Below are 53,011 nucleotides of genomic sequence, written 5' to 3'. Positions count from 1 at the left end.
AAAGTTTCACTTTATTCTTTTAAAAGATAGGTTACTTTATTTAAAATATTTTCGATTTGTTTCGCGTTTTTACTATACATTTCGCTCGCTGATTTCGACTTTGTTTCTAGGGAAAATAGTTCAAGATCAGCATGACATTTTTTTAAAGATGCTAATAATAAAGGCTTGTTTTGAGGAGATGGCATTTGTAGTTTGTCATTATAAATGTCGATAGTAAGTTGTCCATATGAATCAACTTGACCGAGAAAGACGTTTTCGATGACAACACCGAGTTTTTCTAATTCAGAATGTAACCAAGCACGGTTATGCCCACTAGAGGATAAAGGTTCGTCTAATATATTTCCATCCATAATAACAGTTTGTGGTTCTTTTTCGTTTGCTACTTTTAAGCCGATGTCTTTTGCTGTAAGAGGTTGGCGATCCTTCTTTAATAATACATTTAATTCTCCACTCGGTTCTAGTACAGCAAATTCAACATCAGCTACGCTGAAAGCATCTTTTCCACGGAGAAGTTCCAGTAATTCGTCACTTGTATATTTTTCTTTCTTTAAGTTGTCTTCGAGTATCTTTCCATCTTTTATTAATACGGTAGATTTTCCTTCAAAGAAGTCCCGAGCTGCTTTGTTCTTTAAAGAGAGGATTCCTGTTAAAAAAGGTACCACAGCGAAAATGAGTATCGCAAAGACGCCGTGAAAAAATTTTGAATCGAGCCCTGTAGATACTTGGGCAGCGATGTCACCGATTGTCATCCCGGCTATGTATTCAAAAAAGGAAAGCTGAGAGATTTGTCTTTTCCCTAACCATTTTGTAATAGCGAATAAAATAATTAATATGAATACAGAGCGAAGAATGACAAGTGTCCATTCCGGCAGGTGAGACATAGTCATTTCCTCCAGTCTACTTAAAACCCTTTATATTGAGGTTCTTCACGTTCTAATACTGAAACTCTATTCTGTAAATCAGCGATGATGTTGTCCATTTCTAACATACATTCATGAAAGACGCGTTTTGATTCAGCGTCCTGTGAATGTAGTGAAAGGGAGCTTAAACTTGCTTGAGCGCCCCTTACACTAGCAAGGCAAGTTTTAACGCTAGCGATAACTGTCATACAAACACCTCTTATCCTTTCGGTTTGAATAGCAGAGCTCCAATGAAGCCGAAAATAATAGCTGCAGATACACCGGCACTCGTTACTTTAAACATGCCGGTAATAACGCCAACGATGCCATGTTTTGCAGCTTCTTCCATTGCACCGTGGACGAGGGCATTACCAAAGCTTGTAATGGGTACAGTTGCACCAGCACCTGCAAAGTCAATTAATGGTTCATATAGGTTGAATCCATCCAGTATAGCGCCGACAACAACAAGCGTTGCCATTGTATGAGCAGGGGTTAGTTTGCCGACATCAAACATAAGTTGGCCAATTACACATATGAGTCCGCCAATGACGAAAGCCCAGAAAAAAATCATTGCGTTGCACCTCCATATTCAATCGAAACGGCGTGAGCGATACACGGAATCGTTTCTTCTTGTTGGAATGTAAGTGGAGATAGTAAAGCGCCTGTCGCAACGACAAGTATTTTTTTGAACTCTCCTCTTTTCATCCGGTTTAATAAATGACCGTAAACGACTGTTGCAGAACATCCTGGTCCACTAGCACCAGCTATGACAGGTTGCCCCTCTCTATAAATGAGTAGCCCGCAATCTTGAAACTGTTCGCTCGTTACTTTTGTTCCGTGTTTATGTAGTAAGTCATAAGCAATTTCGCGTCCTACATGTCCGAGATCGCCTGTTACGATTAAATCGTAGTAAGAGGCATCAATTTGACGTTCACGTAAATGAGCTTCAATTGTATCGACGGCAGCTGGAGCCATTGCCCCTCCCATATTAAACGGATCCGTTAATCCCATATCAACCACTTTTCCGATTGTGGCGGATGTTACCTGGGGACCGTGTCCAGTATCGCTTAAAATAGCAGCTCCGGCGCCGGTTACTGTCCACTGTGCAGTAGGTGGCTTTTGTCCACCATATTCGGTAGGATAGCGGAATTGTTTTTCTACAGCAGTGTTATGACTTGATGCCCCGGTTAATAAATATTTAGCACCTTTTGCATTTACGATACTTGCCCCAAGTGCTAAACCTTCCATAGAAGTAGAACAAGCACCGAATAATCCGAGATAAGGAGTGCCTAGTGTACGGCAAGCAAAGCTTGTAGGGGTAATTTGATTAATTAAATCTCCTGCGAGTACGAATTGAATATCATCTTTACGAAGTTCTGCTTTTTCAGTAGCGCGGCTACAAGCTTCTTCAAATAAAATTTTATGTGCTTTTTCATAGGAATCCTGTCCGAGCCATAAATCTTCATGAAGGATATCGAAGTCTTCTGGAATTTTTCCTTTTGCTTCAAATGGCCCGCCAACGACTCCTGTCGAAATAATAACTGGTTTGTTTTCAAATACCCACGTTCGGTGTCCTTGTAACATTTATAGCCCTCCCCATTGAACGAGAATCGTTTTAATAAGTGCGATGACGAAAGCCGAAAATACACCAAATAAAATAACAGAACCAGCTAATTTGAACATATTACCGCCAACACCAAGGACAAACCCTTCCGTCCGGTGTTCGATACATGCGGCGATAACAGAGTTACCAAATCCAGTGACAGGTACAGCTGTCCCAGCACCTGCAAACTGACCGAGACGATCATATACACCGAACCCAGTTAGTAACATCGAGATGAAGATAAGAGTTGCGACTGTTGGATTTCCCGCCGAGCGTTCAGTGAAATCAAAATATGTGATATAAAACGTAGAAATGAGTTGTCCGATGAAGCAAATAAAACCACCGACGAAAAAGGCTTTAATACAATTTTTCAAGACAGGGCGCTTCGGTTCACGTTCTTGTTCGAATTTTTTATATTCCTGTTGTACAGGGGTTAAGTTTTTATCTTTACTAGACATTGCGATCCTTCCTTTTCTATTCGAAAGCGTTAAGTGTTAGATTCCATTTCTGATCCGATAAGTTTTAACTGTTTTTTGATTTCATCTTTAGATATTTCTTTTTTCTTGATTCTGTTTTCAAGCTTTTCAAGTAACATAAAGATTTTTTTATCTGTACTAACACGAACATCGAAAGTGGGATATTCATCACTTAATTGCTTTTGAAGTTTCTTGCGTAAAGGTTTTAATCCAAATCGTTCATGATGTTCAGGCTTAACTGCTATGTAGAGATCTAAATTTGAATTCACTGCAGCGCTTTTTATAATTTCATCCATAGCGATAGCTTTTTTCTTTGCTTCTTGCGATATAGATTGATTAAAGGATTCTGTACTCATCTTCGTTAATTTAGGTCCTTTTTCTTTCTCTGTTCGCTTTGCTTCTTCTTTCTTTACCTTTTTATCTAATGGGCTGTGATCACATCCGGTAAAAGAGCTAAATAGAAGGGCAAATAATGCGGTTATGAGGCCGAGTTTTCGCATGATTATCATTCCATTTCTATTGCAATATGTAATGTGATAGAAAAAGGATGACTGCATATCATCCTTTTTCTATTTCACAGCATGACGAATCCGTTATTGCTGTGAGTATTGTGGTTCTTCTTGTTGGACTTCTTCAACACGTGGGTTTAAAGAATCGATAATCGTTTGTGTTTGCTGCGCAGCTGTTTGGAAAAGTTGCTTCGCTTGTTGGTTATCCGTATCAAGAGCGAATCCCTCTAAGCTAGCTTGTGCACTTTTTAATCCAGAAACAGTTTGTTTTAATTTCGTAATTACAGTCATTGAATGAAGCCCCCTTTGGAATATCAATTCAAAGATTATAATTTGTGAGTTGAGGTGAATTTATGATTGGAAAATTTAGGTGTATTGCATATATGGATTACAATTTTGTAATGAATATGTAAGGATAAGCGATAGTGGAAAAACCCTTTTTCTCCTAGAATAAAGAGAGTAAAGCAAGTTAAGAGGATGTTTGAAGGAGAGGAAAATGAAGAAATTATTATTAGGTGTAATTGGACTTTTTATATTAGTTATTGGTGTGGCAAGTGTTTCTCATAATGAGATAACAGATAGATACAACCCGCTTGTGAAAGAGGATTGGTTATATGTAAAAGCGAAAGAATCTGGCCGACTATCCAAAATCGGAGAGGTAGCTGGCGATTATAAACTTACTGGTTATTACGCTTCGGGCGAAGGAAGAGACGTTAAGTTTTATGCACCTCGTGGGCTTCGAGAAGGAGCATATGTAAAGGTTAAAACGAAAGGCGAATATATTGAAACATACCGAGAAGTACAGCCAAATGAAATTCCAAAAGAGACTAAAGTGAAGCTAGATAAATAAAGTGGGTCAGAATTGCCTCCTAAATGTAGAAATAAGGAGGCTTTTTTATGTGGAAAAAAAGCGTATATATAATGTGCTATCAAAGAGTTTTTATTGATTAAAATGGTTTTTATTGCTATTATTATGAAGAGAAAATGAAGTATATTTTATAATCATGCGCCCATAGCTCAGTCGGATAGAGCGGTGGTTTCCGGTACCACGTCTGTCGGGGGTTCGAATCCCTCTGGGCGCGTCAAAAAGTCCTAACTTACGTTTTGTAGGTTAGGACTTTTTTATTTTCCTCTTGTTATATCTAGTTATAAGATTTACTATTAGTACTTGATAATGATTTTTTTATAGCTTATTATTTTCTTTCAATATTATTCAAATTTCGGTTGTAAGTTGTGAATCTCATTAATACATATAAATTAATAATATTTTGGAATGGGTGTCTGCGATAGGATTCTCCTTTTACCAAACTTATTGTACAATAGAAACAAGGGGGAGATTAGTTTGAAGGCAAGTCTTTTACAAGAACAAAGCTTACGTTTGGCAATGACACAAGAGTTAAGGCAAGCGATTACAATGCTCCAGTATAATGTACAAGAATTATCGGAGTTTTTGTATGAGCAATCGTTAGAGAATCCCCTTATTGAGTTAGGTGGTTTTGAGAGGGAGAAGAAAAAGAGCTCTAACAACAGTAAAAGTACCAGCAAACAAGTCGAGAATCAGATGGAAATCTACAGTGTGGATTCCACAACGATTCAGCAACATTTATTAAATCAAATACAGTATTATAAAATAGAGGAAGAAGAGCGAAAAATAGCTTCTTTCATTATTATGAACATGGATGGAAATGGGTATTTACAAGAAACGAACGAGGAGTTAGCAAATCTCCTTTCCGCACCGCTACATGTAGTTGACCGCTCTGTAGAGCTTGTCCAATCACTTGAGCCAGCAGGGGTAGGAGCGCGTAATATTCAGGAATGTCTAACTCTACAATTGAAGCGCTTACAAAGACGGAACGGATTAGCAGAAGAGGTTGTAGAAGACCATTTCGCTTATTTCGTGAAGAAAGATTGGCGAAAGCTCGTTCAAGTTCTGAAGTGTAGTAATGAGGAGTTGCAATCGGCGGTGAACTGTATTACGTCATTACAGCCGAAACCAGGTCTTGCGTTTTCTTCTGATAAACCACTTTATATTGTGCCTGATATGGCGGTGAAAAAAGATGGCGATCGTCTCGTTTTACAAATGAATGAGAGAAATATGCCGAGAATCGAAATTCATTCTGAATATAGTGCGCTTCTTAATAATAGTGAAAGCGAAGTAGCATCTTACGTATCAGAAAAGTATCAGCATGTGCAGTGGATTATGCGTAGTTTGAAACAGAGAAAACAAACACTTCTGCAAGTGATGACCATTATTATGGAAAAACAACGTGATTTCTTCTGGAAAGGCCCGGAGTATTTAAAGCCACTTGCTTTAAAAGAAGTAGCAGAAGAGTTAAGTGTGCATGAATCTACAATTAGCCGTGCAACGCGAAATAAATATGTGCAAACACCACACGGTTTATTTGAGATGAAATCGTTCTTTAGTAATGCCGTTTCAACTACTGAGGATGAAGCAGTTTCTACAAAACGTGTAAAACAATTTATTCAAACGCTTGTTGAGGCGGAGAATAAGAAAAAGCCACTTTCAGATCAAAAGATTTCAAAATTGTTAGAAGAAGAGCATGAAATCGTTATTTCTCGAAGAACAGTAGCAAAGTATAGAGAACAAATGCATATTCCAGCGTCGTCATTACGAAAAACGATTGGATAGGTGAAGAAGATGAAAGTTGTACTGTATACAAAAAAAGATTGTGGCCTTTGCGTGAAGGCGAAACAAGTTTTACAGGAAGTACAATGTGAATATTCTTTTCAAATCGAGGAAATAGATATATATGAAGATAATGACCTTTTAGAAAAATACCACTTAATGATTCCGGTTGTAGAAATAGACGGAAAACAAGTAGAATATGGTAACATTCACAAAGGTGTCATAATAAACTATATAAAGAATGCAGTTAAGAGTTGAATAAGTTTCTATCTCCTGTTACAATAATACACGTAGCAGGGATTATTTTTTTAACCTACGTGGGACACAAAATGTCACTACGGGACGTAAAGTGACCACGAGGAAAAATGAACCGATGTAGTGAGGAGAAAAAATATGCGCTCATGGATTCAGAACACAAAAAAATTATTACCTGATCTGCTACCTGTTATGCAAACGAGAATGCAGATTCTTCAATACATCAGGCTCATGCAGCCGATTGGAAGAAGAAACTTATCAGCAAGTCTCGGTATGACAGAACGAGTATTGCGAAGTGAAGTTCAAGTTTTGAAAGAACAAAACTTAGTTCACGTCGCTTCTTCTGGAATGACTTTGACAGAAGAAGGAACAGCTTTAGTTCTTGCTTTGGAAGACTTTATGAAAGAAATTTCCGGGTTAAAGGTTTTAGAAAAGCAACTTAAGGAAACATTAGACTTGGATGAAGTTTTCGTTGTCCCTGGTGATAGTGATGAATCACCTTGGGTCAAACTGGAGATGGGCCGTGCTTGTGTGACTTGTATAAAAGACCGTCTGACAGCGAATAATATCGTTGCTGTGGCTGGAGGAACTACGCTAGCTGCTGTTGCGGACATGATGCAGCTTGATTGCAAAGATTTACATATGCTATTTGTCCCAGCACGTGGTGGAATTGGAGAAGGCGTCGAGTTAGAAGCCAATACCATTTGTGCTAAGATGGCGCAAAATACGATGAGTAATTATCGCTTATTGTATGTTCCAGACCATGTTAGCAGCGAAGCATATGCGTCTATTGTGACAGAGCCTTCCGTGAAAGAAGTTCTTGAGTTGATTCGATCTTCCAATATCGTCATTCATGGAATAGGTGATGCGTTAACAATGGCACGTCGCAGAAATACTTCAGAAGCAGATTGGTTAAAGATTCAAGCAAGCGAAGCAGTTGGCGAAGCTTTCGGTTACTATTTTAATGAACAGGGAAATGTTGTTCATAAAGTAAGAACAGTTGGTATGCAACTTGAGGATTTACAAAATGTATCTCACGTTGTTGCAGTCGCTGGAGGTTCTTCGAAGGCAAAGGCAATACAGGCTGTAATTAAACAAGGGCACACTTCAATTCTAATTACAGATGAAGGTGCAGCAAAACAGTTAACAAAGGGTATTACCCTTTAATATAATCCCCCAAGGAGGAAATTCAAATGACTAAAATTGGTATTAATGGATTTGGACGTATCGGACGTAACGTATTCCGCGCAGCTCTTAACAACTCTGAGGTAGAAGTAGTAGCAATCAACGACTTAACAGATGCTAAAACATTAGCTCACCTTTTAAAATATGACACAGTTCACGGAACTTTAAATGCAGAAGTATCTGCTAACGAAAACAGCATCGTTGTTAACGGTAAAGAAATTAAAGTTATCGCTGAGCGTGACCCAGCTCAATTACCATGGAGCGACTACGGAGTAGAAGTAGTAGTAGAATCTACTGGCCGTTTCACTAAAAAATCAGACGCTGAAAAACACTTAGGTGGATCAGTTAAGAAAGTTATCATCTCAGCTCCAGCTTCTGACGAAGATATCACTGTAGTTATGGGTGTTAACCACGAACAATACGATGCAGCTAACCACAACGTAGTATCTAACGCTTCTTGTACTACAAACTGTCTAGCTCCATTCGCTAAAGTATTAAACGAAAAATTCGGCGTAAAACGCGGAATGATGACAACAATTCACTCTTACACTAACGACCAACAAATCTTAGACTTACCACACAAAGATTTACGTCGTGCTCGTGCAGCAGCTGAAAACATGATCCCAACATCTACTGGTGCAGCTAAAGCTGTAGCATTAGTATTACCAGAACTTAAAGGTAAATTAAACGGTGGCGCTGTACGTGTTCCAACTGCTAACGTTTCTCTAGTTGACCTAGTTGTTGAACTTGACAAAGAAGTAACAGTTGAAGAAGTAAATGCAGCATTCAAAGCAGCAGCTGAAGGCGAATTAAAAGGTATCCTTGGATACAGCGAAGAGCCATTAGTATCTATCGACTATAACGGATGTACAGCTTCTTCTACAATCGATGCATTATCTACAATGGTAATGGAAGGTAACATGGTTAAAGTACTTTCTTGGTACGATAACGAAACTGGTTACTCTAACCGCGTAGTAGACTTAGCAGCTTACATGACTTCTAAAGGTCTTTAATTCTTAATTATATAAGTTATCAATGACAAAACGAGGGAGAGGGTTTGTTCCCTCTCTCTCTTCTTTCGTTTTAAAAGCAAATGTGTTAAGCTTTTGAGTGGGTTTTGTCAATCCTAACTAGTAGTCGGAGGGAAATCCAATGAACAAAAAATCAATTCGTGACGTAGATTTAAAAGGTAAGCGTGTATTTTGCCGCGTTGACTTCAACGTACCTATGAAAGAAGGCAAAATTACTGATGAAACTCGTATCCGTGCAGCTCTTCCTACAATTCAATATTTAGTAGAGCAAGGTGCGAAAGTTATTTTAGCAAGTCACTTAGGCCGTCCAAAAGGTCAAGTAGTAGAAGAAATGCGTTTAACTCCAGTGGCAGCACGTTTAGGCGAGCTTCTTGGTAAAGACGTTAAAAAAGCAGACGAAGCATTCGGACCAGTTGCACAAGAAATGGTTGCAGCAATGAACGAAGGCGACGTATTAGTTCTTGAAAACGTACGTTTCTATGCGGGCGAAGAAAAGAACGATGCAGAATTAGCGAAAGAATTTGCAGCTCTTGCTGATATCTTCGTAAACGATGCATTCGGTGCAGCTCACCGTGCTCACGCTTCTACAGCAGGTATCGCAGACTACCTACCAGCAGTATCTGGCTTATTAATGGAAAAAGAGTTAGAGGTACTTGGAAAAGCACTTTCTAACCCAGAACGCCCATTCACAGCTATTATTGGTGGTGCGAAAGTAAAAGATAAAATCGGTGTAATTCGTCATCTATTAGACAAAGTAGATAACTTAATCATCGGTGGCGGACTTGCTTACACATTCGTTAAAGCTTTAGGTCATGAAATTGGTCTATCTCTATGTGAAGACGACAAGATCGAACTAGCTAAAGAATTTATGCAACTTGCAAAAGAAAAAGGCGTAAACTTCTACATGCCAGTTGATGTTGTAATCACTGAGGAATTCTCTGAAACTGCAACAACTCAAATCGTTAATATCGATTCTATCCCTTCTAACTGGGAAGGCGTGGACATCGGTCCTAAAACACGTGAAATTTATGCAGATGTAATTAAAAATTCTAAGCTTGTTGTATGGAATGGACCAATGGGTGTATTCGAAATGACTCCATTCGCAGAAGGTACAAAAGCAGTAGGACAAGCATTAGCAGATGCAGAAGGTACATACTCTGTTATCGGCGGTGGTGACTCTGCAGCAGCTGTTGAAAAATTCGGTATGGCTGATAAAATGAGCCACATTTCTACTGGCGGCGGTGCGTCATTAGAATTCATGGAAGGCAAAGAGCTTCCAGGTGTCGTTTGTCTTAACGACAAATAAGTAGCAGCCAAAGAAAAAGGACGGTGCAAAGCATGCGTAAACCAATTATCGCAGGTAACTGGAAAATGAATAAAACTCTATCTGAAGCAGTTAGCTTCGTAGAGGAAGTTAAAGGCCAAATCCCAGCAGCTTCAGCTGTTGATGCAGTAGTTTGCTCTCCAGCTCTATTCTTAGAGCGCCTTGTAGCAGCGACTGAAGGAACTGATTTACAAGTAGGTGCACAAAACATGCACTTCGAAAAAAATGGTGCATTCACTGGCGAAATTAGCCCAGTAGCACTTAGCGACTTAAAAGTAGGATACGTAGTACTTGGCCACTCTGAGCGTCGTGAAATGTTTGCTGAAACAGATGAGTCAGTAAACAAAAAGACTATCGCAGCATTTGAACATGGTTTAACACCAATCGTATGTTGTGGTGAGACTTTAGAAGAGCGCGAAAGCGGAAAAACATTTGATCTAGTAGCAGGTCAAGTGACAAAAGCACTTGCAGGTTTAACAGAAGAGCAAGTTAAAGCAACTGTTATCGCTTATGAGCCAATCTGGGCTATCGGTACAGGTAAATCTTCTTCTTCTGCAGATGCAAACGAAGTATGTGCGCACATCCGTAAAGTTGTTGCAGAAGCTGTTTCTCCAGCAGCTGCAGAAGCTGTTCGTATTCAATACGGCGGTAGCGTAAAACCAGAAAACATTAAAGAGTACATGGCACAATCTGACATCGACGGCGCTTTAGTTGGCGGTGCTAGCTTAGAGCCTGCTTCGTTCTTAGGTCTTCTGGGGGCGGTAAAATGAGAAAGCCAACAGCTTTAATCATTCTTGACGGTTTCGGACTTCGTGAAGAAACTTACGGGAATGCTGTAGCACAAGCTAAGAAACCTAATTTTGATGGTTACTGGAACAAATTCCCTCACACAACGCTTACAGCTTGTGGTGAGGCAGTAGGTCTTCCAGAAGGTCAAATGGGTAACTCTGAGGTTGGTCACTTAAATATCGGTGCTGGCCGCATTGTATATCAAAGCTTAACACGCGTTAACGTTGCAATTCGTGAAGGTGAGTTCGATAAGAACGAAACGTTCCAAAGTGCAATTAAAAGCGTAAAAGAAAAAGGTACTGCACTTCATTTATTCGGTTTACTTTCTGACGGTGGTGTGCACAGTCACATGAACCACATGTTTGCTCTTCTTCGCTTAGCAGCTAAAGAAGGCGTTGAGAAAGTATACATTCATGCATTCTTAGATGGCCGCGATGTTGGACCAAAAACAGCACAAAGCTATATTGATGCAACAAATGAAGTAATTAAAGAAACAGGAGTAGGACAATTCGCGACTATCTCTGGTCGTTATTACTCCATGGACCGTGACAAGCGTTGGGATCGCGTAGAAAAGTGTTACCGTGCTATGGTGAATGGTGAAGGCCCTACTTATAAATCAGCAGAAGAGTGTGTAGAAGACTCTTATGCAAATGGTATCTACGATGAATTCGTATTGCCGTCTGTAATTGTTAACGATGATAACACGCCAGTTGCAACAATCAATGACGATGATGCAGTTATCTTCTATAACTTCCGTCCAGACCGTGCAATTCAAATTGCTCGTGTATTTACAAACGAAGACTTCCGTGAGTTCGATCGTGGTGAAAAAGTACCTCACATTCCTGAATTCGTTTGTATGACACATTTCAGTGAAACTGTAGATGGTTACGTGGCATTTAAGCCAATGAACCTTGATAACACATTAGGTGAAGTTGTTGCGCAAGCGGGATTAAAGCAACTTCGCATCGCGGAAACTGAAAAGTATCCGCACGTTACATTCTTCTTTAGCGGTGGTCGTGAGGCTGAATTCCCAGGAGAAGAGCGTATCTTAATTAACTCACCGAAGGTTGCAACGTATGACTTGAAACCTGAAATGAGCATTTACGAAGTAACGGACGCTTTAGTAAATGAAATTGAAAATGATAAACATGATGTTATCATTCTTAACTTTGCGAACTGTGATATGGTTGGCCATTCTGGGATGATGGAACCAACAATTAAAGCAGTAGAAGCAACTGACGAATGTTTAGGAAAAGTTGTAGAAGCGATTCTTGCAAAAGATGGTGTAGCACTTATTACTGCTGACCATGGTAATGCGGATGAAGAATTAACTTCTGACGGAGAGCCAATGACAGCTCATACAACTAACCCGGTTCCTTTCATTGTTACTAAGAACGACGTAGAATTACGTGAAGATGGTATCTTAGGTGATATCGCTCCAACAATGCTTACACTTCTTGGTGTTGAGCAACCGAAAGAAATGACAGGTAAAACAATTATTAAATAATTTGCTTATATAAAAAGGAGAGAATTTATTATGTCAACAATTATTGATGTTTATGCTCGCGAAGTCCTTGACTCTCGTGGTAACCCAACTGTAGAAGTAGAAGTTTACACAGAAAGCGGCGCATTCGGACGCGCTATCGTACCAAGTGGTGCATCTACTGGTGAACACGAAGCAGTAGAATTACGTGACGGCGACAAATCTCGTTACCTTGGTAAAGGTGTTATGAACGCAGTAAACAACGTTAACGAAGCAATCGCTCCAGAAATCGTTGGTTTCGACGTAACTGACCAAGCTGGTATCGACCGTGCTATGATCGAATTAGATGGCACTCCAAACAAAGGTAAACTAGGCGCTAACGCTATCCTTGGTGTATCTATGGCAGTAGCTCACGCAGCAGCTGACTTCGTAGGTCTTCCATTATACCGTTACCTTGGTGGATTCAATGCAAAACAATTACCAACTCCAATGATGAACATCATCAACGGTGGTTCTCACGCTGATAACAACGTAGACTTCCAAGAGTTCATGATCTTACCAGTTGGTGCTCCAACATTCAAAGAATCAATCCGTATGGGTGCTGAAGTATTCCATGCACTTAAAGCTGTATTACATGACAAAGGTCTTAACACTGCAGTAGGTGACGAAGGTGGATTCGCTCCAAACCTTGGTTCTAACCGTGAAGCATTAGAAGTAATCATCGAAGCTATCGAAAAAGCTGGTTACAAAGCTGGCGAGAACGTATTCTTAGGAATGGACGTTGCTTCTTCTGAGTTCTACAACAAAGAAACTGGTAAATATGACCTTGCAGGCGAAGGCCGTACTGGCTTAACTTCTGCAGAAATGGTTGATTTCTACGAAGAGCTTTGCAAAGACTTCCCAATCATCTCTATCGAAGATGGTTTAGACGAAAACGACTGGGATGGTCACAAATTATTAACTGAGCGTATCGGTGATAAAGTACAATTAGTTGGTGACGACTTATTCGTAACTAACACTCAAAAACTTGCTGAAGGTATCGAAAAAGGTATCTCTAACTCAATCTTAATTAAAGTTAACCAAATCGGTACTTTAACTGAGACTTTCGAAGCTATCGAAATGGCTAAACGTGCTGGTTACACAGCAGTTGTATCTCACCGTTCTGGTGAAACTGAAGATGCTACAATCGCTGACATCGCAGTTGCAACTAACGCTGGCCAAATCAAAACTGGTTCTATGAGCCGTACTGACCGTATTGCTAAGTACAACCAATTATTACGCATCGAAGACGAACTAGGCGAAATCGCTGTTTACGATGGTATTAAATCTTTCTACAACATCAAACGATAATTGTAGAAAATAATGACAGACCGTGAGAAATTACGGTCTGTTTTTTTAGGTTAAAATTGCTCACCTGTCATAATTGACATGAAATGTTTAAAGAAGCGGTTATAATCAAAATCAATTGCGATTTGATGACTCGGCCGATCAATAAATGGTTTAGATTCTCCTAAAGAGCGGAATTCTCCAATGCTTGTTCCTTGTGCATAAGATTCTGTCATGACAACGATAGGAGATTTGTGATACGTAAACATAGAGTTATCAAGTAAAGCGAGTATTGGCATTGTGTCATGAAAGGGGCTTCCCTTTAAATGTGGTAGGGCGTCTTTATAATATCCGTAGTAATAATGATCAAATAACGGTTTGACGAGTGGGGCTTTTCCTTTCGCTTCAATATACTCAGCCATTTCTGGCGTAATGATGGAATACTGGGTGACGTTTAATGGATAGATGTACATGTTAGGTGAGGATTGAAGGACTATATTAGCGGCACTAGGATCACCATAAAAGTTTGCTTCAGAAATAGGGGTAACATTACCCGGGTGTAAAAAGGCACCCCCCATTACGTAGTAAGATTTAATTTGCTTCATTAACTGTTTACATAGGATGAATAAAATTGCGAGGGAGGTAAGTCTTCCTAAACTTACAATGATTAATTCATCTTTATACTGCTCGATAAGAGGGATAACTTCGAAAAAATTCTCCATTTCTCCGTTAGTTACATTCCCCTTTGGAATAATTGGCCCGAGCCCTTGTTTCCCGTGTACATCTGTAAAAAAAGCAGGTGGGGCACCAGTAAGCGGACGCTCTGATCCACCAAATATCTTGATATTTCTATCCTTCGTTTCGTTCATAAAAAAATGAGCATTTTGTACGGCCATTTCCTTTGGAACATTGCCGTAATCAGCAACAATGCCGATGATTTCTATTTCATCGATGAAGAATGCTAGGAGGAGAGCCATCGTATCATCAATTCCAGGATCACAAAAAATAAGAACTTTTTTGGACATATGTTCACCACCTATCTTCTTTATGTATATGTAAGCGTAAGGATAAAAAGATTATTTTATTGAAATAACAACCTTATAAATTCAGAAAATAAAAACTTTTTATATTAGGTCAAGGTTTTTGACTTAATTTCTACGCAAAAATCCAGTCATATCAAGGTTGTAAGCGTCTAACATAGGCTGTTTTTGCTGTCAAGTTGATAAATTGCAGCTTTTTACAATTTATACTATGATAAAGATATTAACAGAAGATCGTATAAACATGAGGGATGATGAACATGAAATTTACAAAGATTCTTGTCCAAATTGCTGCTCTTTACGTTTTCTATATGGTTGGAACTTGGGTACAAGAAATATTAAATATTCCGATTCCAGGAAGTTTGATTGGGATGTTCCTCTTACTTGTTTTACTTAGCCTAAAAGTTCTTCCAGTGAAATGGTTCGATTTAGGAGCAGAAACACTCGTTGCTATTATGCCGTTTTTATTAATTCCGCCAACGCTTGGCCTAATGAATTACGGTGCTTTTTTTATGAGTAAAGGAATTTCTCTTTTCATTACAATTGTAGCGAGTACATTTTTAATTATTATTGTCGCAGGACATACAGGACAATATCTTGCGAATAGAAAGGAAAGAGAATCGAGATGAGCCAAATATTAATCGGAATCGGTTGGGTTCTTTTTACGGTGCTATTATACCAATTATCTAAAAAAATCTATAAATTATTTCCAACACCATTCACCATTCCAATGCTTGTAGCAACAGGATTAATGGCTTTCTTATTTATCATGCTTGATATACCCTATCAACATTATATGGAAAGTGGTGGCGGTTGGATTGCAAAACTGCTCGGACCCGGTGTTGTAGCATTTGCAATTCCTCTTTATAAACAACGTCACGTTCTACAAAAATATGTTGTACCAATTGCTGGTGGCGTATTAGTAGGTACAACAGTTGCCATTGCAAGTGATTTTGCTATTGCGTCACTTATGGGAACGGATAAAAGTTTAATTTTATCTTCTTTACCAAAGTCGGTGACAATGCCGGTTGCGATGAGTGTTTCAGAGCAAGTAGGTGGTGTACCGTCATTAACAGCAGCATTCGTTGTTATCGCAGGTATTACTGGAACGATTACCGGCCCGCTTTTATTAAAATGGAGCCGTGTTACAAACTCTGTTGGTAAAGGTATCGGATTTGGATGTGCTTCTCATATTATGGGTGTTATGAGAGCGATGAAAAATAATGAACATGAAGGTGTTATTGGATCGGTAACAATGACATTAACAGCAATTTTGACATGTTTGCTTGGACCTTTATTTGCAATGATGTTCATGTAATAGAAGAAAAGCGAGAGCAACCCTATAGCTCTCGCTTTTCTATAGAATTTATGCTACAGTTACAATAACTGAATCTTTGTAGGAGGTACGCCAAGTGCATACGTTATTATCAGTTTTACTTATTATTGTATCGATTTTAATGATTGTTATGGTACTTATGCAATCTAGTAATAGCTCAGGCCTTTCAGGTGCAATTTCAGGCGGTGCGGAGCAATTATTTGGTAAGCAAAAGGCACGTGGAATTGAAGCGGTACTAAACCGTATTACAATTGTTTTAGCTGTATTGTTCTTTGTATTAACAATTGGTGTTACGTACTTCAATTTATAGAATTGAAAGAAGAAGCGTTAGTAAGTTGTACTAATGGTTCTTCTTTTTTGTTATTTGAAAAAAGTTTCTAATTAGATTATAGAAATATAAATATGGTACACTAGATATAGAAAGAATACGACTAGATTACAGAAGAGAAAGAGGAGAAATACATGATGAAATTAGCATCTCCGAAACCATTTACATTTGAAGGTGGAGACCGCGCTGTTTTATTACTACATGGATTCACAGGGAACTCAGCTGATGTACGTATGTTAGGGCGTTTCTTAGAAAAGAAAGGCTACACTTGTCATGCGCCAATTTATAAAGGACACGGAGTACCACCAGAAGAGCTTGTTCATACAGGTCCTGAAGATTGGTGGCAAGATGTAACGGAGGCATATCAGCTTTTAAAAGATAAAGGCTTTGAGAAAATTGCTGTCGTTGGATTGTCACTTGGCGGCGTATTTTCTTTAAAATTAGGTTATACAGTACCGGTTTTAGGTGTAGTGCCAATGTGTGCACCAATGTATATTAAGAGTGAAGAAACAATGTACCAAGGTATATTGGCATATGCCCGCGAATATAAAAAGCGTGAGCAAAAATCACCAGAGCAAATTGAGCAAGAAATGTTGGAATTCCAAAAGACACCGATGAATACATTAAAAGCATTACAACAATTAATTGCTGACGTGCGTAACAATGTGGACATGATTTATGCCCCAACATTTGTTGTACAGGCGCGTCATGATGAAATGATTAATACTGATAGTGCTAACATTATTTATAACGGTGTAGAATCAACGTTAAAAGACATTAAATGGTATGAAGACTCTACGCATGTCATTACACTTGATAAACAGCGTGACGAGCTACATGAGGATGTATATAACTTCTTGGAGCAACTAGATTGGTAAGATCTAGTTGCCTCTTTTTTTCATAAGGAATTTTTTGTGAAAACTGTAAAAATCATAAGGGGAGTATTGAAGTTTCGCTTTATACATCCCCTATCTTTCGGATACACTAAATAATATAAGGTTTTAAAGGAGGTATTTTTGCTTGGAAGAAATCACACAAGAACATATTGATAAGTTGTTATTATTTATGAGAGAAGAAGCGTATAAACCGCTAACGATACAAGAGTTAGAAGAGGCATTTGGAATTGAAGGTTCTGAAGGCTTTAAAGATTTTGTAAAGGCACTTGTAATGATGGAAGAGAAGGGACTTGTTATTCGTACGCGTAGCAATCGTTACGGTCTTCCAGAAAAGATGAATTTAGTACGTGGTAAGTTAATTGGACATGCACGTGGTTTTGCATTCGTTGTACCAGATGAGAAGAAAACAGGAGACGATGATCTTTTCATCCCGCCTACAGAGCTAAACGGTGCACTTCATGGCGATACAGTATTAGCACGCCTTAGTTCCCAATCGAGCGGTTCGCGTCAAGAAGGTTCAATTGTACGCATTTTAGAACGCGGCACGAAAGAACTAGTTGGTACATATACAGAATCGAAAAACTTTGGATTTGTTATACCGGACAATAAGCGCTGGACGAGTGATATCTTTATCTTGAAAAGTGCATCAATGGGTGCTGTAGAAGGTCATAAAGTAGTTGTGAAAATTACGAGTTATCCAGAGAATCGTTTAAGTGCAGAAGGTGAAGTTATTCAAATTCTAGGTCATAAAAATGATCCAGGAGTAGATATTTTATCTGTTATTCATAAACATCATCTACCTTTAGCGTTCCCTGAAGAGGTGATGGAGCATGCAAACAGTGTACCAGAAACGATTTCAGAAGAAGATTTAAAAGATCGTCGTGACCTGCGTGACCAAATGATCGTAACAATTGACGGTGCAGACGCGAAAGATTTAGATGACGCTGTTACAGTAACGAAGCTTGAGAATGGTAACTATAAGCTTGGCGTTCATATTGCGGATGTAAGTCATTACGTCCAAGAAGGTTCTCCAATTGATGTAGAAGCAGCGGAGAGAGCGACGAGTATATATCTTGTTGACCGTGTAATTCCGATGATTCCGCACCGTCTATCTAACGGTATTTGTTCATTAAATCCGAAAGTAGATCGTCTGACATTATCTTGTGAAATGGAAATCAACAACTTAGGTGACGTTGTAAAACACGAGATTTTCCAAAGTGTAATTAAAACGACAGAGCGTATGACGTATGCTGACGTAAGAAGCATTTTAGAAGATGAGGACGAAGAATTAATTAAGCGCTATGAGCCGCTTGTACCGATGTTTAAAGAGATGGGGCAATTAGCACAAATCCTACGTGAAAAACGTATGCGCCGCGGTGCAATCGACTTTGACTTTAAAGAAGCGAAAGTATTAGTAGATGAAGAAGGAAAACCGACAGACGTTGTTATGCGTGATCGTTCTGTATCAGAGAAGTTAATTGAAGAATTTATGCTTGTTGCGAACGAAACAGTCGCAGAGCATTTCCACTGGATGAACGTACCATTCATGTACCGTGTCCATGAAGATCCGAAAGAAGATAAGTTAGAGCGTTTCTTCGAGTTTGTAACGAACTTCGGATATGCGGTAAAAGGACGTGCAAATGAAGTACATCCTCGTGCGCTTCAGCAAATTCTTGAAATGGTGCAAGGACAGCCTGAAGAGGTAGTCATTTCAACAGTTATGCTTCGTTCCATGAAGCAAGCACGTTACGATGCGGATAGCTTAGGACATTTCGGTTTATCAACTGAGTTCTACACGCATTTCACATCGCCAATTCGTCGTTACCCAGATACGATTGTTCATAGATTAATTCGTGAATACATCATTAACGGTAAAGTTGACAATGAAACACAAGCAAAATGGCGTGAAAAATTACCTGAGATTGCAGATCATTCTTCTAATATGGAACGCCGTGCTGTTGAAGCAGAACGCGAAACAGACGAAATGAAAAAAGCAGAGTATATGGTTGATAAGATTGGCGAAGAGTACGACGGTATGATTAGTTCTGTAACAAACTTCGGTTTATTCGTAGAGCTTCCAAATACAATTGAAGGTCTTGTACACGTTAGCTACTTAACGGATGATTACTACCGTTATGACGAGCAGCATTTCGCAATGATTGGAGAACGTACAGGTAACGTATTCCGCATCGGTGACGAAATTACCATTCGCGTTATTAACGTAAACAAAGACGAGCGTGCAATCGACTTTGAAATCGTTGGCATGAAAGGTACACCTCGTCGTAAGTTCAAAGATCGTCCAGTCGTGATCGAACAGCCAAGAACAGGTAGAAAGAAACGCGGTGGACGCAGCGAACGCAGTAATGAGCGCGGCGGAGAACGTGGCACAGGTAGAAAATTTGACCGTGGTGGCAAAGGAAGAGGATCAGCATCCGCATCCGCTAGCCAGTCGGGGAAAAAAGATGGTAACGGCAAGAAGAAAAAAGCATTCTTCGAAAACGTACCAGGATTCAAGAAGAAAAAGAAAAAGCGTAAGTAAGAAAAGAGTGGCTTCGCTTTGATGAAAAGCGAGGCTTTTTCTTGGTGGCTCGAGAGCGAGCCACTTTCGCTTTTTATTAACATTTGTTACAATAGTAAAAATAGAGGAGGGACGTTATATGCCAAAGGGTACAGGTAAGGTTATTGCACAAAATAAAAAAGCTTTTCATGATTATTTCATCGAAGAAACATACGAAGCAGGGCTTGTCCTTCAAGGAACGGAAATTAAGTCGATTCGCGCTGGACGCGTGAACTTGAAAGATGCATTTGCTCGTGTACATAATGGTGAAGTATGGGTTCATAATATGCATATTAGTACGTACGAACAAGGGAATCGTTTCAACCATGATCCGCTTCGTACGAGAAAGTTACTTCTTCATAAAAAAGAAATTGAGAAGTTAACAGGTGCTTCAAAAGAAACAGGCTATGCATTAGTTCCAATTAGAATCTATTTAAAAAATGGATTTGCGAAAATGGCACTTGGTTTAGCAAAAGGTAAGAAACAATACGATAAGCGTCACGATTTAAAAGAGAAAGAAGCTAAACGTGAAATTGCACGCGCGTTCCGTGATCGCCAAAAGATGTAATACAGATATTTACATTTGTAAAACGGCGCGCGTATGTTATAATAACTTATGTAAGATTGTTGCACATTGAAAAACAGCTCTTAGTAGCTATCGCGAAATTTTCTTCGTATGCTCCATTTTTATCATGGGGACGTTACGGATTCGACAGGGATAGTTCGAGCTTAGGTTGCGAGTCGAGGGGATCGGCCTCGTTAAAACGTCAAAGCCTATAATTGGCAAACAAAACAATCTTTCTTTAGCTGCTTAATTGCACTAAAGGTTCCTCCCTCCATCGTCCATGTGGTAGGGTAAGGGACTCAAACTAAGTGGACTACGCCGGAGTTCGCCGTCTGAGGACAAAGGAAGAGAACAACCAGACTAGCAATTTGGAAGCCTGTCGATAGGCTGAAGAGTTCGCGAAATGCTAATATATCGACTACACTCGTAGAAGCTTAAGTGCCGATATTTTTGGACGTGGGTTCGACTCCCACCGTCTCCACCAATACATATTTGGTGGTTTTTTATTTTGTATATAACAGGAAGCATAAGATGGCCGTTTTGGCATCTTATGCTTCTTTTAGTTTATGGCAAACTGATGCTGCCGATATAAAAGAGGGGCCAATAAGCCATCTCTTTAGTTTATATAATCACAATCATCTGTATGTATTGTACCTCAAACATATAATGTGGAGTGCTTTTTTGTTTGGGTCGTTTATTTCTCTTAAGTTGATATGCATTTGGTGATATCTCAAAAACACGTTTTATTTGCGTCAAAAAATTAAATATCCTTTCACAATTACATTTAATCAAGCTACCAATTGGGTTTATGCATATTTCCTTCGAATTTTGCTAACCACCAATAACAGTAAAGGGATCCCTAGCTCATATACGGGGAATGCAATTGGAATTACGAAAAACATGTAGTAATAATGGGTAAATGTCTGGATATTTTTAACTGATACAGCTATGATAAATGAAATAGGAGCAAGAACCCAAGCTACTTTTCGCCAATCCTTCAAATGAAACATTTGTGCTGTTCCATAACAGGCGAGAAACATGTATAACGCCAGTTTAACAAAAATACTAAAAAACCAAATAATAACAATCAAAATATCCACATTTTGAATGAACTCCATGACGGATATGTACCGGCTCAAATCGTAAACCGGATACAAAAAAACTGAAGGCAAATTCGGACCGAATGTTAAAATGACCGCTAATGTTCCGATCGTTACCATAAAAGCGGCCAGTCCTACTCCCCACATCGCTCGAGATGACGCTTGTTCTGGTTTGTCCATAAAGCAAACGAACATTGTCATCATGACAGCCTCTCCAAAAAATGCGGCTACAGGGGTATAGGAACCTTTAAGGATGGGAAGCCATCCAGAATCGTGATAAATAGGACGCATATAATCCCAATTCATATTTCCAACATTTAATAGAATTACAAACATTATCATTAAAAGTACTATTGGTCCTATGATTTCACTTAAGCGCCCAATACCTTCCACTCCACCTTGGTAAATAATAAAAATGAGCAATAACATAGCAGTAAAGACAATAATCCACAAAGGTGTATTATGAAACAAAGCAATAATAATGAACTCACCAAATTCACGAACGGTTATCCAGATTATCATGTACCATCCAAAGAAGTAGGGAATCACCAGTAGCTTTCCTAGCCATTTACCAAGAATGGTTTGACTAAATTCAATCAAAGTTTGCTTCGGATAAAGCGAACCAAGTGTGGTTGCCAAAAAAGTAAGAGCAATCCCAACACACCCTGCAATCAAGAGCGAGATCCATGCATCTTGTTTGGCAGTGCGAATCGTCGCTGGAATAACTAGAAGGAGTGATTGTCCCACTTCAAATGTAAACATCATCCAAAAGATTTGTCTGCCAGAGATTTTCATTGAATTTCTCACACTCTATATTCCTCCTTATTTTTTTATTTCATTTTTCTTTAACTGCAACGATGGTCCAGTCAGTCCTACTCGCCGAATAGTAAGCTTTGTATGAACAGAAACCTGCATTTTTCGAAACTGTTTACTCCAATTCTTTTTTATCCCTTTCCATTCGGATGGATATTTTTGATGAACGGCTTCCCCAAATCCAAAGATGTCGGTTCCATATTGTTTTTGAACCTTTTTAATAGTTTGGAGAGCTTGCTTTTCAGATTGTTTTTCCAATACATGTTCTAAAAGAGTAAGATTTTTTGGCTGTGAAAGATCTAAATTCGTATTGTTCTCCTGAATGGTTCCTTCACCAGAAAAAACAACGTCACACTTAATTGTGTCCCCTTGTATAGTAGGTATGATTTTTCTATTGATCTTTGTCATATATAAACTTGCTCTACCATTTCCTTCGGAGGCTGTTGCTGTAACTGTCTGTTTACTTAAACGATTTACTACCCAAAGAGTAGTTAACCATTCCTGCATGTTTAAGTATCCTACCAATTTGAAATCTTTGTTAAATATAGCACCGCCTACAATTTGAAACCCTTTGACCTCGTTTTCCCCTTTTTTATGAGACACATTTAGTTTAATAACAGGCAAAATCGGGGTGATTCCATCACTCGTACCAGCAATAAGAAAATTTAATAAAGACATATCTCCCAATGCCTCTATTTGCGTATGCTCTTTAAGTGCCCCAAGTGCCGGGATAGACTCTAAAGGGAGGGAGGCTTTCAGAAATTCTTTTGCAGTATGACCCTTTATTACAAACGCATCTGCTCGTAATCGAATATCAGGATCGCGGCTATATGCATCTAAAACTGGAGTGAGACCATGTTTAGCCAGTTTTTCTCCAATCAGTATTACACGCTGGTGCCCTCGAAAGATTTCTCTAGAAATTTTTGTTTGCATCATTTGCACAGCTTCATGCGTATCCCTTCCAGTTCCGGATTCTATAAAAACTGCTTTTCCTGCATTACTTCTTCCACTCTGTCCCATTCCCATTTTTGATGGGATGATAAACTGAGCGCTAATTTCAACCTTGTTATTCTTTGTTTGATCAAGTCCCCATCCTAATTCTATTGCTAGATCATTTAATTCTGTACGATCCCAGCAGCCCGTCAAGAAAAATAAAAAAACGACTAGGATTATACAAAGCGCCCTGTGCAGGCTCATTTTGTGTTCCCTCCCCGTTTCGAACCTGGCTGTTGTCCATCTGGAAAACGTATTTTATCTTCACCGGATACCATTATAGGGCGGTGCGTCATATTCCACCGTGGTGTTCGGAGCAAAACATCCTTTAAATCACGCGGAGTTTGAGGAGCAACTGGGCTTAGATATGGAATACCAAAAGAACGAATGTTAGTTACATGAATCAAAATTGCAAGGGTGCTTATTGCAATACCATATAGTCCAAGCATCCCTGATAATAACAGCATCGGAAAGCGTAGCATCCGGTAAGCTGTTCCCAAGTTGTAGCGTGGAAACGCAAACGAAGCAATACCAGTTGTCGCGACAACAATAACCAGTGGTGCCGAAATAATACCTGCTTGCACAGCAGCTTGTCCGATGACAAGTGCTCCCACAATGCTAACTGCTGATCCAACGGGTTTTGGCAGCCGAACGCCAGCTTCCCTCAAACCTTCAAATAAAAATTCCATCATTAGTGCTTCTATGACAGCAGGGAAAGGAATGCCTTCTCGAGCAGCTGCAATACTAATAAGCAAATTTGTAGGGATTAATTTCGGATGAAAGGTTGTAATAGCAACATAGAGAGAAGGAAGAAATAATGAAATGTTGATTAATACCAAACGTATCCATCGAATAAAGGTTGTGTAGATTGAGCGTTCATAATAATCCTCCGCTGCTTGCAGACCTGTCCAGAATGTCATAGGAACGATTAAAACGAAGGGGGTGTTATCCACTAAAATAGCGACTTTCCCTTCTAAAAGACTTGCACACACTGCATCCGGTCGCTCGGTGTTCTGGATTTGCGGAAAGGGAGAAAAAGGTTGATCCTCGATAAACTCTTCAATGAAAGCTGACTCCAACACCCCATCAATTTGAATTCGCTGTATTCTTTGACGAACTTCATCCAAAACGGAATCTGGAGCAATGCCCTCAATGTAGGCAATTGCCACGTCTGTCTGTGATAATTCCCCAATCGAATAGGGTTCCATTTTTAGTTTTTGGCTCCGAATTCTTCGGCGAATAAGGCTCGTATTGACTCTTAACGTTTCCGTAAAACCATCCCGAGGGCCGCGAACAGAGATTTCGGCAGCAGGCTCTTCAATACTCCGTTTTTCAAACCCTTTTAAATCCGCAATTAGGGCTTGACTCTCTCCATCTGTTAAAATAACGATATTAGCTTTCAATACTCCCTCTATAACATCACGAAGTTTAGAAACTGTCTTTACTTGAGAAACAGCAATAAGTTGATTTTGGATGATTTTTCTTGCTGAATCCACACTCTTTAATCCATCAGGCATACCTTCGAACATCATCGGTTTCAAAACAACCTGTTCTAAAACCTTGGTGTCTGTTAATCCATCTATATAAATAAAAAGAATTCTGGCTTGACTATTTATTAGAATTGGACGAAAAACAATGTCGGAACAATTTTCAAAAACTCGTTTCAAAACTTTTTCATTCGCAGATACACTCTGTTCAAGCTCACGATCTGGATTATTTTGAAGTAGCATACTTGCCTTCTCAAGTTCCTGAATATCTTTTTTCAAACGCTTTATCTTACGAAGTTTCTTCATCATACTACCCCATTTATCGAATGGTTTATGTTTTTTATAAAAAGTAGATTTTTTATATTTGGACCTTAAAGTTAATACTTCCTTGATAGCAAATTTTTATATACCTTCCCACCTAATAGTTTTGAATAAATAATGATTTTCAGCAGGTAAAATCATTTGTTTGCAAAATGCCGAGAAGAAAATACACCCTCGATATCTTTCTTAAAATTTCCATAAACAGGAGAATTATTCAATTGTTTATTTAAGTTAGTTAATCTACAAATGGGGAGGCACATTTGCATTTAGAGAGAAAGAATACGTTCTTTTTGTTTTGTAGTTTTATAAAATGCTTAAGTTGAGGACAGTCCCCTTGAAACAGAAACTGAATGAATAGATATTGATAATAAGCAGGTAGATACAGTCTACCTTTAATGATTACATAATATGTATTTAAATCTTCATATCCTTTGTGTTTCTATTCGTATCTATTGTAAGATTATATAGAGTTCTCCGAATAAGCCGTTATAATGGCCTTTTTAGGAATCTAATATCTATAAATTTAAAGTTATTTTTTTGAGATAATTTTTTATGTAACTAAGTTATATTGAAGTAGAGGTGAACCATCGGTGAGGCAGGTGTTAGTAATTAAGAATGAACGGTCTTTAGCAAAGAAAATCGTAAGCGGTTTAACGCAAGAGGGCCATTTCATTTTAAAACTTCACAATGAAAACCAAGGTTTAAATATAGTATATGAACAAGATTGGGATATTATCATATTGGATTGGGATTCATTAAGTGTATCGGGACCAGAAATTTGTAGACAAATACGACTTGTTAAAACGACACCAATCATTATTGTGACCGACAATATTTCTAGCGAGGATTGCATAGCAGGGTTACAAGCAGGAGCAGATGATTATATTAGAAAACCATTTGTGAAGGAAGAATTAGTAGCAAGAGTTCAAGCTATTTTAAGAAGAAGTGACTATAACCAGCAAAATGAGACAAACTTTTTTCAGTTTAAAGATCTCTTTGTTGATGCATCTAGCAATATTGTGAAAAAAGGTAGCAAAAATCTTTCGCTTACGAATCGCGAGTACGATTTACTTGTATTTTTAATTAAGAATAAAAATACAATATTAAGCCGTGAAATGCTTTTGAACCAGGTTTGGGGATATGACGTAGTAGTAAATCCGAATGTAGTAGACTTATATATTGGGTATGTAAGAAAAAAGCTAAAGTGCGAGAAAAAAGATAGATATATTCAAACGATACATGGCAGAGGCTATTCAATGATTGAATGATACAAATAAGATAATAAGATAGTTTCTGTGAAATATGAAAAGAAGATCGCTATCAGGCAATGAATTATGAAATGATTAGCTATTAATTGGCATTTTTTTTGCAGTAGACATCATGATTTATAAGGTGTCAATCTATCGGTTAGTACATGTGAAGGATGACTCTGGTGCGCATTAGTTGAGACCGAAAGTGCCTACTCGAAAAGACGATCAATATTCTCTGAAAAATAAAGGTCAATTAACACGCTGGACTTCACATATTACTTTTTATGCTTGATTTTATGAATTCAAACCATTCACAAGATTTTCACAGAATTAATGACTATACTTATTTACAGGATGTTCAAATGAAAATGATTATCAATAGCAGTTTGGGTACATAAAAGTTAATGTCTAATTTAATCTATCGATGTTATCATTTTCGAACTAAATTACATTATAAGGAGTATACGTATGAAAAAAACTATGCTTTTAAAATTAGTAAGTATTCTAGCAATTTTCACTTTAATGTTAGTAGCTTGCTCAGATTCAAGTAAGGAAACTTCGAAAGCTAATAAAGGTGATAGTAGTGATAAGCCAAAAACGGTTGAAATCACTGATGCTCATGGAACTGTTAAAGTCCCTGTAAATCCAAAAAATGTAGTTGCTTTAGATAATAGAACGTTTGAAACTTTAGCTGATTGGGGAATTAAATTAGCGGCTGCTCCAAAGGATATTATGCCTGCGGATTCAGCATATAAAAAAGATGATTCGGTTAAAAATATTGGGAATCACCGCGAACCAAATCTTGAAATCATTGCAGCGGCAAACCCTGACCTTGTAATTGTTGGTCAAAGATTTGCTGATCATTACGAAGAAATCAAAAAATTAGTGCCAAATGCAGCTGTTATTGATCTTAATTTTGATGTTTCTGAGAAGGCTACTAAGCCTGGAGAAAACTTAGTAAAAGGACTTAAAGATTCTACAACTACTTTAGGAAAAATCTTTGCTAAAGATAAAGAAGCTAAACAATTAGTAGCTGATTTCGATAAATCTATTGAAAAAGCAAAATCTGCTTATAACGGAAAAGATAAAGTTATGAGTGTTATCGTTACTGGTGGAAATATTGGTTTTGCTGCTCCACATTCTGGTCGCGTTTGGGGCCCTATGTATGAAATTTTCGGTTGGACTCCAGCATTAGAAGTTTCGAATTCTACTGCAGGTCATAAAGGTGATGACGTTTCTGTTGAAGCTATCGCACAAACAAATCCTGATTGGCTTTTCGTATTAGATCGTGATGCTGCAACATCTGATGCAGCTAAGTCAGCTCCTGCTCAGGATGTTATTTCTAAATCACCAGCTCTTCAAAACACAACTGCTGTTTCTAAAAAACAAGTTATTTATGCACCAGCAGATACTTACACAAATGAATCAATTCAGACTTATATAGAGTTATTTGGAGATCTTGCAAAAACTTTAGCTAAGTAGTGTAAAGGGGTACGAAACAGTGTCAAAAAATATGATTTCTAGGGTTGAGAATATTTCTCAACCCCAGTTTTATAATCAAAATAAAATATGGACAAAACCTTTTATAATAGCAGTTATAGTTGTTATAATTTTAGGGATTATATCACTGTTTACTGGAGTTTATGATATACGTGGACAAGAGGACGGAATGGAGATGTTTTTCATCACTCGTGTTCCGAGAACAGTTGCATTAATGCTTACTGGGGCTGCAATGGCGATGGCAGGGCTCGTAATGCAATTAATTACACAGAATCGTTTTGTTGAACCGACTACAACGGGGACTATTGAATGGTCAGGCTTAGGCCTGCTTTTTGTATATTTATTATTTCCTGCCCCGACTTTAGTTCAAAGAATGACTGGTGCAATCATTTTTTCTTTTATAGGAACTATGATTTTCTTTTTATTTTTAAGAAGAGTTAAACTTCGTTCTTCTTTGATTGTCCCGATTATTGGATTGATGCTTGGAGCAGTTATTTCTGCAGTGTCTACGTTTATGGGACTCCTTTTTCAAATGACGCAAAGTATTGAAACTTGGTTCGTAGGTTCATTTGCTACCGTTCAGGTGGGAAGATATGAATATTTATGGCTAATTGTTATCGTTACTTTGTTTATTTTTATGTATGCGAATAGATTGACTTTAGCTGGACTAGGGGAAGATGTCGCAACAAGCCTTGGGGTTAATTACAATAGAATTGTTCTTTTTGGGACTGGTCTTATCTCTGTTGCTGTTGGAATTGTTGCAGCTGTGATTGGAAACTTACCTTTCTTGGGATTAATTGTTCCAAACATTGTTTCCATGTTTAGAGGCGATGATCTTAGGAGTAATTTACCTTGGGTATGTGTGATCGGAATGGGGACAATCACTGCCTGTGACATCATTTCTCGAACAATTATAAAGCCGTTTGAATTACCTGTTTCTTTAATACTTGCAACAGTGGGAGCGGTCGTGTTTATTACTATTCTATTGAGACGAAGAAAACCAAGGAGGCTGCGATGATCACATTAGATTATAGAAATAAAGAAAATGTCGAAGTCGATTCTAGCCTTCATAATGAAAGTAGATCAGCTAGTGCTTTTCGTTCTAAGAAGGAAGCAAGACGTTATTGGATTGTACTGACAACATTGATTGCTTTAGGTCTCCTTTCTTCATATGGACTTTTAGTTTATAACAATCCAGTTCCGATAGATTCACCTTCTTTTATCCCAGTTGTTAAGAGAAGGATAGTAGCTATTGTTGCAATGATTATTGCTGCAGTTTGCCATAGCTTATCGACAGTTGCTTTCCAATCTATTACGAATAATAAGATTATTACTCCTTCACTTTTAGGTTTCGAATCACTTTATTCAGCAATTCAAACGAGTACAATATTCTTCTTTGGTGCTAGTGCATTAATAAACTTTAATGGAATTGGATCATTTTTATTTCAAGTTGTTGTGATGGTCTTCATGAGTTTGATACTTTATGGATGGTTACTTTCTGGTAAATACGGGAATTTACAACTTATGCTTTTAGTTGGAATTATTATTGGTACCGGGCTAAATTCTGTGTCAACTTTTATGAGGAAATTACTTGCGCCTTCAGAATTTGATATTTTACAAGCGAGATTATTTGGTTCTGTTAATCATGCAGACCCTGCATATTTTCCTGTTGTAATTCCAATGATCATAATTGTAGCATTATTAATTTTTACTCATTCTAAGAAGTTGAATGTTTTGTCACTAGGAAAGGATGTTGCTACTTCTTTTGGGGTTAAATATCAACCTAGTGTAATTTATACGCTTGTGTTAGTAGCTATTTTAATGTCTATCTCAACAGCTCTAATTGGACCACTTACGTTCTACGGCTTTTTAGTAGCAACTTTGAGTTATCAGGCGGCGTCAACTTATGATCATAGATATATTTTCCCAATGGCTTTTGCTATAGGATTTTTAATAATGACGAGTGCATACTTTTTAATGTATCATGTATTCCATGCTCAAGGTGTAGTTTCAGTTATTATTGAATTATTTGGTGGAATCATATTCTTAACTATAGTTTTAAGGAAGAGGGCTTTATGATAAAAATCGATAATGTTAAAAAGTTCTATACTGATAAGGTGAAAATAGGACCTTTGGATATTGAAATACCAAAAGCGGGCTTTACTTCTTTAATTGGACCAAATGGCGCTGGAAAGTCTACGACACTTTTGATGATCGGAAGACTTTTAGATATGGATGAAGGTCAAATCCAAGTAGCGAATATGGATGTTTCTGAATCCAAATCAAAAGACTTAGCAAAAGTTTTGACTATATTGCGACAAGAAAATCATTTTGTAACGAGACTTACTGTTAGACAATTAGTTGGATTTGGGCGCTTTCCGTATTCGAAGGGAAGGTTAACGAAAGAAGATGAAGTTATCATTTCTAAATATATCGATTTCTTAGATTTAACTAGTTTAGAGAATAGATATTTAGATGAGCTTTCTGGTGGTCAAAGACAAAGGGCATATGTAGCCATGGTATTGTGCCAAGAGACTGAATATGTGCTGTTGGATGAGCCTCTGAACAACCTTGATGTTGCACGTTCTGTTCAAATGATGGAGCATTTGAGACGTGCAGCTAATGAATTCGGAAGAACAATTTTGACTGTTATGCATGACATAAATTTTGCAGCGAAATACTCTGATAAAATTTGTGCTATGAAAGATGGACAAATTGCTGCTTTTGGAACAGTAGAAGAGGTTATGGACCCAACACTTTTGACACATATTTTTGAAACAAAAATAGAAATTATTAAAGGTCCTTATGGCCCAATCGCTGTTTATTAGTTACAAAATGAGTATGCAAAAAAGCTGCTGTCTATATTTTATAGGCAGCAGCTTTTTTGTGCGATTGCCTATGAGGTTGCATTTATAAAAAAGCTCTTTTACATATCGTGAATGTTATTCTCACATTTTTAAAATGTCGTAATCAAAAGGGGAGAAGTAACATTATGCTTACAGTGCGATTTTCGGTGTGGTGATATACTCGGGATAAGGCGGGTTGTATGTTGTATCGTTTTTTATCGGTAAGTCGATATTCTCTGTCGAATCGTCAATATATTTTTAGGGGGGCTAAAGATGATTGTGAAAGAACGACAAAGGCGAGAAATATAATTTAACCCACCTCCAATTATAATTTTGCTATAATAAATAAGTATTTACGTGAGGGAGAGTGTGAAATGAAGTTTAATATCGATCATTACATAGCTAGCGTTTTACAGTGGATATTGAATATAGCGTTAATTATATTATCTATTGTCTTATCTATCTTTTTAATTAACGAGACTATCACATTTATTCAATACATATTTTCAACAAAGGAATATACATCGTATAAATTGGTTGAGAGCATCATCGTCTATTTCTTATACTTCGAGTTCATCGCATTGATTATTAAGTATTTTAAGTCGAATTATCATTTCCCGTTACGTTATTTTATTTATATCGGAATTACGGCGTTAATTCGTTTAATTATTGTATCTCATGAGGAACCGATGGAGACGTTGTTATATGCAGGATCCATTCTTGTTTTAGTCATTGCTTTATACATATCGAATATGAGAGATTTGAGAAAAGAGTAGTAGTGCAGACATAAGTTTGCACTACTTTTTATGTCTTGACCTTCAAGTTACTTGAAAGTTTACAATGAAATTAGGGCGTTTGAAATTGAAAAAAATTGAGAAATTAAGTGAAGAGGTTTCTTTTACTTGGAGGTTATAGAAATGAATCAGGAATTGAAGTTACGTCCATTAGAGCGAGAAGATTTAAAGTTCGTACATGAACTGAATAATAATGCACATATTATGTCGTATTGGTTTGAAGAGCCATATGAGGCATTTGTGGAGCTGCAGGATTTATACGATAAACATATACATGATCAGAGTGAACGGCGTTTTATCCTACAGAAAGATAATGAGATGGTTGGATTAGTTGAGTTAGTGGAAATTGATTATATTCACCGTAGAACAGAATTCCAGATTATTATTGATCCGAATTATCAAGGATATGGCTATGCAGCAGAGGCGACGCGTTTAGCGATGGATTACGCTTTTTCTGTATTAAATATGCATAAACTGTATTTAGTTGTTGATAAAGAGAATGAAAAAGCTGTACACGTTTATAAAAAAGTTGGATTTATGGTAGAAGGAGAACTTCTCGACGAGTTTTTCGTGGATGGCAACTATCATAATGCGATAAGAATGTGTATGTTTCAGAAGCAATATTTTGAAAGCAAATAGTTAAATGATTTGGAAGTAATGTTGACGCTTCGTAAAACTGTATGCTAAAATCCCTTTTAAGTATTAAGGAAGGTGCAGAACATGCTTTATATAAAATTTGTAAAACTCATTAGAAAACTTTGCTCCGCACAAATGTATACGGTGAAGCGTTGTACGGAGCTTAATCAAGGGGCATAAATCCCCTATATTCATCGGCTGAATAACTTTTTGAAAAAAGTATAGTTTATCTATGCTTATTTCGTTATGGTTTTTCCGCTGGTGTATAAAATAGATTAAGGGGCCATAGACAATGCTTTGTCTATGGCCCTTTGTGTATATTATTCCGATGAGTCTTTACTGTAAATTGGAGTAGTATAGGAAAAACCACGAAGCAGAGGGCTAGTGTCGAATGACGCTATCTCTCTGCTTTTTTTAATTTCAGGAAAAGAGGAATAAAAATGAGTTTACTTAAAGTTGAAAGTTTATCACATAGTTTTATAGATAAAGTATTATACGAAAATGCTTCTTTTGATTTGCATAAAGGGGAGCATATGGGGATTGTTGGACAGAATGGTGCAGGAAAAAGTACGTTAATGAAAATATTGGTGGGGGAAATTATTTCTGATAAGGGGAGCATTAAGTGGCACCCTAATATTCAAATTGGACATCTTGATCAATATGCAGAAATTGATGGTAACTATACTATTTCACAATATTTAAAGCGAGCCTTTAATGATTTGTATGAAATGGAAGATAGAATGAACAAGTTATATGAAGAAAGTGCGATGACTGGAGATGAGAATCAACTATTGAAAGCGGCTGAAATACAAGAGCAGCTGGAAGCTCGTGATTTTTATTCAGTAGAAAGTGTAATAAATAAGGTAGCAGCCGGTTTAGGTATTGATGCGATTGGGATGGGTCGTGTTATTGGTGAATTAAGCGGAGGGCAGCGTGCAAAGGTAATTTTAGCGAAGCTTTTATTAGAGGAGCCTAATATTTTATTACTAGATGAACCGACAAACTTTCTTGATAAAGAGCATGTGGAGTGGCTTGCTAATTATTTAATGAATTTTGAAGGAGCGTTTATTGTCGTATCACATGATTTTGATTTTCTGGAAAAGGTAACTTCTTGCATATGTGATGTAGAGTTTGGAACGGTGAAGAAGTATTACGGAAAATACTCGGATTTTGTAAGACAAAAGGAGCATTTGCGAAAAGATTATATTCGTCAATATTATGCACAACAAAAGAAAATTGAAAAAACGGAAGAGTATATTCGTAGAAATATTGCTGGAGTAAATTCTAAAATAGCACAGGGACGTAGAAAGCAGTTGCAACGTATGGAAAGAATTGCGCCACCAAGTTTTACTCATAAACCGTCTATTCATTTTCGGGAACTTCCCATTTCAGTTCAGACAGTTCTTGAAGTAAAGAATCTTGAAGTTGGTTACGATTTTGCTCTCTTACCAAAGTTGAATTTTTCAGTAATGGGTGGACAAAAACTTGTTATTACAGGTTTCAATGGAGTAGGGAAATCTACTTTGTTAAAAACAATCGTTGGAAATATTGCTAGTATTTCTGGAGAGTTTCACTTTTCAGAGCAAATAAAGATTGGATATTATGAGCAAGATTTAAATTGGAGTAATGATTCTTTAACGCCGCTTCAAATTATTTCGGAGCAGTTTCCTAAACTGAATATGAAAGAAATACGCCATCATTTAGCTGCATGTGGTGTGAAGGATAAGCACGTTTCGCAAGAAATTTGTACGTTAAGTGGTGGTGAACAATCGAAGGTGAAACTGTGCGGATTATTACTATTACCTTGTAACTTCTTAATTTTAGATGAGCCGACAAATCATTTAGATGCAGAAGCGAAGGAAGCTTTGCAAAAGGCACTAATTAAGTTTAAGGGCAGCATTATACTTGTATCTCACGAAGCAAGTTTTTATCTTGATTGGGCAGATAGTATTTTTAATATAGAGACAGGATTAGTTAAGGGGGTGTGAAACGTATGATTGAAAACAATTGGAAAACGAAAATTATATTATTTTTGACCGCTCAAACGATTTCGTTATTCGGTTCATCTCTCGTACAGTACGCGATTATATGGTATATCACCTTAACGACATCGTCAGGGTTAATGTTGACCATTTCAACTGTTTCCGGTTTCTTACCACAAATTGCGATTTCTTTATTTGCAGGTGTTTGGATTGATCGTTACGACCGTAAAAAGATGATTATGTTATCGGACGGGGTTATAGCAATTGCTACATTAATTTTAGCAATTTTATTTTTAACAGGATATAAAAGTATTTGGTTACTTTTTATAGTATTACTCATTCGTTCAGCTGGGACAGGGGTACAAACGCCAGCTGTGAATGCATTAATCCCACAAATCGTTCCGAAAGATTACCTTATGAAAGTAAATGGGATGAATAGCAGTATTACATCTTTAATTATGTTTCTTTCTCCAGCAGCAAGTGCTGCAATTCTTTCTATTGCTAGTATTGAAACGACATTTTTTATTGATGTTATTACGGCTATGATTGGAATTAGTATTATGTTTATCATTCAAGTGGAGAGACATGTGAATGCAGAGAGTAAGCAAAAATCTAATCTACAAGGCATAAAAGAAGGCTTTGCTTATTTAAAAGAAAATATATTTATTAAAAGGCTACTCGTTTTATTAATCATTGTCATGATTTTAATAAGTCCAGCTGCCTTTTTAACACCTTTAATGGTAACTCGTTCTTTCGGTGCAGAAATGTGGAGACTTACTGCTAGCGAGATGACTTTTAGTGCGGGAGCGGCAGCCGGTGGCATATTGATTGCAGCGTGGGGTGGTTTTCGTAATCGTATGCATACAACAGCGCTAGCTTGTGCGTTGTATGGACTGCTTATGATTGGACTAGGAATCGCTCCGGTATTTATTATGTATTTAGTATTTAACTTTTTAATTGGTATAACAATGCCGTGCTTCAATACACCGGTTAACGTGTTATTGCAGGAAAAAGTAGAACCTTCCATGCACGGACGAATGTTTAGTCTTGTACAAATCGCTAATTCATGCGCGCTTCCTTTAGGAATGATAATATTTGGCCCATTGGCTGATATGTTTAGTGTAGAAATTTTGTTAATTTCAGCTGGGATATTCGTATTATTGTGTGCGATATATGTTGTAGTAAGCAAGGGATTTGAAGTATAAATATGTATGTTTGAAAAGGTTTGTGAGGCAATGCAAGATGCTTCGCAAACCTTTTTGTTTTAAATTTAGATAAATTTTTATTGTTAAACGATAAATAATTATTGAATTTTAATGTGTTTTTAGGTAGTATGATGTTAACAGTCTAAGGATAATTATATGAATGGAGGAGAATGTGAAATGATAAATAAATACGTAGTATCTATTTCTTTCATGATTTTAGCGATCATTTCTTTAACTATACATGCTTCAAATAGTAAAGTGGGGGCGAATGGGTTTCTTGAAGAACCTTTCTTTTTCCTAGTACCGATAAGTTATGTATTATTCTTGAGTGGTATTGGTGTATTACTATTTGAATTTATTGCTTCAAAGCTGAAAAAAAGTAATAGATAAAATGAAGTTTAAGTAGTGAGGGATCCATTAATCAGGACAAAATACTCACTATAAAATAGGAACATACTATATGGAAGAAAAATAATAAGTGAGCTGAATCATAATGAATCATTATTTTTATAGTGGTAGACAAGTGGGGGCAGCTATTACACTGGCAGGAGCTCAGGGGACAATTCATGCTGTGAATCAAGCAATTCAAATGCAGCAACAAGCATATTTTGCACAAATGATGCAAGGACCGTATATGTCGTACTCACAGCTTCCGATGCAAAGTGTACATTACGATGTGCAACCAATGGGCTTATTTTCTATTCCGTATGGCGGGACATATTTCTTATGAAAGAAAGCGACTGATTAGAGTCGCTTTCTTTCTTTATATTCCGCCTAGTTTCATTCCAAGGAATGCGAAGAGAATACCGATTATGTAAGTAGTGCTTATGTATAAAAGGAGTGTGCTACATTTTTTTAGATTGAGAAGCTGAACAGATTCTAATTTAAACGTTGAAAATGTAGTGAAGGCTCCCATAAATCCAGTACCTAATAATAATTGCCAACTTGTAGAGACACCGTTGCCAATTATATATCCGAGTAAAAATGCACCTGTTATATTAATGAGAAATGTAGCAATTGGAAAGGAAGTTTTATTTCTTTTTTTAAACCAATTGCTAATTGTAAATCGTGTAATCGCACCGAAAAAACCGCCTATTGCTACTAATAAAGCTTCCATCATAAGTGATCACCTTCCGTAAGGTGTTTCTTAATTAAGAAATCACCTAGTGTATAGCCAAGAGCAGACATAATGAGACCACCAAGTATGCTGCATGATACATATAAGAAAGCCGTACTCCATTCAGAATGATGGATTAATTGCACAGTTTCTACACTGAATGTCGAAAACGTCGTAAAGGAACCGATAAATCCAGTTCCAATGCCTGTGATAATCTGTGAAGAAAAGATATTTCTCCGAGCGATATACGTAGTTAGCCAAGCTAATAAGAAGCAGCCAGCTAAGTTAATAAGTAATGTAGCTAATGGAAATGAATGATGCCATGAAGTATGAATAGTAAGGCTTAAATAATAACGAGAGAGTGCTCCTAATATACCGGCAATGCCAACGATAATATAAATCAATATCTTCACCTCTTTAAAATAGTTTGCTCAAAAAAATAGACTCCTACCAGTATGTATACTGGTAGGAGTCATTAGCTAAGCAGCGATTATGGCGAACTCCATCGCCTATAATTATTACATATAGTGTACTAAAAATTTTATTGAATTTCCAGTGAAGAAGTGGAGTCGTTTTGTATATGTGTAATGGTTTAAGGTAGATAAAGATGCTTATAAACTAAATATAGTGATATAAGGTTTTCAATGTGATAAAATATTTCTTATGTCTGTCATTCAGTTTTTAGTTAACTGAAAATAAAGAAAATTTAGTTGTGTGTTTTAGAAAAGGGGCGTTTATTTGAAGAAGTTATTAAAAATAGTACTTATATGTATTTTGATAGGAGCTTGCATTTTAGGTGGGTTTTTAGCGTATATGACAATTACAAAAGAACAACCTGCTGATGTGATAAGCTTGAAGGTGGAAAATAATAAGGAGCGTGTATTAGCGTCTGAAAATGAGTTTAAAGTTACAACGTTTAATATTGGATATGGTGGATTAGATAAGGATCAAGATTTCTTTATGGATGGTGGAAAAGGATCTGGTTCAAGTAGTAAAGCGCAAACGGAAGTTAACCTAAAGAACATGCTTTCGTTTTTACAAAATGAGAATAGTGATTTTGCGTTATTACAAGAAGTCGATATAAAATCAATGCGATCATTTGATGTGAATGAGCATGAGTTTTTGAAAAAAGGATTACCTGATTATGCTTCATCGTTCGGAAAGAACTATGATACAAAATGGGTTCCCGTTCCAATTACAAGTCCAATGGGATATGCGGAGGCTGGATTAAGTACATTTTCTAAATATACAGTTCAAACAGCGAAGAGATTCCAGCTTCCTGGAATGGAGCCTTGGCCGAAGCGCTTATTCGATTTAGATCGAGCGATTGTTGAACATGCAATTCCTGTTAATAATGGAAAGCATGTTAGACTTGTAAACTTACATTTATCTGCGTACGATGAAGGCGGGAAAATTAGAAAACAGCAAGTAGAGTATTTAAAAGAATATATGAACAAGCATTATAAAAATGGTGATTACGTAATAATGGGCGGAGATTGGAATCAATTAGTTTCAAACGCTCAGTTAAGTGATCCGAAGTTTGTGAAAGAGCGTCCGGAATGGTTAGTAGAGTTACCAAAGGACTTTACTAATGGTGGCTTTAAGTGGGCTGTAGATCCATCTGTTATGACTGTGAGGGATGATGTGAAGAAATATGTGGAGGGTGAAAACTTCGTCACGATCATTGATGGCTTCATCGTTTCACCGAATGTGGAGATTGTAAATGTGCAAGGGAAAGATTTAAAGTTTGAAAATAGCGATCATAACCCAGTGAGTGCGGTATTTAAGCTGAAGTAATGAATTGCAGAAGGTGGGACTTTATATATGGAGTGGTTAAAGAAAACTTGTTTTTCTAACCTTGAGAAAGAATCACAGAAAAATCATTTATTGCTGTTTATTACGATTTGTAGTTTCTTCCTTGGGATAATCCTGATTGGGTATTACGGGTATATTTTTAGACCGAGTGTACTACCGTTTTGGATTTGTGGTATGTCTGTAGTTGTATTTGGAACAAGCTTTACATTTATAAAAAGTATGGAATCAGTGTATAAATATATCATGACATTTATGTTGCTTATAATGTCTTTCATTATGATACAAGCATTTAATGAAAGCCCGGCTGTATTTCAAATGGTTTACTTTACACTAGCGGTTTCACTTATTTATTTAAGTGAACGTCTCGTTATCATTCTTGGCGGAGTAGCGGTTGTGATCACATTTATTCTTTGTAGTTATTGGCCGGAGCAATTTTTTGCTTATACAGCCGCATCTGAAGCCGCAAACTTTGCAAGCTTGTTAGCAATCGTAACGATCGCTATGTGGGGTGTAACGAAGATTGGCTCTAATCTGTTAGCCCGCTTAAGTGATGAGAAGCAGGAAGTAATGAGGAAAGCTCAGGAGTTAGAAGAAACGCAAAGACTTATTGAGGAAACGGTTGTAAAACTAGATAGTAATTTCAATCATTTAAGACAAAATATGAATACATCGATGGAGTCGATGAGTGAAATTAATTTTGCTTTTGAAGAGGTGGCAGTTGGTACTCAATCACAATCAGAGATGATGCATCGTTCGGTGGAAGTATTGAATGAGATGGAGGGGAATATTGAACAAATCATTTCTCAAGTAAGAAATGCATCGATTCGTGTTGATGAAAGTTTAGAAATTTCAAAGGGTAGTGTACATACTTTGCGAAATTTTGAAGCGAATATGAGAAGTTTAAATGATGTTGTTTCACAATCAGGAATTATATTTAGAGATTTAATGATACAGTCGAAGCAAATTAATGAAATTGTAGATGTAATAACGAATATTTCAAGTCAGACGAGTTTGCTAGCTTTAAATGCAAATATTGAAGCGGCAAGAGCGGGTGAGCATGGAAAAGGGTTTGCTATTGTAGCGAATGAAGTATTAAAGCTGGCCGAAGAATCGAATCGTTCTGCGGGAAGAATTCAAGGTATTTTGAAGGAGTTTAGTAATCAAGCAAGTAAGGTGGAAGCGCAGGTAGAGAAATCAGAAAGAGTACAAGAAGAATGTAACGAAATGTTAGCAAGCGTTTTAACAAACGTAACGGATTTAGGAAAGTTCATTGATGCAATCAATGATGTAATGAGAGAAATCGTTGGTCATCAAGAAAGCTTCCAAGTTAAAACGACGAATATCGTAAAGGATGTTACACATGCTTCTAATGTAATTCAGCAAACTTCTGCGGCTACGGAAGAAGTGTTAGCAAGTGTGGAAGAAGAAAAACATCGAAATGACACATCAGTGAAGACGTTACATACTGTTAGTGAGCAAGTGAAGTTGTTAGAAGATATTTTAGAAAAGTAATATCACTTCAAAAGGGCACACTATGTGTGCTCTTTTTTCATTTAAACGAATACTTGAGCGGAATTTAATTGCTTTTCTGTTCGTTTTCTGCCAAGCTTAAGGAGATAAAGTGAGACTAATATCTACTTATTATTAGTTGAACCTCGCAAATAGCGGGATAAAATACTTCAAAGAAAGAATTATATAGGTGACGCATATGATCGAAGTTAAGACTTCTGAACTTAGTGATGGAGAATTTAATAGAGGTGTATTTGCAACTCGTGATATTAAAAAAGGTGAGTTGATACACGCAGCACCAGTTATCTCTTATCCGAATGAACAGCATGAACACATTGAGAAAACGTTGCTTGCTGATTACGCATTTGAGTATGGGGTAAATCATACGGCAATCCTTTTAGGATACGGTATGTTATTTAATCATTCATATACACCGAATGCGACGTATGATATTGTCTTCGAGAACCATACGTTTAACTTCTTCGCCTACAAGGATATAAAAGCGGGAGAAGAAATCTTAATCAATTATAATGGCGAAGTTGATAACGATGAGCTGTTATGGTTTGATAAGGAAAAAGAAGAGAACGAAAAGTAATTTATAATAAGTGATGAAAGGGAGGCTTTTACATAGGTAAAAGCCTCCCTTTTTAGTGATGAAAATAAAGTAAATATTACAAAAAAATACCACTTTATTTTCGTATGATATAGTAAGATACTGAAGGGTAGTGTGTTGAAAAAGTAATATATTTTACAAATTGTTGTCTTTCTGATGACATGTCAAGTTTAGTAGCCCATTTGGGTTGCTTTATTATGCAATATATATTTTAATATGAGTGGCACCTCTTATAAATTAAGAGGTTAATAGGTGTCTCGAATTGATTTTGGGTACACTGTATCCACCACTTTAGGTTCATTTCATGTATGTGGGGATATTATGGGCCCGTATAACGGGATAAAAAGAATATAGAAATAGAGGAATCGTAAAATGAATATGCAAGAGGTTTATGAATATTTAAGTACGGTATTGCCTGAAGGTCATGTGAAACAAGATGAAATGTTAAAGAATCATACGCATATTAAAGTTGGTGGAAAAGCTGATGTGTTCGTTGCACCGACAAATTATGATGAAATTCAAAAAGTTATTAAATATGCTAACGAATATAATATTCCAGTTACGTTTTTAGGAAATGGATCAAATGTCATTATTAAAGATGGTGGAATTCGCGGAATTACAGTAAGTTTAATTCACATTACAGGTGTTACTGTAACAGGAACGACGATTGTAGCACAGTGCGGTGCGGCAATTATTGATGTATCACGTATTGCACTAGAACATAACTTAACGGGTCTTGAGTTTGCTTGTGGTATTCCAGGTTCAGTTGGCGGAGCATTATATATGAATGCAGGTGCATACGGTGGTGAAATTTCGTATGTATTAACAGAAGCTGTCGTAATGACAGGTGATGGAGAGCTACGTACTTTGACGAAAGAAGCATTTGAATTTGGATATCGTAAGAGTGTATTTGCGAACAACCATTACATTATTCTTGAAGCGAGATTCGAACTTGAAGAAGGTGTATATGAAGAAATTAAAGCAAAAATGGATGATTTAACGTTCAAACGTGAGTCAAAACAACCTCTAGAATATCCTTCATGTGGTAGCGTATTTAAGCGCCCACCAAATAACTTTGCTGGTAAACTAATTCAAGAATCAGGGCTACAAGGTAAGCGAATTGGCGGAGTGGAAGTTTCTCTAAAACACGCTGGATTTATGGTGAATGTTGATAACGGAACAGCACAAGATTACATTGATTTAATTCACTTCGTACAAAAGACTGTTGAAGAGAAATTTGGCGTGAAGTTAGAGCGAGAAGTAAGAATTATTGGAGAAGATAAAGAATAAACTCTACGTATGAAACTGTGAATTATTTCAAAATAATATTTAGGTATTGTTGACAATTTGTTTGCGATTCAATATAATGGCTAATAATTTAACAAATAACATACGTTGAAAGAGCCCAGTAGCAGTTTGTCACTGTTAACGAGAGAGCTAGGGGTTGCTGGAACCTAGCACAAACAAACTTGCGAATTACACTCTGGAGTATCTTAGGTAATGCTAAGCGGATTGGCAATCGATATTATTGCTAAGAGTGGTATGAGTAGCTATGCTATTTATACAAACTGGGTGGTAACACGGTGAATAATCGTCCCTATGTCATAGACATAGGGATTTTTTGTTTTCAAAAAAATAGAGGGGATGAAAAAAGATGAACATTATTGATGAATTAGAATGGCGCGGTGCCATTAATCAACAGACGGATGAAGAAGGTTTACGTAAGCTAGTAGAAGAGAAAAAGATTTCACTATACTGCGGAGTTGATCCGACTGGTGATAGTATGCATATCGGACATTTGATTCCGTTTATGATGATGAAGAGATTCCAGTTAGCTGGTCATCATCCAGTTATTTTAATCGGCGGGGCAACAGGGACAATAGGTGATCCGAGTGGACGTCAATCAGAGCGTCAACTTCAAACGTTAGAAGTCGTTCAGCATAACGTGGATGCGTTAACAGTGCAAATGAAAAAGCTGTTTGATTTTGGCGGAAATAGCGAAGTGAAGATGGTTAATAACTACGACTGGACACATGAAATAAACATTATCGAATTTTTACGTGATTACGGAAAAAACTTTAGCATTAATAGCATGTTAGCGAAGGACATTGTAGCAAGTCGTTTAGATACAGGAATTTCTTTCACAGAATTTACGTACCAAATCTTGCAAGCGATGGACTTCCATCATTTATACACGAAAGAAGATGTTCAACTACAAATTGGTGGTAGTGACCAATGGGGAAATATTACGAGTGGTTTAGATTTAATTCGTAAGTTAGAAGGGCACGAAGCGAAGGTATTCGGATTAACGATTCCGTTATTATTGAAATCAGATGGTACGAAGTTTGGTAAATCAGCAGGTGGTGCAGTTTGGCTTGATCCTGAAAAAACAACACCGTTTGAATTTTACCAGTTCTGGGTAAATACAGATGACCGTGATGTCGTTAAATACTTGAAATACTTTACGTTCTTAACGAAAGAGCGCATCGATGAATTGGCAGTGAAGGTAGAAACAGAGCCTCATAAACGTGAAGCACAAAAAGTATTAGCGGAAGAAATGACGAAATTCGTTCATGGAGAAGAAGCGTTCCTGCAAGCTGTGAAAATTACAGCAGCGTTATTTAGCGGAGATATTAAATCGTTAACAGCCGATGAAATTGAGCAAGGCTTTAAAGAAATGCCAACATTCCAGTCTTCAAAAGAGACGAAAAATATCGTAGAATGGCTCGTTGATTTAGGAATTGAACCATCTAGACGACAAGCGCGTGAGGATATTAATAATGGAGCTATTTCTATGAATGGTGAAAAAGTAACGGATGTAGGTACGGATGTGACTGTAGAAAATTCATTTGATGGACGATTTATTATTATTCGTAAAGGGAAGAAGAACTACAGCTTAGTGAAGTTAGGAGAATAATTTGTGCGAAAGGATGGGAGTAGAAAGAATACTTCCATCCTTTCATATACACAATTTAGACATAAAATAATCAGTAAATTTAGATAATTTAAAGGGTTATATTATACATCTGCCGAATAAATAAGTTAGAGGGAATTACGGACTAAAAAAGCCCGAATCATGCAGGGCATGATTCGGGCTTCTATTCAGATTAGTAAGCTAAGCTGAATAGACCTTTAATGTGTGATAAGTAACGAACGTTACTTGCTTCTTTCATTAATGATGCTGGTAAGCCTTTAAGTGGAGTATTGCTTGCTCCGATTGTAGCAACAGCATCTTTACGTCCTAGACTAGCAAGTGTTCCAGAGTTTACAGGTGCGAACTCTTCGAATGCTTTGCCTTCTAGTGCTGCGTATAAGTTGTATCCAATTAACTCACCCATTTGCCAAGCGATTTGTGCAGTTGGTGGGTATGGACGTCCGTCTGGAGCGAAGACAACAGCGCTGTCTCCAGCAACGAATACGTTTTTGTGAGAAGTAGATTGTAGGTATGCATCAACTGTTGCACGACCACGGTTTACTTCAAGACCTGATTCACCGATTAGTGGGTTACCTTGAACGCCACCTGTCCAAACGAATGTGTTAGCAACAAGTTTTTGACCGTCTTTTAAGTCGATTTCGTTGCCAGCAACGTTTGTTACAGGAAGACCTGTTAAGAATGTAACACCGCGTGCTTCTAGGCTAGTAGTTGCACGTTCGATTAAGTGATCTGGTAATACTGGAAGGATTTTTGGACCTGCTTCAACAAGAAGAAGTTTAACTTCTTTTGGATTTACGCCGTGGCTTTTTGCAAGTTTAGGCATAATGTCAGCAAGCTCACCAACTAGCTCAACACCAGTTAATCCGCCACCACCGATTACGATTGTAGCATCAGCTTCGTTTTTCGATTTCGCGTATTCACGAATACGGTCTTCAACGTGTTTGTAGATTTTGTTTGCATCAGCAGCAGATTTTAATACCATGCTGTTTTCTTCTAGTCCTGGAATACCGAAGTAAGCAGTTTTGCTTCCTAAAGCAACTACAAGTGCATCGTAAGATAAAGTAGTGCCACCAGCTAGTTTGATTTCTTTGCTATCAACTGAGAATGACTCAACTGTTGCGATTTTAAGATCGATATCTTTACCTTTGAAAAGCTTTGTAAGTGGCATTGCAACTGCTTGCTCAGACACGTTACCAGCTGCAAGGCGGTGTAGTTCAGTGATAATTTGGTGCGTTGGGTATTGGTTGATCACTGTAACTTGTGCTTCTGATTTGCTGTAATATTTACGTACGTTTAAAGCGGCAAGAAGACCGCCATAACCAGCGCCTAAGATGACAATTTGTTTTGACATAGTATGATATCCCCCGTCTTTACTAATTGTTGTTATAAGTTAACTTATTTATTGTTACGTTCTGCACTAATTTGAAGATATGCGTTCACAAAGCGGAACATTTTTTGTGCTTGTGGGTCTTTTAATAATTTTAATAGACCGAACAGGCCGATAACTTCGTTGCTTTCGTCAGCACGATCTTTCGCTTCGATTGCAGTAGCAGCCATGCTTTTCACTGTATCTTTTACAGGTTCTACAAGCTCTGTGATTGCACCAACAGTGTCGCTTTTTAATACTTCATCGGTAGCAACAGTTTGAGCGAAGTCATAAGACTTAGTTAAAATGTTAACAAGCTCAGTTAATTTTGGAAGCTGTTCTACTAGTGTAGTTAATGATTCTTGTACCTCAGGTTTTAACAACTGATCAAGTACATCAAGTTGTCCTTGGCTAGCAGAAATTTGTACAGTTTCTTGTTCTGGCTTTGTTTGAGTCATAGTTTCTGGCATCTCCAATTCTCCTTTACGATAGCAATACTCTTATTTTTGATAGGTAAGATAGTAAACGTTTGCGAAACTTTATACAAAGTTTCACAAAACACAATAAAATGCCTTTAAATTTATGTCAGCAAGTAAGCTGAAATCATAAACCCAAAACCATAATGTCCTACCTATTATTTATGAACTGTCCGATACATGGCTTGTCCGCATAATGGAAAGTTCCTTTATCGGAAAGTGTATATAATATATATCCTATATTATATACTATATACACCTATGTTAACATAAAAATGATTCCTAATTATTTGATATTACGTGTATAACGTAGTACTGACAAGGCATGAAAGCGCATAAATTATTTTGTTAAGGTTAGAAATGTACGTATATATAAAGAAAAAAGGAAAAAANNTTTTTTCCTTTTTTCTTTATTCGCCTTCTGTTATTAGCATCGATGTGTTACCGCTTTTTTCAAGATGGCATTCGCCCCAAGTACAAAGGGAATCGAGAATGGATTCTAAAGACCAACCGTAGTCTGTAAGGGAATATTCTACTTTCGGTGGTACTTGATTGTATACCTTTCTTTGAATAACTCCATCTTCTTCTAGTTCGCGTAATTGCTGCGTTAACATTTTCTGTGTAATACCAGGCATGAGACGTTTTAATTCACTCGTTCTCTTTGTACCTTTCGTTAAGTGACAAAGAATAACGACTTTCCATTTTCCACCGATAACCTCTAAAGTCGCTTCAACGGGAATGTTATATTTCTTCATATTAAAATCTCCTTTGATGAATGTAGATGTCAGTTCTCCAACAAAAGAAGCTAAATCATTTAAATGTTACTAAAAAGTACCTATAGCACTTTAAAGTACGTACTTTTTATCATGTTGAATATGTTCCATAATAGCATACGTAAGAGGGAAATGAGTAGTACGGTACTAAAAAGTGCCTATGTTACTTTTGGGTACCTATCGTACTTTTAAGTGCGTTCTTCAAAAAAAGAGTGAAGCCATTCATAATAGCATATATGAGCAGTAATTTTATTTTGTAGAAGAAAAAAGGCCTTTTTTCATACTATTATGATTGGATTTCTCGTATTAAGGAGGAGTTCAATTGAATTCATATACAGTATCTTCTTCGGCAGTACAGACGAATCGGAGAAGTATGTTTGCTTTATTAGCACTAGCCATTAGTGCGTTTGGAATTGGTACAACCGAATTTATTAGCGTCGGTTTATTACCATCTATTTCAGAGGATTTACATGTTTCTGTTACAACAGCGGGTTTAACCGTTTCTTTATATGCGTTAGGAGTAGCGTTCGGTGCTCCAGTATTAACGTCATTAACAGCTAGTATGTCGCGAAAGACGTTATTAATGTGGATTATGATTATTTTCATTATTGGTAATGGAATTGCAGCGGTGGCAACAAGCTTTACTGTGTTGCTTATCGCGAGGGTTGTATCTGCGTTTGCGCACGGCGTTTTTATGTCGATAGGATCGACAATTGCGGCTGCGCTTGTACCAGAGAATAAGCGTGCGAGTGCAATTGCATTTATGTTTACTGGTTTAACCGTTGCGACTATTACAGGTGTACCAATTGGAACGTTTATCGGTCAACAATTTGGTTGGAGAGCCTCGTTTATGGTAATTGTGGTAATTGGGATCGTTGCTTTAATCGCCAACAGTATGCTAATTCCTTCTAACTTAAAAAAAGGTACGTCTATATCATTTCGCGATCAATTTAAGCTGATTACGAATGGGAGACTATTACTTGTATTTATTATTACTGCATTAGGATACGGGGGAACATTCGTAACATTTACGTATTTATCTCCGCTATTACAAGAAGTAACAGGATTTAAAGCAAGTACCGTTACAATTATTTTGTTAGTGTACGGAATCGCAATTGCAATCGGCAACATGGTCGGCGGAAAATTATCAAATCATAATCCGATTCGAGCATTATTTTACATGTTCTTTATTCAAGCAATTGTATTATTTGTTTTCACGTTTACAGCGCCGTTTCAAGTCGCTGGACTCATCACAATTATTTTCATGGGACTATTCGCATTTATGAATGTTCCAGGGCTACAAGTGTATGTCGTTATATTAGCTGAACGATTTGTACCTAGCGCTGTTGATGTGGCATCCGCGATTAACATTGCAGCGTTTAATGCGGGAATCGCTCTCGGTGCTTATTTAGGAGGCATTGTTACGAACTCGTTAGGATTAATTCATACAGCTTGGGTAGGCGGAATTATGGTAGTAGGCGCTGTTATTTTAACAGCGTGGAGTATGACATTAGAAAAAAGAGATCAAGTAAAATAAGGGAGAGAAAATATAATGAAAAATTTACAAAGTACAACAACATTGCATAACGGTGTAGAGATGCCTTGGTTCGGTTTAGGTGTTTTTAAAGTAGAAGATGGGCCAGAACTTGTAGAGGCTGTGAAATCTGCGATTAAAGCAGGATACCGCAGTATCGATACAGCTGCGATTTATGGAAATGAGAAAGCTGTAGGAGAAGGAATTCGCGCAGGTATAAAAGAAGCAGGCATTTCTCGTGAAGATTTATTCATTACTTCAAAAGTGTGGAATTCGGATCAAGGATATGAAACGACACTTGCTGCATATGAAGAAAGCTTAAAAAAATTAGAGCTAGATTATTTAGATTTATACCTTGTTCATTGGCCTGTAGAAGGGAAATACAAAGATACGTGGAGAGCGTTAGAAACACTTTATAAAGAAGAACGCGTACGTGCAATTGGTGTAAGTAATTTCCAAATCCATCATCTGCAAGACGTACTAGCAGATGCAGAAATGAAACCGATGATTAACCAAGTGGAATATCACCCTCGTTTAACGCAAAAAGAATTACAAGCGTTCTGTAAAGAGCAAGGTATTCAAATGGAAGCATGGTCACCACTTATGCAAGGTCAATTGTTAGATAACGAAACATTGCAAGAAATTGCTCATAAGTATGGTAAAACGACAGCTCAAATCATTTTACGCTGGGACCTTCAAAATGAAGTTGTAACAATTCCGAAGTCAACGAAAGAACACCGAATCATTGCAAATGCCGATATATTTAATTTCGAATTAACGAAAGAAGATATGGAGAAAATCGACGCGTTAAACGAAAATCACCGCGTTGGTCCAGACCCTGATAACTTTGATTTCTAAACATATAGTGGAGAAGAAGAGTGCAAACAGTTTGCACTCTTTTTTATTTTGTTTATGCATAAAAATTTTTTCTAACTAAATACTACTTATTAGTAAATTTGTTATTTCATAAGGGGTTGTAAACATGAATATAAAGCAATCGTTCAAACTTTTGGCTGTGTTTTTAAGTGTTTTATTTGTGTTATTTCCGCTGCAAAAAGCATTCGCGGAAGTTATGGATCATACAAAGTATCAGATGGATTGGAGTTATAGTAAGTCAAAGAAGAAACCAATTCGAACAGAGCTTATTAAAACAGCAGATGGTAAAATTGCCTTTTGCTTAAATGTAGATTTGAAATCTCCGAGCGGTCAAGATTTACCGGAAATGGGAAAAGTGGATATTAATGTGTACCGTGTACTATTAAATGGATATCCACAAAAGAGTCCACAAGAATTAGGCGTTTCTGATTGGAGAGAAGCGCATTATGCAACGCAGCTTGCAGTATGGAATGCATTAAAACAAATCGATATTAACGATTTAGATTTTCGTAATAAAAATGTAGAAAAGCTAACGAAAGAGATTGTTGCAAAAGCAAATGCTAGTGAAGAATTACAAGAAATTACGATGAGTGTCATACCATCAGAAGAACAAGAAGCAGTATTGAAAAATGATTTCTTTGAAACAGGTTTATATACAGTAGAAACAAATGCGAAAAGCGGAACGTATAAAGTGCAAGCAACAGGTGCACCAGCGGGTGCGAAGTTTGTAAATGAAAAAGGCGAAGCAAAAACGGAATTTAATGTAGGAGAAAAGTTCCGTATCTTAATTCCGAAACAAACACCAGCTGGTGGATTTAGCTTTAAAGTATTAGGGAATTTAACAAAGTTACAAGGGATTGCACATAAAGGTACACCAACAATTCAAAATGCAGTCGTATTACTTGAGCGCAGTGAAGAAAAAACAAGTCCAGAGTTATCGGTAAGTTGGAAAACAACAAATGGACATGATAATAATAAACCGCATACTCCAAACGAACCACATAAACCGAATCAAAAGAGATAACGAAAAAGCATTGGCTTGTGCCAATGCTTTTTTATATGAATAAAAAATTATATCAGGAAAATTAAATGAAAGATAATAACACTATTTGTACAGTATAAACTTTATTTCGGAATAATATAAATATAATAAAATTCTAACGTTACGATTAATAGATTATATTCACGAAATTGTAACATTATTCTAATTGAAAAGGCTATCTAACAAAGTAGAAAGCGTGTAAAATTCAGTTGGAAAAACTACCTATAGATGGTCATATATGAAGGAAATGTAAGATTATATTGTTATTCATAACTTTAGATGTATAGATGACAATACTGAAATATATCTTTTACTATTCTCTTTTTATGTAGAGAGAACTCATCACAAGTAGAGGGAAGTGAGGAGGATACAGTACATAAAAATTTTATAATGTAGGAAAGCGAATACATGGAGAAAAATGCGGTAGTAAATGATACAGGTGCGCGAGGTGTTAGTCTATTCATTAAATGTTTTTATAGAGATAATAGGATGCCTTATTAAATGAATATATAGGATATTTTTTCTAAATAAAGGAACAGGGGACACAGATTATGTCGAAGAAAAAGACGAGTAGGGTATTAGTGGCTGGAATATGTATATCTACATTATTATCGCCAGTAGCTTTCGAAGCATCGAAAGGATATGCAGCACCTTTGGAAGAAAATAAAGGTGGGAAATTAGAAGAGGTTACAGAGAATAAATTTGAGCAGAGAGTGTTTCAGTTATTGGGGAAAGGTAGCGTAGATGAAGAAAATAACCGTTTAAGAGTGAGTTGGAAACTGTCTGCGAATGAGCCAACTGGAATTTATGCAGGGCCAAATGAAGAGATTACAATTGACATAAAAGGAACGCAGTCTATTCAAGCTTTTATAGGAACGAGATCTTATGATGAAAAGGATCCGGAAGAGTTTAATTTAAAACCAGGGAAAAACGTTATTTCATCTCCAAGAGGCGGTATTTTATATTTTTATAATATGAATACCGAAGGGGAAGTAACAGCCTCAGTTACGAATGGTGGTAGTCACTTCCCTTTATTTATTTTAGGTAAGCATACGAAAAAAGATTGGGATGAAATGTTGAAGAAATATAAGAATCCTTATGCAGTTGAATTAAAAGGCGAGAGAAGTTTAATTACTACGAGTTATAATGCTGTTCAAGATCATATGAACGATACAGATCCGACAAAGTTAATGAAATTACATGATAAGATTATTCGTTTGGAAAATGCAGTAGCAGGATTATCTGAGGACGGTATTGGAGTTGCGAAATCTCCAAATCATTACGTTCAGTTTGTTGAAAAACGGAATCCTGATGAAGATGACTTTATGTTTGCAACAAATTATCATACAGGATATATTCCAAGCGCAATGAATAGAGTTTTAGATATAGAAGTGCTTGAAAAGGATGGCTGGGGACCATGGCATGAAGTTGGACATTTACATCAGCAAGAACCTTGGAAGTGGTCTAAAGTAAGGGAAGTCACAGTAAATATTTACTCATTAGCTGTTCAAAAGGCGTTAGGGAATCAATTAGAAATGGATGAGCACTATAAAAACTCATTTGAGTATTTAGAGAAGCCTAAAGCAGAAAGATTCATTGATGACATTAACCTTCTTACAATGTTTTGGCAATTAAATGTCGTTTATGGAGAACATTTCTATCCTAGGTTACATCAAGCTTATCGTTTGTTACCACAGAGTGAAATGCCTCATTCTGATGAAGAGAAAAAGCAAATGTTTGTGTATATGACATCAAAAGTGGCAGAGCAAAATTTAATTCCTTTCTTTGAGGAATGGGGATTGACGCCAAATGATGATATTAGAGAGAAAATAGAAAAATTAAAGTTACCTAAATTAGAAAAGGAAATCTGGAAAGCTACAGATAGTAATGATATTCGTGAGAAACAAGTTGAGCCGTATAAAGTTCCTTATGGTGAACCTGCTAATGAGGTGCAAAACCTTTTAGTTGGTACAGATTCTGACGAGAATGAAGCAAGTAAACTTGTTCGAAATTTAGGTGAGAATGTAAAAGTAACAGGAAAGATTGTATGGCCTAAATTAGAGAATGGGAAACAGGAAGTGTTAGTAGAAATTGAGGATGAGAAAGGAAATAAAAATTCAATTCCTGTCCAAGTTAATGGAGTTTATGATGACAGTATAGTTTTTCAAGGGCTTTCAGATGATGTAATGTCGACAGTGACACTTCACCACAATGAGAAGAAATTAGATGCAAACTTTACCAATAATGAGATACATTACCGTTTTGAAAAAGAAGAATATATGGGCTTAACGCTATACGATCGAAATGGGATTGAAAAGAAACGTGTATCAGCAGAAGGACAAGAAACAGGAAAAAGATTTGCGATGGAACTAAATGAATTGGATTTTGAATATGGTGATGTAGTAAAAGTATTCCATGCAGAACCAGGCCGTTTGAAGTGGTACCAAAATAATAAACTTGTAGATCAAGGGAAAGCTAAAAATAAAAAAGAAAAATTTTTTAAGATTACCCCGCAAGGCTTTGAATTAAAAGGTAGTTTACAAGAAGTAACGGTGAAACCACAGCAAGTAGTAGTAGGGACAGACGCTGAAAAACTAGATCCAAAAGCTTTTGTTGAAGTAAAAGACGGTGAAGTAATCGGCTTTGTAGAAAAACCAAATACAACAAAAATCGGTGAACAAAAAGTAAAAGTAGAAACGAAAGATCGATTTGGAAATAAGCAAGTGACGGAGGTTCCTCTAACAGTAACATATGGAGAGAGCCTACTTGTATATGGATTAAGCTACGGTACTGACGATATGAAGTCGATAATAACGTTACACCATGATACGAAAAAATTGAGTGCGACAGATACAAAGAATCTAATTCATGATTACTTTAAAGATGAAAAGTATTTTGAATTCACATTGTACGATAAAGAAGGAACAGTAAAGAAAAATATAGCGGTAAAAGGTTTAGAGAATACAAAAGCATTCGCTAAGGAAGTAAATGGACTTACATTTGAGTATGGAGATGTAGTGAAAGTATATCATGCGGAATCTTCTCGTTTACATTGGTATCAAAAAGATGTATATGTAGGCGAAGGAAAAAGTAAAGAGATAAAGGAATTAGTCTTCAAAATCACTGAAAATGGATTTGAAAGATTAGACAGCGAGCAAACAGTAAAAGCAAATCCGCAAAAAGTAGTAATCGGAACAAACAGCGAAACGCTAGACGCAAAGAAATTTGTTGAAGTGCAGGGTGGAGAAGTAGTAGGTTTTGTAGGGAAACCAGATACAACAAAAATTGGTAAGCAAACAGTAAAAGTAGAAACGAAAGATCGTTTTGGAAACAAAAAGGTAACAGAAGTGGCATTAGAAGTAACGTATGGAGATAGTCTTGTATACCAAGGGCTGGGTGATGATATTCGTTCTGTTGTAACGTTCAATCATGAAGATAAGCAACTACATGTAACGCATACAAATGAACAAATTCATAGTTACTTTAAAAACGAATTATATATGGGAATTACACTATATGATCAAAACGGAACGGAGAAAAAACATGTAACAGCAGAAGGACAAGAAACTTCAAAGAATTTTGCAGAGCAAGTGAACGGTACTTCCTTCCAGTATGGGGATGTAGTGAAAGTGTATCATGCCGAATCAGATCGTTTAATTTGGTATAAAAATAGTGAGTTAGTTGGAAAAGGAGATAAGAAAAAGTTTAAAGAAATTTCCTTTAAGATTACTCCGAATGGCTTAGAACAAGTGCAATAATAAAAAGAGGTTGTCCCAAAA

General features: G+C 37.0%; 51 protein-coding genes, 1 tRNA gene, 1 other RNA gene, 1 riboswitch and 1 other annotated feature. Of the genes, 37 read left to right on the top strand and 16 right to left on the bottom strand.

Translation table 11 applies throughout. The annotated features are described in order from the left end of the window. Positions 1-11: 11 nt before the first annotated feature. From COL05_RS17465 to COL05_RS17435, 7 genes are all read right to left on the bottom strand, one after another. The gene (locus COL05_RS17465; RefSeq protein WP_098669528.1) at positions 12-881 is read right to left on the bottom strand and encodes a DUF421 domain-containing protein; all 870 of its coding nucleotides are present in this window, start codon (positions 879-881) and stop codon (positions 12-14) included. 20 nt (positions 882-901) lie between these two features. Then, positions 902-1,108, bottom strand: a complete 207-nt coding sequence (locus COL05_RS17460; RefSeq protein WP_098669527.1) for a DUF1657 domain-containing protein — start codon at positions 1,106-1,108, stop codon at positions 902-904. 11 nt (positions 1,109-1,119) lie between these two features. Then, positions 1,120-1,470 carry a stage V sporulation protein AE gene (spoVAE, locus tag COL05_RS17455; protein ID WP_000575922.1) on the bottom strand — a complete coding sequence of 117 codons (351 nt, stop codon included), beginning with the start codon at positions 1,468-1,470 and terminating at the stop codon, positions 1,120-1,122. Further along, positions 1,467-2,483, bottom strand: a complete 1,017-nt coding sequence (gene spoVAD / locus COL05_RS17450; RefSeq protein WP_098669526.1) for a stage V sporulation protein AD — start codon at positions 2,481-2,483, stop codon at positions 1,467-1,469. The genes spoVAE and spoVAD overlap by 4 nt, the downstream gene beginning before the upstream one ends. Then, positions 2,484-2,960 (bottom strand): stage V sporulation protein AC, encoded by a 477-nt coding sequence (gene spoVAC / locus COL05_RS17445; protein WP_063263108.1) that lies wholly within the window; start codon positions 2,958-2,960, stop codon positions 2,484-2,486. A 29-nt stretch (positions 2,961-2,989) separates the two neighbouring features. Beyond that, the gene (locus tag COL05_RS17440; RefSeq protein ID WP_098669525.1) at positions 2,990-3,478 is read right to left on the bottom strand and encodes a YhcN/YlaJ family sporulation lipoprotein; all 489 of its coding nucleotides are present in this window, start codon (positions 3,476-3,478) and stop codon (positions 2,990-2,992) included. Positions 3,479-3,571: 93 nt separating this feature from the next. Then, positions 3,572-3,778 (bottom strand): DUF1657 domain-containing protein, encoded by a 207-nt coding sequence (locus COL05_RS17435; protein WP_000216166.1) that lies wholly within the window; start codon positions 3,776-3,778, stop codon positions 3,572-3,574. Positions 3,779-3,983: 205 nt separating this feature from the next. On the opposite strand from COL05_RS17435, the gene COL05_RS17430 reads away from it, so the two are divergent. The 10 genes from COL05_RS17430 (at position 3,984) to eno (ending at position 13,551) form a co-directional block, all read left to right on the top strand. Continuing rightward, complete coding sequence (locus tag COL05_RS17430) at positions 3,984-4,337, top strand: YxeA family protein (RefSeq protein ID WP_098669524.1); 354 nt, start codon at positions 3,984-3,986, stop codon at positions 4,335-4,337. Positions 4,338-4,493: 156 nt separating this feature from the next. After that, positions 4,494-4,569: transfer RNA gene (locus COL05_RS17425), tRNA-Arg, on the top strand. A 260-nt stretch (positions 4,570-4,829) separates the two neighbouring features. Continuing rightward, on the top strand, positions 4,830-6,137 hold the full coding sequence (gene rpoN / locus COL05_RS17420; protein WP_098669523.1) for an RNA polymerase factor sigma-54: 1,308 nt from the start codon (positions 4,830-4,832) through the stop codon (positions 6,135-6,137). 9 nt (positions 6,138-6,146) lie between these two features. Beyond that, positions 6,147-6,392 (top strand): glutaredoxin family protein, encoded by a 246-nt coding sequence (locus tag COL05_RS17415; protein ID WP_000869729.1) that lies wholly within the window; start codon positions 6,147-6,149, stop codon positions 6,390-6,392. A gap of 135 nt (positions 6,393-6,527) precedes the next feature. Further along, on the top strand, positions 6,528-7,556 hold the full coding sequence (cggR, locus tag COL05_RS17410; protein WP_001258187.1) for a gapA transcriptional regulator CggR: 1,029 nt from the start codon (positions 6,528-6,530) through the stop codon (positions 7,554-7,556). Positions 7,557-7,582: 26 nt separating this feature from the next. Then, entirely contained in the window at positions 7,583-8,587 is a 1,005-nt protein-coding gene (gap, locus tag COL05_RS17405) for a type I glyceraldehyde-3-phosphate dehydrogenase (protein ID WP_000161236.1), read from the top strand. Positions 8,588-8,726: 139 nt separating this feature from the next. After that, complete coding sequence (locus COL05_RS17400; protein ID WP_048528177.1) at positions 8,727-9,911, top strand: phosphoglycerate kinase; 1,185 nt, start codon at positions 8,727-8,729, stop codon at positions 9,909-9,911. A 32-nt stretch (positions 9,912-9,943) separates the two neighbouring features. Beyond that, on the top strand, positions 9,944-10,699 hold the full coding sequence (tpiA, locus tag COL05_RS17395) for a triose-phosphate isomerase (RefSeq protein WP_001231037.1): 756 nt from the start codon (positions 9,944-9,946) through the stop codon (positions 10,697-10,699). Continuing rightward, complete coding sequence (gene gpmI, locus COL05_RS17390) at positions 10,696-12,225, top strand: 2,3-bisphosphoglycerate-independent phosphoglycerate mutase (RefSeq protein ID WP_098669522.1); 1,530 nt, start codon at positions 10,696-10,698, stop codon at positions 12,223-12,225. The genes tpiA and gpmI overlap by 4 nt, the downstream gene beginning before the upstream one ends. 30 nt (positions 12,226-12,255) lie before the next feature. Continuing rightward, positions 12,256-13,551, top strand: coding sequence for a phosphopyruvate hydratase (gene eno / locus COL05_RS17385; protein WP_000103949.1), 1,296 nt, complete (start codon positions 12,256-12,258; stop codon positions 13,549-13,551). A 50-nt stretch (positions 13,552-13,601) separates the two neighbouring features. Here eno and COL05_RS17380 read toward each other — a convergent pair whose 3' ends face one another. Further along, positions 13,602-14,552 (bottom strand): nucleoside hydrolase, encoded by a 951-nt coding sequence (locus COL05_RS17380; protein ID WP_098669521.1) that lies wholly within the window; start codon positions 14,550-14,552, stop codon positions 13,602-13,604. 275 nt (positions 14,553-14,827) lie between these two features. Between COL05_RS17380 and COL05_RS17375 the strand changes: the two genes are divergently transcribed. From COL05_RS17375 to ssrA, 7 genes are all read left to right on the top strand, one after another. Continuing rightward, a complete protein-coding gene (locus tag COL05_RS17375; protein ID WP_098669520.1) occupies positions 14,828-15,196 on the top strand; it encodes a CidA/LrgA family holin-like protein in 369 nt (122 codons plus the stop codon). After that, positions 15,193-15,885, top strand: coding sequence for an LrgB family protein (locus tag COL05_RS17370; RefSeq protein ID WP_000078299.1), 693 nt, complete (start codon positions 15,193-15,195; stop codon positions 15,883-15,885). The genes COL05_RS17375 and COL05_RS17370 overlap by 4 nt, the downstream gene beginning before the upstream one ends. A 94-nt stretch (positions 15,886-15,979) precedes the next feature. Then, a complete protein-coding gene (gene secG, locus COL05_RS17365) occupies positions 15,980-16,213 on the top strand; it encodes a preprotein translocase subunit SecG (protein ID WP_000557264.1) in 234 nt (77 codons plus the stop codon). A gap of 155 nt (positions 16,214-16,368) precedes the next feature. Then, positions 16,369-17,109: a carboxylesterase gene (gene estA / locus COL05_RS17360; RefSeq protein WP_000761976.1), complete on the top strand. Its 741-nt coding sequence runs from the start codon at positions 16,369-16,371 to the stop codon at positions 17,107-17,109. Between the two features lie 142 nt (positions 17,110-17,251). Continuing rightward, a complete protein-coding gene (gene rnr, locus COL05_RS17355) occupies positions 17,252-19,666 on the top strand; it encodes a ribonuclease R (RefSeq protein ID WP_098669519.1) in 2,415 nt (804 codons plus the stop codon). Positions 19,667-19,784: 118 nt separating this feature from the next. Further along, positions 19,785-20,252, top strand: a complete 468-nt coding sequence (gene smpB / locus COL05_RS17350) for an SsrA-binding protein (protein ID WP_098669518.1) — start codon at positions 19,785-19,787, stop codon at positions 20,250-20,252. Positions 20,253-20,378: 126 nt separating this feature from the next. Continuing rightward, positions 20,379-20,733, top strand: a transfer-messenger RNA (tmRNA) gene (gene ssrA / locus COL05_RS17345). Positions 20,734-21,055: 322 nt separating this feature from the next. On the opposite strand, the gene COL05_RS17340 is transcribed toward ssrA, so the two are convergent. Genes COL05_RS17340 through COL05_RS17330 form a run of 3 tightly spaced genes read right to left on the bottom strand, consistent with a single transcriptional unit; the run spans position 21,056 to position 24,951 of the window. Next, positions 21,056-22,144: a GerAB/ArcD/ProY family transporter gene (locus tag COL05_RS17340; protein ID WP_098669530.1), complete on the bottom strand. Its 1,089-nt coding sequence runs from the start codon at positions 22,142-22,144 to the stop codon at positions 21,056-21,058. A gap of 27 nt (positions 22,145-22,171) precedes the next feature. Further along, positions 22,172-23,359 carry a Ger(x)C family spore germination protein gene (locus tag COL05_RS17335; protein ID WP_098669517.1) on the bottom strand — a complete coding sequence of 396 codons (1,188 nt, stop codon included), beginning with the start codon at positions 23,357-23,359 and terminating at the stop codon, positions 22,172-22,174. Further along, positions 23,356-24,951 (bottom strand): spore germination protein, encoded by a 1,596-nt coding sequence (locus COL05_RS17330; RefSeq protein WP_098669516.1) that lies wholly within the window; start codon positions 24,949-24,951, stop codon positions 23,356-23,358. The genes COL05_RS17335 and COL05_RS17330 overlap by 4 nt, the downstream gene beginning before the upstream one ends. Positions 24,952-25,553: 602 nt before the next feature. On the opposite strand from COL05_RS17330, the gene COL05_RS17325 reads away from it, so the two are divergent. From COL05_RS17325 to COL05_RS17275, 11 genes are all read left to right on the top strand, one after another. Continuing rightward, a complete protein-coding gene (locus COL05_RS17325; RefSeq protein WP_098669515.1) occupies positions 25,554-26,231 on the top strand; it encodes a response regulator transcription factor in 678 nt (225 codons plus the stop codon). A gap of 450 nt (positions 26,232-26,681) precedes the next feature. Next, positions 26,682-27,695, top strand: coding sequence for a siderophore ABC transporter substrate-binding protein (locus COL05_RS17320; RefSeq protein ID WP_098669514.1), 1,014 nt, complete (start codon positions 26,682-26,684; stop codon positions 27,693-27,695). A 19-nt stretch (positions 27,696-27,714) separates the two neighbouring features. Further along, positions 27,715-28,731 (top strand): ABC transporter permease, encoded by a 1,017-nt coding sequence (locus COL05_RS17315; protein ID WP_098669513.1) that lies wholly within the window; start codon positions 27,715-27,717, stop codon positions 28,729-28,731. Then, entirely contained in the window at positions 28,728-29,792 is a 1,065-nt protein-coding gene (locus COL05_RS17310) for an iron chelate uptake ABC transporter family permease subunit (RefSeq protein ID WP_098669512.1), read from the top strand. Before COL05_RS17315 ends, COL05_RS17310 begins: the two co-directional genes overlap by 4 nt. Next, entirely contained in the window at positions 29,789-30,541 is a 753-nt protein-coding gene (locus COL05_RS17305) for an iron ABC transporter ATP-binding protein (protein ID WP_098669511.1), read from the top strand. Before COL05_RS17310 ends, COL05_RS17305 begins: the two co-directional genes overlap by 4 nt. A gap of 392 nt (positions 30,542-30,933) precedes the next feature. Further along, entirely contained in the window at positions 30,934-31,335 is a 402-nt protein-coding gene (gene psiE / locus COL05_RS17300) for a phosphate-starvation-inducible protein PsiE (protein ID WP_000671178.1), read from the top strand. A 141-nt stretch (positions 31,336-31,476) separates the two neighbouring features. After that, positions 31,477-31,992: a spermidine N1-acetyltransferase gene (gene speG / locus COL05_RS17295; RefSeq protein WP_098669510.1), complete on the top strand. Its 516-nt coding sequence runs from the start codon at positions 31,477-31,479 to the stop codon at positions 31,990-31,992. Positions 31,993-32,429: 437 nt separating this feature from the next. Further along, positions 32,430-33,977, top strand: a complete 1,548-nt coding sequence (locus COL05_RS17290; RefSeq protein WP_098669509.1) for an ABC-F family ATP-binding cassette domain-containing protein — start codon at positions 32,430-32,432, stop codon at positions 33,975-33,977. Between the two features lie 5 nt (positions 33,978-33,982). Further along, positions 33,983-35,176, top strand: coding sequence for an MFS transporter (locus COL05_RS17285; protein ID WP_142337546.1), 1,194 nt, complete (start codon positions 33,983-33,985; stop codon positions 35,174-35,176). A 156-nt stretch (positions 35,177-35,332) separates the two neighbouring features. After that, positions 35,333-35,566 (top strand): DUF3955 domain-containing protein, encoded by a 234-nt coding sequence (locus COL05_RS17280; RefSeq protein ID WP_098669507.1) that lies wholly within the window; start codon positions 35,333-35,335, stop codon positions 35,564-35,566. Positions 35,567-35,666: 100 nt separating this feature from the next. Continuing rightward, positions 35,667-35,906, top strand: a complete 240-nt coding sequence (locus tag COL05_RS17275) for a DUF3947 family protein (protein ID WP_098669506.1) — start codon at positions 35,667-35,669, stop codon at positions 35,904-35,906. 33 nt (positions 35,907-35,939) lie between these two features. Here the strand turns inward: COL05_RS17275 and crcB (COL05_RS17270) are convergent, their stop codons facing one another. Both crcB (COL05_RS17270) and crcB (COL05_RS17265) read right to left on the bottom strand, forming a co-directional pair. Further along, a complete protein-coding gene (crcB, locus tag COL05_RS17270) occupies positions 35,940-36,296 on the bottom strand; it encodes a fluoride efflux transporter CrcB (protein WP_098669505.1) in 357 nt (118 codons plus the stop codon). Further along, positions 36,293-36,697: a fluoride efflux transporter CrcB gene (crcB, locus tag COL05_RS17265; protein WP_142337545.1), complete on the bottom strand. Its 405-nt coding sequence runs from the start codon at positions 36,695-36,697 to the stop codon at positions 36,293-36,295. The genes crcB (COL05_RS17270) and crcB (COL05_RS17265) overlap by 4 nt, the downstream gene beginning before the upstream one ends. 55 nt (positions 36,698-36,752) lie before the next feature. Then, a riboswitch (Fluoride riboswitch) is annotated at positions 36,753-36,812 on the bottom strand. Between the two features lie 219 nt (positions 36,813-37,031). Between crcB (COL05_RS17265) and COL05_RS17260 the strand changes: the two genes are divergently transcribed. From COL05_RS17260 to tyrS, 5 genes are all read left to right on the top strand, one after another. Further along, positions 37,032-38,090 (top strand): endonuclease/exonuclease/phosphatase family protein, encoded by a 1,059-nt coding sequence (locus COL05_RS17260; RefSeq protein WP_098669503.1) that lies wholly within the window; start codon positions 37,032-37,034, stop codon positions 38,088-38,090. A 27-nt stretch (positions 38,091-38,117) separates the two neighbouring features. After that, entirely contained in the window at positions 38,118-39,620 is a 1,503-nt protein-coding gene (locus tag COL05_RS17255) for a DUF4077 domain-containing protein (protein ID WP_098669502.1), read from the top strand. A gap of 196 nt (positions 39,621-39,816) precedes the next feature. After that, complete coding sequence (locus tag COL05_RS17250; protein WP_142337544.1) at positions 39,817-40,212, top strand: SET domain-containing protein; 396 nt, start codon at positions 39,817-39,819, stop codon at positions 40,210-40,212. Between the two features lie 390 nt (positions 40,213-40,602). Beyond that, positions 40,603-41,520: a UDP-N-acetylmuramate dehydrogenase gene (gene murB, locus COL05_RS17245; protein ID WP_098669500.1), complete on the top strand. Its 918-nt coding sequence runs from the start codon at positions 40,603-40,605 to the stop codon at positions 41,518-41,520. Positions 41,521-41,616: 96 nt separating this feature from the next. After that, positions 41,617-41,832, top strand: a binding site (T-box leader). Positions 41,833-41,884: 52 nt separating this feature from the next. Further along, positions 41,885-43,147, top strand: coding sequence for a tyrosine--tRNA ligase (gene tyrS / locus COL05_RS17240; protein ID WP_098669499.1), 1,263 nt, complete (start codon positions 41,885-41,887; stop codon positions 43,145-43,147). A 190-nt stretch (positions 43,148-43,337) separates the two neighbouring features. Here the strand turns inward: tyrS and COL05_RS17235 are convergent, their stop codons facing one another. From COL05_RS17235 to COL05_RS17225, 3 genes are all read right to left on the bottom strand, one after another. Beyond that, on the bottom strand, positions 43,338-44,516 hold the full coding sequence (locus COL05_RS17235) for an NAD(P)/FAD-dependent oxidoreductase (RefSeq protein WP_098669498.1): 1,179 nt from the start codon (positions 44,514-44,516) through the stop codon (positions 43,338-43,340). Between the two features lie 44 nt (positions 44,517-44,560). After that, positions 44,561-45,001, bottom strand: coding sequence for a DUF1641 domain-containing protein (locus COL05_RS17230; RefSeq protein WP_001115309.1), 441 nt, complete (start codon positions 44,999-45,001; stop codon positions 44,561-44,563). 416 nt (positions 45,002-45,417) lie between these two features. Beyond that, on the bottom strand, positions 45,418-45,762 hold the full coding sequence (locus COL05_RS17225) for a winged helix-turn-helix transcriptional regulator (RefSeq protein ID WP_025966858.1): 345 nt from the start codon (positions 45,760-45,762) through the stop codon (positions 45,418-45,420). Positions 45,763-46,153: 391 nt separating this feature from the next. On the opposite strand from COL05_RS17225, the gene COL05_RS17215 reads away from it, so the two are divergent. The 4 genes from COL05_RS17215 (at position 46,154) to COL05_RS17195 (ending at position 52,990) form a co-directional block, all read left to right on the top strand. Beyond that, positions 46,154-47,317: an MFS transporter gene (locus tag COL05_RS17215; RefSeq protein WP_180233463.1), complete on the top strand. Its 1,164-nt coding sequence runs from the start codon at positions 46,154-46,156 to the stop codon at positions 47,315-47,317. Between the two features lie 15 nt (positions 47,318-47,332). Then, positions 47,333-48,172, top strand: coding sequence for an aldo/keto reductase (locus COL05_RS17210; protein WP_098520863.1), 840 nt, complete (start codon positions 47,333-47,335; stop codon positions 48,170-48,172). 124 nt (positions 48,173-48,296) lie between these two features. Then, positions 48,297-49,214: a thioester domain-containing protein gene (locus tag COL05_RS17205; RefSeq protein WP_098669496.1), complete on the top strand. Its 918-nt coding sequence runs from the start codon at positions 48,297-48,299 to the stop codon at positions 49,212-49,214. Between the two features lie 569 nt (positions 49,215-49,783). Then, positions 49,784-52,990, top strand: coding sequence for a putative mucin/carbohydrate-binding domain-containing protein (locus COL05_RS17195; protein WP_142337543.1), 3,207 nt, complete (start codon positions 49,784-49,786; stop codon positions 52,988-52,990). Positions 52,991-53,011: the final 21 nt, after the last annotated feature.

This window comes from Bacillus sp. AFS059628 (assembly GCF_002571225.1).
Classification (GTDB): Bacteria; Bacillota; Bacilli; order Bacillales; family Bacillaceae_G; genus Bacillus_A.
This window is presented reverse-complemented; position numbering and strand designations above follow the sequence as displayed.

Coding starts and splice junctions, on each gene's coding strand:
- COL05_RS17415 (WP_000869729.1), top strand. CDS start 6,147: ATGAAAGTTGTACTGTATACAAAAAAAGATTGTGGCCTTTGCGTGAAG.
- COL05_RS17465 (WP_098669528.1), bottom strand. CDS start 881: ATGTCTCACCTGCCGGAATGGACACTTGTCATTCTTCGCTCTGTATTC.
- COL05_RS17335 (WP_098669517.1), bottom strand. CDS start 23,359: ATGAGCCTGCACAGGGCGCTTTGTATAATCCTAGTCGTTTTTTTATTT.
- gpmI (WP_098669522.1), top strand. CDS start 10,696: ATGAGAAAGCCAACAGCTTTAATCATTCTTGACGGTTTCGGACTTCGT.
- COL05_RS17305 (WP_098669511.1), top strand. CDS start 29,789: ATGATAAAAATCGATAATGTTAAAAAGTTCTATACTGATAAGGTGAAA.
- COL05_RS17235 (WP_098669498.1), bottom strand. CDS start 44,516: ATGTCAAAACAAATTGTCATCTTAGGCGCTGGTTATGGCGGTCTTCTT.
- COL05_RS17375 (WP_098669520.1), top strand. CDS start 14,828: ATGAAATTTACAAAGATTCTTGTCCAAATTGCTGCTCTTTACGTTTTC.
- tpiA (WP_001231037.1), top strand. CDS start 9,944: ATGCGTAAACCAATTATCGCAGGTAACTGGAAAATGAATAAAACTCTA.
- estA (WP_000761976.1), top strand. CDS start 16,369: ATGAAATTAGCATCTCCGAAACCATTTACATTTGAAGGTGGAGACCGC.
- murB (WP_098669500.1), top strand. CDS start 40,603: ATGAATATGCAAGAGGTTTATGAATATTTAAGTACGGTATTGCCTGAA.
- COL05_RS17330 (WP_098669516.1), bottom strand. CDS start 24,951: ATGATGAAGAAACTTCGTAAGATAAAGCGTTTGAAAAAAGATATTCAG.
- COL05_RS17290 (WP_098669509.1), top strand. CDS start 32,430: ATGAGTTTACTTAAAGTTGAAAGTTTATCACATAGTTTTATAGATAAA.
- COL05_RS17400 (WP_048528177.1), top strand. CDS start 8,727: ATGAACAAAAAATCAATTCGTGACGTAGATTTAAAAGGTAAGCGTGTA.
- COL05_RS17440 (WP_098669525.1), bottom strand. CDS start 3,478: ATGCGAAAACTCGGCCTCATAACCGCATTATTTGCCCTTCTATTTAGC.
- COL05_RS17340 (WP_098669530.1), bottom strand. CDS start 22,144: ATGAAAATCTCTGGCAGACAAATCTTTTGGATGATGTTTACATTTGAA.
- COL05_RS17205 (WP_098669496.1), top strand. CDS start 48,297: ATGAATATAAAGCAATCGTTCAAACTTTTGGCTGTGTTTTTAAGTGTT.
- COL05_RS17430 (WP_098669524.1), top strand. CDS start 3,984: ATGAAGAAATTATTATTAGGTGTAATTGGACTTTTTATATTAGTTATT.
- COL05_RS17225 (WP_025966858.1), bottom strand. CDS start 45,762: ATGAAGAAATATAACATTCCCGTTGAAGCGACTTTAGAGGTTATCGGT.
- eno (WP_000103949.1), top strand. CDS start 12,256: ATGTCAACAATTATTGATGTTTATGCTCGCGAAGTCCTTGACTCTCGT.
- tyrS (WP_098669499.1), top strand. CDS start 41,885: ATGAACATTATTGATGAATTAGAATGGCGCGGTGCCATTAATCAACAG.
- COL05_RS17370 (WP_000078299.1), top strand. CDS start 15,193: ATGAGCCAAATATTAATCGGAATCGGTTGGGTTCTTTTTACGGTGCTA.
- COL05_RS17195 (WP_142337543.1), top strand. CDS start 49,784: ATGTCGAAGAAAAAGACGAGTAGGGTATTAGTGGCTGGAATATGTATA.
- spoVAC (WP_063263108.1), bottom strand. CDS start 2,960: ATGTCTAGTAAAGATAAAAACTTAACCCCTGTACAACAGGAATATAAA.
- COL05_RS17320 (WP_098669514.1), top strand. CDS start 26,682: ATGAAAAAAACTATGCTTTTAAAATTAGTAAGTATTCTAGCAATTTTC.
- smpB (WP_098669518.1), top strand. CDS start 19,785: ATGCCAAAGGGTACAGGTAAGGTTATTGCACAAAATAAAAAAGCTTTT.
- spoVAE (WP_000575922.1), bottom strand. CDS start 1,470: ATGATTTTTTTCTGGGCTTTCGTCATTGGCGGACTCATATGTGTAATT.
- crcB (WP_098669505.1), bottom strand. CDS start 36,296: ATGATGGAAGCTTTATTAGTAGCAATAGGCGGTTTTTTCGGTGCGATT.
- COL05_RS17435 (WP_000216166.1), bottom strand. CDS start 3,778: ATGACTGTAATTACGAAATTAAAACAAACTGTTTCTGGATTAAAAAGT.
- COL05_RS17280 (WP_098669507.1), top strand. CDS start 35,333: ATGAATGGAGGAGAATGTGAAATGATAAATAAATACGTAGTATCTATT.
- COL05_RS17230 (WP_001115309.1), bottom strand. CDS start 45,001: ATGCCAGAAACTATGACTCAAACAAAGCCAGAACAAGAAACTGTACAA.
- spoVAD (WP_098669526.1), bottom strand. CDS start 2,483: ATGTTACAAGGACACCGAACGTGGGTATTTGAAAACAAACCAGTTATT.
- COL05_RS17250 (WP_142337544.1), top strand. CDS start 39,817: ATGATCGAAGTTAAGACTTCTGAACTTAGTGATGGAGAATTTAATAGA.
- cggR (WP_001258187.1), top strand. CDS start 6,528: ATGCGCTCATGGATTCAGAACACAAAAAAATTATTACCTGATCTGCTA.
- COL05_RS17210 (WP_098520863.1), top strand. CDS start 47,333: ATGAAAAATTTACAAAGTACAACAACATTGCATAACGGTGTAGAGATG.
- COL05_RS17255 (WP_098669502.1), top strand. CDS start 38,118: ATGGAGTGGTTAAAGAAAACTTGTTTTTCTAACCTTGAGAAAGAATCA.
- COL05_RS17460 (WP_098669527.1), bottom strand. CDS start 1,108: ATGACAGTTATCGCTAGCGTTAAAACTTGCCTTGCTAGTGTAAGGGGC.
- gap (WP_000161236.1), top strand. CDS start 7,583: ATGACTAAAATTGGTATTAATGGATTTGGACGTATCGGACGTAACGTA.
- speG (WP_098669510.1), top strand. CDS start 31,477: ATGAATCAGGAATTGAAGTTACGTCCATTAGAGCGAGAAGATTTAAAG.
- COL05_RS17215 (WP_180233463.1), top strand. CDS start 46,154: ATGTTTGCTTTATTAGCACTAGCCATTAGTGCGTTTGGAATTGGTACA.
- COL05_RS17285 (WP_142337546.1), top strand. CDS start 33,983: ATGATTGAAAACAATTGGAAAACGAAAATTATATTATTTTTGACCGCT.
- COL05_RS17310 (WP_098669512.1), top strand. CDS start 28,728: ATGATCACATTAGATTATAGAAATAAAGAAAATGTCGAAGTCGATTCT.
- psiE (WP_000671178.1), top strand. CDS start 30,934: ATGAAGTTTAATATCGATCATTACATAGCTAGCGTTTTACAGTGGATA.
- COL05_RS17380 (WP_098669521.1), bottom strand. CDS start 14,552: ATGTCCAAAAAAGTTCTTATTTTTTGTGATCCTGGAATTGATGATACG.